The sequence below is a fragment of the Aliiroseovarius sp. F20344 genome (assembly GCF_023016155.1).
In the GTDB taxonomy this organism is placed as follows: domain Bacteria; phylum Pseudomonadota; class Alphaproteobacteria; order Rhodobacterales; family Rhodobacteraceae; genus Aliiroseovarius.
This window is the reverse complement of the sequence record NZ_JALKBG010000002.1, coordinates 1-55,785: the sequence shown is the minus strand read 5'-3', so window position 1 is coordinate 55,785 and position 55,785 is coordinate 1. Positions and strand designations below refer to the sequence as shown.

At 57.0% G+C, this 55,785-nt stretch carries 54 protein-coding genes and 1 other RNA gene; 27 read left to right on the top strand and 28 right to left on the bottom strand.

What is annotated here, in order from left to right; all coding sequences use genetic code 11:
- Nucleotides 1-184 precede the first annotated feature (184 nt).
- Nucleotides 185-460: a hypothetical protein gene (locus tag MWU55_RS00385; RefSeq protein WP_246933674.1), complete on the top strand. Its 276-nt coding sequence runs from the start codon at nt 185-187 to the stop codon at nt 458-460.
- Between the two features lie 15 nt (nt 461-475).
- Here MWU55_RS00385 and MWU55_RS00380 read toward each other — a convergent pair whose 3' ends face one another.
- The 3 genes from MWU55_RS00380 to clpS are packed head-to-tail and all read right to left on the bottom strand — an operon-like array spanning nt 476 to nt 2,705.
- Nucleotides 476-1,303, bottom strand: a complete 828-nt coding sequence (locus MWU55_RS00380) for an SDR family oxidoreductase (RefSeq protein ID WP_246933673.1) — start codon at nt 1,301-1,303, stop codon at nt 476-478.
- A 49-nt stretch (nt 1,304-1,352) separates the two neighbouring features.
- On the bottom strand, nt 1,353-2,342 hold the full coding sequence (locus MWU55_RS00375; RefSeq protein WP_246933671.1) for a class I SAM-dependent methyltransferase: 990 nt from the start codon (nt 2,340-2,342) through the stop codon (nt 1,353-1,355).
- Between the two features lie 21 nt (nt 2,343-2,363).
- Complete coding sequence (clpS, locus tag MWU55_RS00370) at nt 2,364-2,705, bottom strand: ATP-dependent Clp protease adapter ClpS (RefSeq protein ID WP_246927486.1); 342 nt, start codon at nt 2,703-2,705, stop codon at nt 2,364-2,366.
- A gap of 464 nt (nt 2,706-3,169) precedes the next feature.
- Here clpS and MWU55_RS00365 point away from each other — a divergent pair, with 464 nt between their 5' ends.
- Entirely contained in the window at nt 3,170-4,630 is a 1,461-nt protein-coding gene (locus tag MWU55_RS00365) for a D-alanyl-D-alanine carboxypeptidase family protein (RefSeq protein ID WP_246933730.1), read from the top strand.
- Between the two features lie 9 nt (nt 4,631-4,639).
- On the opposite strand, the gene MWU55_RS00360 is transcribed toward MWU55_RS00365, so the two are convergent.
- The 5 genes from MWU55_RS00360 to MWU55_RS00340 form a co-directional block, all read right to left on the bottom strand.
- Nucleotides 4,640-6,247, bottom strand: a complete 1,608-nt coding sequence (locus MWU55_RS00360) for an ABC transporter ATP-binding protein (RefSeq protein WP_246933669.1) — start codon at nt 6,245-6,247, stop codon at nt 4,640-4,642.
- Nucleotides 6,244-7,350 carry an ABC transporter permease gene (locus MWU55_RS00355; RefSeq protein ID WP_246933666.1) on the bottom strand — a complete coding sequence of 369 codons (1,107 nt, stop codon included), beginning with the start codon at nt 7,348-7,350 and terminating at the stop codon, nt 6,244-6,246. The genes MWU55_RS00360 and MWU55_RS00355 overlap by 4 nt, the downstream gene beginning before the upstream one ends.
- A gap of 2 nt (nt 7,351-7,352) precedes the next feature.
- On the bottom strand, nt 7,353-8,438 hold the full coding sequence (yejB, locus tag MWU55_RS00350) for a microcin C ABC transporter permease YejB (protein ID WP_246933664.1): 1,086 nt from the start codon (nt 8,436-8,438) through the stop codon (nt 7,353-7,355).
- A 45-nt stretch (nt 8,439-8,483) separates the two neighbouring features.
- On the bottom strand, nt 8,484-10,382 hold the full coding sequence (locus MWU55_RS00345; RefSeq protein WP_246933662.1) for an extracellular solute-binding protein: 1,899 nt from the start codon (nt 10,380-10,382) through the stop codon (nt 8,484-8,486).
- Nucleotides 10,383-10,573: 191 nt separating this feature from the next.
- Nucleotides 10,574-11,122 (bottom strand): cytochrome c family protein, encoded by a 549-nt coding sequence (locus tag MWU55_RS00340; RefSeq protein ID WP_246933660.1) that lies wholly within the window; start codon nt 11,120-11,122, stop codon nt 10,574-10,576.
- A gap of 119 nt (nt 11,123-11,241) precedes the next feature.
- On the opposite strand from MWU55_RS00340, the gene MWU55_RS00335 reads away from it, so the two are divergent.
- Nucleotides 11,242-12,075 (top strand): prephenate dehydratase, encoded by an 834-nt coding sequence (locus MWU55_RS00335; protein ID WP_246933658.1) that lies wholly within the window; start codon nt 11,242-11,244, stop codon nt 12,073-12,075.
- A gap of 21 nt (nt 12,076-12,096) precedes the next feature.
- Here the strand turns inward: MWU55_RS00335 and MWU55_RS00330 are convergent, their stop codons facing one another.
- Together MWU55_RS00330 and nudC are read right to left on the bottom strand one after the other, a co-directional pair.
- On the bottom strand, nt 12,097-12,558 hold the full coding sequence (locus MWU55_RS00330; protein ID WP_246933656.1) for an SRPBCC family protein: 462 nt from the start codon (nt 12,556-12,558) through the stop codon (nt 12,097-12,099).
- Between the two features lie 38 nt (nt 12,559-12,596).
- Nucleotides 12,597-13,559 (bottom strand): NAD(+) diphosphatase, encoded by a 963-nt coding sequence (gene nudC / locus MWU55_RS00325; RefSeq protein ID WP_246933654.1) that lies wholly within the window; start codon nt 13,557-13,559, stop codon nt 12,597-12,599.
- Between the two features lie 179 nt (nt 13,560-13,738).
- On the opposite strand from nudC, the gene MWU55_RS00320 reads away from it, so the two are divergent.
- From MWU55_RS00320 to rsgA, 3 genes are all read left to right on the top strand, one after another.
- Complete coding sequence (locus MWU55_RS00320; RefSeq protein ID WP_281501769.1) at nt 13,739-15,622, top strand: bifunctional 2',3'-cyclic-nucleotide 2'-phosphodiesterase/3'-nucleotidase; 1,884 nt, start codon at nt 13,739-13,741, stop codon at nt 15,620-15,622.
- A gap of 37 nt (nt 15,623-15,659) precedes the next feature.
- An RNA gene (ffs, locus tag MWU55_RS00315) (signal recognition particle sRNA small type) lies at nt 15,660-15,757 on the top strand.
- A 284-nt stretch (nt 15,758-16,041) separates the two neighbouring features.
- Nucleotides 16,042-17,073, top strand: a complete 1,032-nt coding sequence (rsgA, locus tag MWU55_RS00310; protein ID WP_246933650.1) for a ribosome small subunit-dependent GTPase A — start codon at nt 16,042-16,044, stop codon at nt 17,071-17,073.
- Nucleotides 17,074-17,084: 11 nt separating this feature from the next.
- Here the strand turns inward: rsgA and MWU55_RS00305 are convergent, their stop codons facing one another.
- Nucleotides 17,085-17,594: a protein phosphatase gene (locus MWU55_RS00305; protein WP_246933647.1), complete on the bottom strand. Its 510-nt coding sequence runs from the start codon at nt 17,592-17,594 to the stop codon at nt 17,085-17,087.
- A 108-nt stretch (nt 17,595-17,702) separates the two neighbouring features.
- Between MWU55_RS00305 and MWU55_RS00300 the strand changes: the two genes are divergently transcribed.
- The 3 genes from MWU55_RS00300 (at nt 17,703) to recR (ending at nt 20,487) form a co-directional block, all read left to right on the top strand.
- Nucleotides 17,703-19,472 (top strand): DNA polymerase III subunit gamma/tau, encoded by a 1,770-nt coding sequence (locus tag MWU55_RS00300; RefSeq protein ID WP_246933646.1) that lies wholly within the window; start codon nt 17,703-17,705, stop codon nt 19,470-19,472.
- Between the two features lie 67 nt (nt 19,473-19,539).
- Entirely contained in the window at nt 19,540-19,884 is a 345-nt protein-coding gene (locus MWU55_RS00295; RefSeq protein WP_246933644.1) for a YbaB/EbfC family nucleoid-associated protein, read from the top strand.
- Between the two features lie 6 nt (nt 19,885-19,890).
- Nucleotides 19,891-20,487, top strand: a complete 597-nt coding sequence (gene recR / locus MWU55_RS00290; protein WP_246933643.1) for a recombination mediator RecR — start codon at nt 19,891-19,893, stop codon at nt 20,485-20,487.
- 22 nt (nt 20,488-20,509) lie between these two features.
- On the opposite strand, the gene MWU55_RS00285 is transcribed toward recR, so the two are convergent.
- The 4 genes from MWU55_RS00285 to argH form a co-directional block, all read right to left on the bottom strand.
- Entirely contained in the window at nt 20,510-23,053 is a 2,544-nt protein-coding gene (locus MWU55_RS00285) for a TIGR02302 family protein (protein WP_246933641.1), read from the bottom strand.
- Nucleotides 23,054-23,069: 16 nt separating this feature from the next.
- Nucleotides 23,070-24,335 (bottom strand): diaminopimelate decarboxylase, encoded by a 1,266-nt coding sequence (gene lysA, locus MWU55_RS00280; protein WP_246933639.1) that lies wholly within the window; start codon nt 24,333-24,335, stop codon nt 23,070-23,072.
- A gap of 64 nt (nt 24,336-24,399) precedes the next feature.
- The gene (locus MWU55_RS00275; RefSeq protein ID WP_246933637.1) at nt 24,400-24,726 is read right to left on the bottom strand and encodes a DUF2834 domain-containing protein; all 327 of its coding nucleotides are present in this window, start codon (nt 24,724-24,726) and stop codon (nt 24,400-24,402) included.
- A gap of 109 nt (nt 24,727-24,835) precedes the next feature.
- A complete protein-coding gene (gene argH / locus MWU55_RS00270; RefSeq protein WP_246933635.1) occupies nt 24,836-26,233 on the bottom strand; it encodes an argininosuccinate lyase in 1,398 nt (465 codons plus the stop codon).
- 169 nt (nt 26,234-26,402) lie between these two features.
- Between argH and MWU55_RS00265 the strand changes: the two genes are divergently transcribed.
- A complete protein-coding gene (locus tag MWU55_RS00265) occupies nt 26,403-27,605 on the top strand; it encodes a lytic murein transglycosylase (protein ID WP_246933633.1) in 1,203 nt (400 codons plus the stop codon).
- Here MWU55_RS00265 and MWU55_RS00260 read toward each other — a convergent pair.
- Nucleotides 27,602-28,186 (bottom strand): DNA-3-methyladenine glycosylase I, encoded by a 585-nt coding sequence (locus MWU55_RS00260; RefSeq protein ID WP_246933728.1) that lies wholly within the window; start codon nt 28,184-28,186, stop codon nt 27,602-27,604. The genes MWU55_RS00265 and MWU55_RS00260 overlap by 4 nt on opposite strands.
- Nucleotides 28,187-28,376: 190 nt before the next feature.
- On the opposite strand from MWU55_RS00260, the gene MWU55_RS00255 reads away from it, so the two are divergent.
- From MWU55_RS00255 to MWU55_RS00235, 5 genes are all read left to right on the top strand, one after another.
- Nucleotides 28,377-29,126: an EAL domain-containing protein gene (locus tag MWU55_RS00255; RefSeq protein ID WP_246933726.1), complete on the top strand. Its 750-nt coding sequence runs from the start codon at nt 28,377-28,379 to the stop codon at nt 29,124-29,126.
- Nucleotides 29,127-29,284: 158 nt separating this feature from the next.
- Nucleotides 29,285-30,460, top strand: coding sequence for an acetyl-CoA C-acetyltransferase (locus tag MWU55_RS00250; protein ID WP_246933631.1), 1,176 nt, complete (start codon nt 29,285-29,287; stop codon nt 30,458-30,460).
- A gap of 183 nt (nt 30,461-30,643) precedes the next feature.
- On the top strand, nt 30,644-31,366 hold the full coding sequence (gene phbB, locus MWU55_RS00245; RefSeq protein ID WP_142851893.1) for an acetoacetyl-CoA reductase: 723 nt from the start codon (nt 30,644-30,646) through the stop codon (nt 31,364-31,366).
- Nucleotides 31,367-31,662: 296 nt separating this feature from the next.
- A complete protein-coding gene (locus tag MWU55_RS00240) occupies nt 31,663-32,604 on the top strand; it encodes a transcriptional regulator GcvA (RefSeq protein WP_246933629.1) in 942 nt (313 codons plus the stop codon).
- On the top strand, nt 32,601-33,476 hold the full coding sequence (locus MWU55_RS00235; RefSeq protein WP_246933627.1) for an EamA family transporter: 876 nt from the start codon (nt 32,601-32,603) through the stop codon (nt 33,474-33,476). Before MWU55_RS00240 ends, MWU55_RS00235 begins: the two co-directional genes overlap by 4 nt.
- 14 nt (nt 33,477-33,490) lie before the next feature.
- Here the strand turns inward: MWU55_RS00235 and MWU55_RS00230 are convergent, their stop codons facing one another.
- From MWU55_RS00230 to MWU55_RS00220, 3 genes are all read right to left on the bottom strand, one after another.
- Nucleotides 33,491-33,658, bottom strand: coding sequence for a DUF465 domain-containing protein (locus MWU55_RS00230; protein ID WP_246933625.1), 168 nt, complete (start codon nt 33,656-33,658; stop codon nt 33,491-33,493).
- 136 nt (nt 33,659-33,794) lie between these two features.
- On the bottom strand, nt 33,795-34,550 hold the full coding sequence (locus MWU55_RS00225; protein ID WP_246933624.1) for a methyltransferase: 756 nt from the start codon (nt 34,548-34,550) through the stop codon (nt 33,795-33,797).
- An 8-nt stretch (nt 34,551-34,558) separates the two neighbouring features.
- Nucleotides 34,559-34,774, bottom strand: coding sequence for a DUF2007 domain-containing protein (locus MWU55_RS00220; protein ID WP_246933724.1), 216 nt, complete (start codon nt 34,772-34,774; stop codon nt 34,559-34,561).
- A gap of 59 nt (nt 34,775-34,833) precedes the next feature.
- Here MWU55_RS00220 and MWU55_RS00215 point away from each other — a divergent pair, with 59 nt between their 5' ends.
- Nucleotides 34,834-35,829 carry a polyprenyl synthetase family protein gene (locus tag MWU55_RS00215; protein WP_246933622.1) on the top strand — a complete coding sequence of 332 codons (996 nt, stop codon included), beginning with the start codon at nt 34,834-34,836 and terminating at the stop codon, nt 35,827-35,829.
- A gap of 95 nt (nt 35,830-35,924) precedes the next feature.
- Here MWU55_RS00215 and MWU55_RS00210 read toward each other — a convergent pair whose 3' ends face one another.
- The 3 genes from MWU55_RS00210 to MWU55_RS00200 form a co-directional block, all read right to left on the bottom strand.
- Nucleotides 35,925-36,755, bottom strand: a complete 831-nt coding sequence (locus tag MWU55_RS00210) for a 4-(cytidine 5'-diphospho)-2-C-methyl-D-erythritol kinase (RefSeq protein WP_246933621.1) — start codon at nt 36,753-36,755, stop codon at nt 35,925-35,927.
- Nucleotides 36,752-38,473, bottom strand: a complete 1,722-nt coding sequence (locus MWU55_RS00205) for a tetratricopeptide repeat protein (protein WP_246933620.1) — start codon at nt 38,471-38,473, stop codon at nt 36,752-36,754. Before MWU55_RS00205 ends, MWU55_RS00210 begins: the two co-directional genes overlap by 4 nt.
- A 117-nt stretch (nt 38,474-38,590) precedes the next feature.
- Entirely contained in the window at nt 38,591-40,243 is a 1,653-nt protein-coding gene (locus MWU55_RS00200; protein WP_246933619.1) for an electron transfer flavoprotein-ubiquinone oxidoreductase, read from the bottom strand.
- A 300-nt stretch (nt 40,244-40,543) separates the two neighbouring features.
- Between MWU55_RS00200 and greA the strand changes: the two genes are divergently transcribed.
- Both greA and MWU55_RS00190 read left to right on the top strand, forming a co-directional pair.
- The gene (gene greA / locus MWU55_RS00195) at nt 40,544-41,014 is read left to right on the top strand and encodes a transcription elongation factor GreA (RefSeq protein WP_246933618.1); all 471 of its coding nucleotides are present in this window, start codon (nt 40,544-40,546) and stop codon (nt 41,012-41,014) included.
- A 2-nt stretch (nt 41,015-41,016) separates the two neighbouring features.
- Nucleotides 41,017-42,084 carry a hypothetical protein gene (locus MWU55_RS00190; RefSeq protein WP_348646200.1) on the top strand — a complete coding sequence of 356 codons (1,068 nt, stop codon included), beginning with the start codon at nt 41,017-41,019 and terminating at the stop codon, nt 42,082-42,084.
- On the opposite strand, the gene MWU55_RS00185 is transcribed toward MWU55_RS00190, so the two are convergent.
- The 5 genes from MWU55_RS00185 to MWU55_RS00165 all read right to left on the bottom strand — a co-directional run bounded on the left by MWU55_RS00185 (nt 42,081) and on the right by MWU55_RS00165 (nt 48,963).
- Nucleotides 42,081-45,410, bottom strand: coding sequence for an efflux RND transporter permease subunit (locus tag MWU55_RS00185; RefSeq protein ID WP_246933617.1), 3,330 nt, complete (start codon nt 45,408-45,410; stop codon nt 42,081-42,083). The genes MWU55_RS00190 and MWU55_RS00185 overlap by 4 nt on opposite strands.
- 3 nt (nt 45,411-45,413) lie before the next feature.
- The gene (locus MWU55_RS00180) at nt 45,414-46,871 is read right to left on the bottom strand and encodes an HlyD family efflux transporter periplasmic adaptor subunit (protein ID WP_246933615.1); all 1,458 of its coding nucleotides are present in this window, start codon (nt 46,869-46,871) and stop codon (nt 45,414-45,416) included.
- A gap of 122 nt (nt 46,872-46,993) precedes the next feature.
- Complete coding sequence (gene moaB / locus MWU55_RS00175; RefSeq protein WP_246933613.1) at nt 46,994-47,542, bottom strand: molybdenum cofactor biosynthesis protein B; 549 nt, start codon at nt 47,540-47,542, stop codon at nt 46,994-46,996.
- Nucleotides 47,543-47,590: 48 nt separating this feature from the next.
- Complete coding sequence (locus MWU55_RS00170; RefSeq protein WP_246933611.1) at nt 47,591-48,151, bottom strand: metallophosphoesterase; 561 nt, start codon at nt 48,149-48,151, stop codon at nt 47,591-47,593.
- Nucleotides 48,148-48,963, bottom strand: a complete 816-nt coding sequence (locus tag MWU55_RS00165; protein WP_246933609.1) for a uracil-DNA glycosylase — start codon at nt 48,961-48,963, stop codon at nt 48,148-48,150. The genes MWU55_RS00170 and MWU55_RS00165 overlap by 4 nt, the downstream gene beginning before the upstream one ends.
- A 115-nt stretch (nt 48,964-49,078) precedes the next feature.
- Between MWU55_RS00165 and MWU55_RS00160 the strand changes: the two genes are divergently transcribed.
- The 6 genes from MWU55_RS00160 to MWU55_RS00135 are packed head-to-tail and all read left to right on the top strand — an operon-like array spanning nt 49,079 to nt 53,352.
- The gene (locus MWU55_RS00160; RefSeq protein ID WP_246933607.1) at nt 49,079-50,041 is read left to right on the top strand and encodes an aspartate carbamoyltransferase catalytic subunit; all 963 of its coding nucleotides are present in this window, start codon (nt 49,079-49,081) and stop codon (nt 50,039-50,041) included.
- Nucleotides 50,034-50,498, top strand: a complete 465-nt coding sequence (locus tag MWU55_RS00155) for a hypothetical protein (RefSeq protein WP_246933606.1) — start codon at nt 50,034-50,036, stop codon at nt 50,496-50,498. The genes MWU55_RS00160 and MWU55_RS00155 overlap by 8 nt, the downstream gene beginning before the upstream one ends.
- Nucleotides 50,491-51,030 (top strand): aspartate carbamoyltransferase catalytic subunit, encoded by a 540-nt coding sequence (locus tag MWU55_RS00150; protein ID WP_246933604.1) that lies wholly within the window; start codon nt 50,491-50,493, stop codon nt 51,028-51,030. The genes MWU55_RS00155 and MWU55_RS00150 overlap by 8 nt, the downstream gene beginning before the upstream one ends.
- Nucleotides 51,027-52,298 carry a dihydroorotase gene (gene pyrC, locus MWU55_RS00145; RefSeq protein ID WP_246933602.1) on the top strand — a complete coding sequence of 424 codons (1,272 nt, stop codon included), beginning with the start codon at nt 51,027-51,029 and terminating at the stop codon, nt 52,296-52,298. Before MWU55_RS00150 ends, pyrC begins: the two co-directional genes overlap by 4 nt.
- The gene (gene plsY, locus MWU55_RS00140; protein WP_246933720.1) at nt 52,288-52,908 is read left to right on the top strand and encodes a glycerol-3-phosphate 1-O-acyltransferase PlsY; all 621 of its coding nucleotides are present in this window, start codon (nt 52,288-52,290) and stop codon (nt 52,906-52,908) included. The genes pyrC and plsY overlap by 11 nt, the downstream gene beginning before the upstream one ends.
- 15 nt (nt 52,909-52,923) lie before the next feature.
- Entirely contained in the window at nt 52,924-53,352 is a 429-nt protein-coding gene (locus tag MWU55_RS00135; RefSeq protein ID WP_246933600.1) for a DUF805 domain-containing protein, read from the top strand.
- On the opposite strand, the gene MWU55_RS00130 is transcribed toward MWU55_RS00135, so the two are convergent.
- On the bottom strand, nt 53,353-53,610 hold the full coding sequence (locus MWU55_RS00130; RefSeq protein ID WP_246933598.1) for a DUF167 domain-containing protein: 258 nt from the start codon (nt 53,608-53,610) through the stop codon (nt 53,353-53,355).
- A 72-nt stretch (nt 53,611-53,682) separates the two neighbouring features.
- On the opposite strand from MWU55_RS00130, the gene MWU55_RS00125 reads away from it, so the two are divergent.
- The 3 genes from MWU55_RS00125 to MWU55_RS00115 form a co-directional block, all read left to right on the top strand.
- The gene (locus MWU55_RS00125; protein ID WP_246933596.1) at nt 53,683-54,795 is read left to right on the top strand and encodes a class II histone deacetylase; all 1,113 of its coding nucleotides are present in this window, start codon (nt 53,683-53,685) and stop codon (nt 54,793-54,795) included.
- Between the two features lie 98 nt (nt 54,796-54,893).
- Nucleotides 54,894-55,472 (top strand): nitroreductase, encoded by a 579-nt coding sequence (locus tag MWU55_RS00120; protein ID WP_246933594.1) that lies wholly within the window; start codon nt 54,894-54,896, stop codon nt 55,470-55,472.
- Nucleotides 55,469-55,785, top strand: a 317-nt coding sequence (locus MWU55_RS00115) for an EI24 domain-containing protein (RefSeq protein WP_246933592.1), incomplete at its 3' end; no start/stop codon positions are given. The genes MWU55_RS00120 and MWU55_RS00115, both read left to right, overlap by 4 nt.

Sequence of the window (55,785 nt, the reverse complement as noted above, 5' to 3'; positions counted from 1 at the left end):
TTCCCCCTGCGGCAAAGGGGGGAGTGCGTTATCAAGAGGCAGGTTCAAAGTATTTGCGGAGTAACAGAGGTGATCCATGCGAGTTTTGCTATCGGTGACAACTGCGGCTTTTTTCCTTGCCGGATGTCAATCAACCTCGACACCGCAGGTTTCTGCAAAGCCAGTCTCTTCTCAGTGCCCCCCTATGATTGCTGATAAAACCAAGGAGCTTGAGAAAGAGATTTCCAGCCTGAAAACCGAGATAGAGCGTGGCTATCAGACCCAGAATCCTCCGGTCAAAGTTTCGAGTGCCTTAAAGGTTTGCAAGGGATTTGCGCCGATGGTCAGAGTTTGCCTGCCCACGCCGGAGATCGAATCTACATTGCCGACTTTCGAAGAATACAAGCAGGCAAAGGCTGATTTGAAAGTGCGTGAAGCTGAGCGTGAAGCACTGCTATCTGAAAATCCAAACTGTAAGTAGGACACGGCGGTGCACTTAATGCGCCGGGTTTCCAACCACATCCAAAAGGCTGCGCCCACCGTCCACATTCAAGATGTGGCCGGTCATGAAGCTTGATCCTTCTGATACAAGGAACTGCACCGCTTCGGTGATTTCGGAAGCGGCGGCAATGCGGCCCAAGGGCGTCCCCTCGATGATGTCTTCGCGGGTTTCAGGTTCCTCGCGGATTGTGTTGCGCAGGCTTGCGCTCATCAAAGATCCAAAGGAAACGGCGTTTACGCGAATGCGATTTGGCGCCAATGCAACCGCCAAGGAGCGGGTCATCTGATCCACAGCCGCCGAAGCAATGGAATAGGCCATCAAACCCGGCTGCGTGCGCGATGATGCAATTGAAGACAGGTTAACGATCGCCCCCAACGGGGTTTCGTGATCATCCTCGTGAAGCTCTTCCCCCTGCAAAATCATACGTTTTGCGACCAGCTGGCTTAAGCGTAGGCTGGTCATCAGGTTTTGGTTCAACAAGGTCGTGATGGATTTGTCGTCAGCGTCCAAGGGATCTGCCAGCGCAACTTGGCGCGAGGCATTGATCAGGATATCGACCCGCTCAAACGCGTCGATTGTGGCGGATAGAAGGTTGGCGATGGTCAGTTTTTCACGCAGATCACCCGCAAAGATGCGCGTGTTTCCAGCGTCTTCGCTGTCCTCATCCGGATTGGGGCCCCATTCATCCAAAAGACCGGCTTCGTCCATATCCGCACAGATCACATTGGCCCCGTGATCGGCAAAGTGGCGTGCAATCGACAGGCCGATGCCGTTGGCAGCCCCGGTGACAATGGCGGTCTTGCCTGCAATGGAAAAGGACATCTGTTTCTCCTGTCTATGAGGCGATTCCCTCGGACGAGCCTAGCGGATCTTAGCGCGACGCGCGATGAAGTTTCAGACCCGCCAAAAGCTTGAAGCCCGGCGTGCCGCCAAGGTCCTCGACCACGCGGAAATGCTTGGCCAACGTGTCTTCATAGGGAAGGTGACGGTTTGCGACCATGACTAAACGGCCCGATGGCTTCAAAATGCGGGCTGCGGATTGAATGAAAGCTTGTCCCAGCTCGGGCCGACCTGCGCGGCTTGTGTGGAACGGAGGGTTAGAGATCACAACGTCATAGGGCTGGTCTGGGGTGAATGCGGTGGCGTCGTCCCAAAAAAACCGTGCGCGCGGGTCATCGACGTTTCGGCGCGCGCAATCCAGCGCGACTTTGTCGGCTTCGATCAGGTCCAGCGCCTCGACACCCTCGCGCGATAGGATGTGGCGCGACAGGTACCCCCAGCCTGCACCCAGATCGGCAACGCGACCGTTGATCGCGTCGGGCATGACAGCGGCCAGAACCTCGGAACCCTTGTCGATCTTTTCGGCCGAGAACACGCCGGGTCGCGTCACAAATCCATCTGGCAAACGAATGTCCGCTGTTTCCCATTCGGCTGCGTCCAGCCCTTGAAACCAAACAAGCTTACCATGAGCTTTTGACAGGTGCCCAAGGTTTCTCGCGCGGTTTTTGAGCGCTTTCAGATGACTGTCCATCCCGTCGGTTTTCTGGCCATCCAAAATTACCAACCCACCTTCGGTTGCTCGATTGGCCGCATGAAGCCATGCTTGCGCCAACGCTTTGGATCGTGGGGCGCAGACAACTGCGGCGGCGAAGCCTTTCTCGGGCAATTCACATTCGACGCTATAGCCGCGGGCCTGCCAAAAGGTGACGTCTGGATAGAATTGGCTGTAGATTGTAACGCGATCCTTCGGAAGGGCCGGGAAATCGTGTTCTGTCGTTGGTCCAACAACAAGAATTGGACCGTCCGAGGGCAGCGTGATCAGCCCATCATCAAGGGCAATGGGCAAACGTGTCTGAAGCATCTTAAAGCCCGCGCGCGGCGGTCATTCCTTTTCCATGGTGCATTGCAGCGGGTGTTGATGTTCCCGTGCAAGCTGCATGACCTGCGTGACCTTTGTCTCGGCGATCTCGTAGGAAAAGACACCGGCAACAGCCAGGCCCTTTTTGTGCACCGTCAACATTAGCTCGAACGCTTGTGAATGGTTCATACCGAAGAACCGCTCCAAAACCATGACAACAAACTCCATCGGGGTGAAGTCATCGTTCAGCAAAAGCACCTTGTACATCGGCGGGCGTTTGGTCTTGGGCTTTGTCGCAACTGCAAGGCCAGCCTCGCCGTCATCATCGGGGTGACCCGAGGACAGGATGAATGGGGATGTTGTCATATAGACATCGCTCCTTGGGTTGCAGTCAAAGGCATCCGGGTCACACAATATATGTTCTGCCTGCGCCCTGAAAAGGGGAAGGGGCAAGGTATTCGGCTTGGCTCATACAAAATAGGGGCGCAAGCCTCAACAATTGGTTTCTGTGCATCTGCGGGATGTGGCAAATCAAGCGCGGATTTTTGCCCGAACCATTGTCTGATCAAAGTTGAAATGTGGGCAGATGTTGTGGGCAGGTTGAAAGCGCGCCCCTACATTTGGCGTTTTAAAGCTGGACGTGACCTGCAAGCCACGCTGTAGAGCTTTGAAAATAAGCGGTTTCCCAAACGTTTCCTGCGTGCTAGCCTGAAAAAAACAAATCAGCTGGACAAAAAGATCTGGCGATTGAGGCAGAAAAGGTAACCGTCGTGATGACGCGTTTAAAGCAGTTGGCCCGTTTCGGGCTATTTCTTGCAGTTATTGGCTGTATGGTTTTCTCCATGTCCGCGCGCGCGCAAGCTGCGCCCTATGCGGCGATGGTCATTGATGCGCGTACTGGTAAAGTGCTGCACGCGCGCAATGCCGATACCCGGTTGCATCCGGCCTCTCTGACCAAAATGATGACGCTGTATGTCGCGTTTGAAGCCATTAAGCATGGCGAAATCTCCGCCGATACGGTTGTGACCATCACATCCAAGGCTGCGGCAGAGCCCCCGTCGAAGCTGGGCCTGCGCAAGGGACAGAAAATTAAACTGCGCTATCTGATCCGCGCTGCCGCTGTGAAATCCGCAAATGACGCCGCCACGGCAATCGGAATTGCGATCTCGGGGTCCGAGGCTGCATTTGCGCGCCGCATGAACCGCACCGCCAAAGCGCTGGGCATGACGCGGACGCATTTCAAAAACGCCCATGGCCTTACTGAAAGCGGACACTTGTCGACCGCACGTGATATGACCACGCTTGGTCGCCACCTGTTTTATGATCATCCCGGTTACTACAACCTGTTTTCGCGCCGTTCGACCCATGCGGGGATGAAATCCGTGAACAACACCAACCGCCGTTTCCTGAACAGCTACAAGGGTGCGGATGGCATCAAGACCGGGTTTACCAATGCTGCGGGGTTCAACCTTGTTGCGTCGGCCGAACGCGGGCAAGAGCGGATCATCACAACCGTATTTGGTGGACGATCCACCGCATCTCGTAACGCAAAAGTGGCAGAGCTGATGGACCTTGGGTTCCGCCGCGCACCCAGCCGGGCTGCCGTACGTAAGCCTGCTCCGCCTTTGTATGCTGGGAATGTGGGTGGTGCCAGCCCAGCTGCGCCGACCGAACGGGTTGAGCCAGGGGCAGCAGGAAAGACCATCCGTCTGATCACCGCCGTCAAACGCAGCCCGCGCCCAGCGCCCCGACCTGTCGCAGCTGAAGAGCCAGTCGTTGATACGCAGTTGGCCAGTTTGACCGACAGCATCAAAGATGCCGTCGCTGCGGCTGCAGATGTAACGCCTGCGGTCCCTGAGGCCGAGGCTGTTGCCTTAGTTCCCACAATTGAAACCACGCCCGTGCAACCCTTCGGGAATGAGCCTGCGATTGCACAAGCGGCTATGGCCTCTCCGCCGCCGCGTCCTGCTGCGATTATCCTAACGTCGCTGGAACCAGCCACGAAGCCAGCGGATGCGACGCCTGAGATTGTGACCCGTATGTCCACGTCTGGCGGCCGGCACTATGCGATCAATGTAGGTGTTCTGGGGTCACGCTATCAGGCGGAACGCCGGTTGCTGAAAACCGCCCTGCGCGAGATTGACACGTTGGACGAAGCCCTGCGCAAAGTCGTGAAGCGTTCGGACGGGTGGCATGCGAACTTTGTCAGCATGACGCAAGAACAGGCCGATCTGGCGTGTCGTCGCCTGAACGCGCGCAATACGCGTTGCAAGGTGATGGGACCGTCCTGATCTAATCGCTTACTGAGATACCGCGTCGCTGGCTTTCATGTCGAAGGCAGCGGCCATCAGCGCGCGCGTATACTCGGTTTCTGGTGCGTCAAACACTTGATCCGCGTCTCCGCTTTCCACGATGTCACCGGCACGCATGACCAGCACTTTGTGGCTTAATGCGCGCACGACACGTAGGTCGTGGCTGATAAACAGATAAGCCAGCCCATGTTTCTTTTGCAGACTGCGCAACAGCTCGACGATCTGAACTTGTACAGTCATATCAAGCGCCGAGGTTGGTTCGTCCAACACCACCAGTTTCGGGCGCAGGATCATGGCGCGTGCAATGGCGATGCGCTGGCGCTGCCCGCCTGAGAACTCGTGCGGGTAGCGATGCATGGTGGAGGGGTCCAGTCCGACCTCTTCCATAATCTCGGCCACCATTTCACGTCGGTTTCTGCCGGGCTCAAGGCCATGCACCGACAGGCCTTCTGCAATGATTTCTTCGGCGGTCATGCGCGGGGAAAGCGATCCGTAGGGGTCTTGGAACACGATCTGCATGTCGCGCCGCAGCGGCTGTAACTGGCGGGACTTCAGCCCTTGAATGCCATCGCCCATAAAGACAATCGGTCCATCCGAGCTGATCAGCCGCATCACGGCCAGCGCCAGCGTTGTCTTGCCAGATCCGCTTTCGCCCACAATGCCTATGGTTTCACCAGCCCGCACATTGAACGACGCGGCGTTCACCGCCTTGATGTGGCCCACGGTGCGACGCATCAGACCACGCTGAATGGGGAACCAGATGCGCAGGTCTTTAGCCGATGCGATCTCGGGCGCATCAGCGGGCACGGGATCGGGGCGACCATGTGCCTCAGCACCCAAAAGCATCTTGGTGTATTCGTGCTGCGGGTTCTCGAACACCTCGGCGGTCGGGCCTGTCTCGACAATCTCGCCGTCTTTCATGACGCAGACGCGGTCTGCGATCTTGCGCACGATACCGAGGTCGTGGGTGATGAACAGCAGGCTCATCCCCTCGCTTTCCTTAAGGTCCGCCAGCAGGTCGAGGATTTGCGCCTGAATGGTCACGTCCAGCGCTGTGGTGGGTTCGTCGGCGATTAGCAATTCGGGACCATTGGCCAGTGCCATTGCGATCATCACACGCTGTCGCTGTCCGCCAGAAAGCTGGTGAGGATAGTTCGGCAGCCGGGTTTCCGCATCGCGAATGCCGACCTTGTCCAGAAGCTCCAGAATGCGCGTGCGCACGGCGTCGCCTTTCAGCCCCTGATGCAATTGGATCGATTCCGCCATCTGCTTTTCGATCGTATGCAGCGGGTTCAGGGAGGTCATCGGCTCTTGAAAGATAAAGCTGATGTCATTGCCGCGCACGTCGCGCAGATCGGACTTTGACGCGCCGATCATCTCGCGCCCTTCATAGGTGATGGAGCCTGTGATCTCGGCGCTGTCAGGCAGAAGCGACACGGTGGACAGGGCGGAAACGGATTTACCCGACCCGCTTTCGCCCACCAAGGCGACGGTTTCACCTTTCTCGACATTGAAACTGATCCCGCGCACGGCGGGGTGGCTTTGCCCGTCCTGTCGGAACGAGACGCTCAGGTTGTTGACGGTCAGAAGGCTCATTGGAAGGTCTTTCTTGGGTCAAACGCGTCCCGCACGCCTTCGAATATGAAGACGAGCAGTGACAGAAGGATCGAGAAGGTCATGAAGGCGGTAAAGGCCAGCCAAGGTGCTTGCAGGTTTTGCTTGGCTTGGCGTGTCAGCTCGCCCAGTGATGGAGCCGATGACGGTAGGCCAAAGCCAAGGAAGTCCAGCGTTGCAAGGGTCGAGATCGTGCCTGTGATGATGAAGGGCAGCATGGTGAGCGTGGCAACCATGGCATTGGGCAGCACATGGCGGAACATGATCACGCGGTTCGATACGCCAAGCGCGCGGGCGGCGCGGACATACTCGAAATTGCGGGCGCGCAAGAATTCGGCGCGGACGACACCGACCAGCGCGGGCCAGCCGAACAGGACTGTCACAAAGACCAACAGCCAGAAACTTCGCCCGAGGATCGCGAAAAGAATGATGATCACGTAGAGCGATGGGGTTGAGGCCCAGATCTCGAGGATCCGTTGGAAGATCAGGTCAATCCAGCCGCCGAAATAACCCTGAATAGCGCCAGCAGTGATCCCGATGATCGAGGTCAGAACGGTTACAATAATGGTGAAGAAGACCGAAAGCCGGAAGCCGTAGATTACACGGGCCAATACGTCGCGTGCGGTATCGTCGGTGCCCAGAACGTGTTTGGCGTCCGGGGCGCTTGGGGCGGCCCCGTCAATGTCATTGATCGTGGTGTAGCTGTAAGGGATCGGCGGCCAAAGCAGCCAACCTTTTTTGATTGGCTCTCCCTCGACGGTGCCGGTTTTAGCCTCTGCAATCACGTTCTCGGGTGCGTCCCAACAGCCCTCGGACCCTTGTGCGATAATCAGGCACTGCACCTCGATATCGCCATAGACGGCCTCGGTCTTGAAGTCGCCGCCGAACTCGGTTTCAGGGTAGAACTTGAAGACTGGCATGTAATAGCCGCCATCGTATTTCACCATGATTGGCTTGTCGTTTGACAGCAGTTCGGCACACAGGGACAGGCCGAAGAGGATTGAAAAGAGGATCAGCGACCAGAAAGCACGGCCGTTCCGGCGAAAGTTGCGCCAGCGGCGTTGATTCAGAGGGGATAGCGCCATGATCAGACCTCCCGCCCTTCAAAGTCGATGCGTGGATCGACGAAGACATACATGAGGTCCGACAGGATGCCGACCAGAAGGCCCAACAGGCCGAAGACGAAGAGGGTTCCGAAGATCACCGGATAGTCACGGGCCAGCGCGGCTTCGTACCCAAGTCGCCCAAGCCCATCGAGCGAGAAGAGCGTTTCGATGATCACCGATCCGCCAAAGAAGACCCCAAGGAAAACGGATGGGAAGCCTGCAATCACGATCAACATGGCGTTGCGGAAGACGTGACCGTAAAGCACTTTGTTTTCGGCCAGACCCTTGGCTCGGGCAGTGACCACGTATTGCTTTTTAATTTCGTCTAGAAAGCTGTTCTTGGTCAGCAGGGTGAGGGTTGCGAAGCTGGCGATGGTTGATGCCAGAACGGGCAAAGTGATGTGCCAGAAGTAATCAACGACTTTGCCCCACAACGAAAGCTCGGACCAATTGTCTGACGTTAGGCCGCGCAGCGGGAACCATTGTAAATACGATCCGCCCGCAAACAGCACCAGCAAAAGGATCGCGAACAGAAATCCTGGAATGGCATAAGCCACGATGATAATGCCCGATGTCCAGGTGTCGAACCTTGACCCATCCCGCACGGCCTTCTGAATGCCCAAGGGGATCGAGATCATATAGGCGATGACAGTCGACCACAGGCCCAGCGTGATCGACACAGGCATCTTTTCGGCGACCAATTCGAAGACGCCGATGGAGCGGAAATAGCTTTCCCCGAAATCCAGCCGCATATAGTTCCAGATCATTGTGAAGAAACGCTCAAGCGGTGGCTTGTCGAAGCCGAATTCTTTCTCTAGCTCGGCAATGAACTCCTCGGGCAAACCGCGCGCACCCAAGTAACGCTCGTCCCCACCGCCCGCAGCTTCACCACCGGGATCGCCGCCGCCTGAAATGCTTTCGAACACATCCCCGCCGCCTTCCATCTGGGCGATGATCTGTTCAATCGGGCCTCCGGGCACGAATTGCGTCAGCGTGAAATTGATCACCATGATCCCGAAAAGGGTCGGGATGATCAAAAGCAATCTACGCAGGATATATGCGCCCATTTGGGGTTCCTTGTATTGTTCGGCTGTTGCCGGTCTGTGCCGGGTTTACTTCAGCACACCTGCCTCTTTCAACGCTGCTTCTTTTTCTGCATCGATCCACCAGAAACTCAGTTGGCCCAGCGACAGTGGGGGAAGATTCTCGGGGTGGCCGAAAATGTCATAAAACGCCACGGTATGCTTGTTCTTGTACCATTGCGGGATGGTGAAGCCGATGTGGCGTAAGACACGATCCAGTGCATTGGTCGAGGTTCGAAGTTCATCCAGCGTCTCCGATTGCGCGACAATGGGCAGCAGAGCATCCACCGCAGGATCCCGCAGACGCATCAGATTGCGCGAGCTGTCATCAGCAGTTTTTGAATGGAACCACTGCTCAAGATTGGTGCCAGGTTCGAACCCCATTCCGATCGAGTGGGTCACAAGATCGAAATCGCCCGAACGCGTGCGCTCGATATATTGCGGAATATCCACACGATCGAGCTCTGCATCCACGCCCAGCTGTTTCAAGTTTTCAACCAGTGGATTGATAACACGATCGAAGGAAGGGCTGTAGGCAAGGAAAACTGCGCTCAGGCGTTGGCCGTCTTTTTCAAGGAAGCCGCTGCTTCCAATTTCCCATCCAGCTTCTTCCAGAAGCTTGTTGGCCTGACGATAGAATTTACGCGACGGTTGGTTTTCTTTGGCGTCGTGCACGGGGGGCATGACGGCCGCGTCACTCAATATGCTCTCTGGCAACAGGCCTTGCTCGACCAGTGGCGACAAAATGGTAACTTCACCCTCGCTTGGTGTCCCCGACGCACCAAGATCGATGCCGGGCCAGAAACTATCCACACGGCTATATAGACCGCGGAACAGGGCATCGTTTGACCATTCGAAATTGAACATCAGGCGTAGCGCTTCCCGCACCTTTGGATCCTGCCATTCGGGTTTGTCGAGGTTGAAGATGAAGCTTTGTGCTGTTCCGACCGTTCCGTCAGGGAATTCCGCTTTTATCGCGTGGCCGTCGCGCAGGTTTGGAAAGTCGTAATCCTCGGCCCAGATTTGGGACGAGTTTTCGGTGCGGAAGGTGTAGGTGCCCGCCTTGAAACCCTCCATAGCGGCCGTTCCATCTGCGAAATAGATCGCCGAGATCTTGTCGAAGTTGTTCTGTCCGACCGAGAGAGGATGCTCTGCGCCCCAGTAGTTGGGATCACGTACATAGCTGACATTGCGGCCATATTCGAAATCGCCAAGTTTGTAGGGGCCGGTTGCCATGAACAGGCCATCGGACCTTTCATCAATGCGCGTGCCAGTTTCTTCAAACCATGCTCTGGACAGGGCCAGACTGTTGCCTGCAAAACCAATCCGGTCCCTCATTGGGGCGTCATCAGCAAATGTGTATTTCACTTGAAGGGGGCCGATTACCTCGACGCCTGCAACGACAGTGCCGATTATGTTGCGGTATTCGGCGATGCCCTGTTCCACAAAAAGGTTGTGGCTGAAAGCAATGTCTTCAGCGGTCAGCGAAGAGCCATCCCAGAAACGCACATCGTCACGCAAATTGAAGATCACCCAAGACAGGTCGTCAGGGTACTCCATAGTGGTGCAGAGGAAGCAATAAGAGCCATACGGGTCGTCCGCTGTGCTTACGAGGATACGTTCATATCCCATGGTCGACATAGTGACCGTGGTGCCTTTGCGAGTGAAAAGATTAAAGCTGTCAAAGGTCCCCTGCGCCCAAGTGGAGAACTCTCCGCCCTTGGGGGCATCCGGATTTACATAGTCCAGATGCTTGAAGTCGGGCCCATATTTCAGTTCTCCAAAGTTGGAATAGCCGTGGCTGACTGTGGTTTCGCCTTTCGCCGCCAAGGGAGTCAGCGCCAGCACAAGTCCTGTCGCCAGTCCAAGTCCAAGCGTCAAAGCGCGATGGTCGGGCCGGGCGAGGGCTTTCGTCTGTGCGTTTCTCATGGCGTCACCTCCGTTAACCGTGCGAAATTTGCTGTACTGAGTAAAAAGCGCTGCCCGATAACATTCAAGGCGCGAATTGGTGAACGGGGTGTTAAACGCCCGTTCTCTGCCAGATTTTGCCAATTCCTTGGGCTGAATAGAAAAGGCCGCCCGGTGTGGGGCGGCCTTTCTAAGAACTGCAATCGGGGTGGTTAGCCGCCGATGGTTGCAAGATACGCAACCAAGTTGGCGCGATCCTTGTCTTTCTTCAAACCCGAGAAGGTCATCTTGTTGCCCGGAGCAAAGGCTTTCGGGTTGGCCAGCCACGCATCCAGAGCTTCGACAGTCCAGGCATCGGCGCTCATGCCAGCCAGAACGTCCGAATACCCGAAGCCGTCAACGCCAGCGATCGGGCGATCAACCAGACCGTACAGGTGCGGGCCGGTACCGTTGGCGCCATCTTCCAACTTGTGGCAGGCTTTACACTTGCCCCAGACCTTTTCGCCTTTGGCGGGGTCGGCTGCTGCAACCAGATCTGCAAAGGGAACGGCTTCTTCCGCTTCTTCCGCTCCTTGATCATCGCTTTCAGTTGCGATGACGTAACCGGTAGCGGCTGCGTGTGCATCGTCGCCATGGCCGGCACCATGTCCTCCGCCGCTGGTGTCAAACAGGGCGCTACCCGCCCAGTTGCCCAGCAAAAACACCAAGAGCGTGCCAATCACTGCACCGCTCGCTTTAGTAACTGTCATTGTGTCGAACATGTCGCGTTCCGTCTCATCCAAAGTCAGAAGCCTTCTAGCCGCTTCCCTTGTATGTTTTCAAGCGATATGACGCGCGACTAATCGTCCTTTAACGCTAACCCGCAGGGAGGGTCCGCAAAATGACCAGCCGAATCGCCTTTCAAGGAGAGCCCGGCGCCTATTCGCACGAGGCATGCCAGGCAGCCAGACCGCACATGGAGGCCATGCCCTGCGAATCCTTTGACGAGGTCATCGCGGCGGTGCGTTCGGGCAAGGCCGAACAGGCCATGTTGCCCATTGAAAACACGACCTATGGCCGTGTTGCGGACATTCACCGCCTATTGCCTGAAAGCGGATTGCACATACTGGACGAAGCGTTTGTGCGGGTGCGGATCAGTTTGATGGGCCTGCCCGGAGTTGCCATTGAAGATATCAACTTGGTGCGCGCGCACCCGGTCCTGTTGCCTCAATCGGCAAACTTTCTGAAACTTCACGGAATTCGTGGTGTCGGTGCAGCTGATAGTGCCGGAGCCGCTGCGAATCTGGCGAAATCCAAAGTGTCAGGCGAAGGTGTTTTGGCTTCCGCGCTTGCAGCCGAGATCTATGGGTTGAATTTGTTGGCGGAAGATGTCGAAGATCACGGCCACAATACAACGCGCTTTGTCATCATGGGACGTGAACCCAATCTTGAGCGGCGTGGCGAACACGGGATGATCACCACCTTTGTATTTGAAGTCCGCAACATTCCGGCAGCGCTTTACAAAGCGATGGGTGGATTTGCGACCAATGGCGTGAACATGACCAAGCTGGAAAGCTACATGGTGGATGGGTCGTTTAACGCCACACGTTTCTACGCTGATATTGAGGGTCATCCCGATGACCGAAGCGTTCAGCTTGCATTGGAAGAGCTGGCTTATTTCACGTCGACATTGGAAATTTTGGGTGTCTATCCACGTGATCCAGCCCGCGACTGACCTGTGAAAATGTGAAGCGGCTTATGTGCGGTAGCGCGATTCAATTGTTGCTGCGAACTCGGCAATGCGTTTGCGAAATCTGCGCAACATCGTGCCGCGGGCAAGCTTCAATGACTGGATGAGCAATCGCGCCGGGATCGTTTTCGGGCGCATGTCGACGATCATCGTCATGCGCGTCCGGTTTCGCGACAGTGGCAATAGCTCGGCATCAAGCTCGACATTCAGGCCGGAAACCTTTGACCAGACTCGCAGATGATTGGGGCGATCAAAATCTTCCACGATGATATCGGCCATGCGTTCGCGATTGCGGTGAATGAACTTGGCCTGCCACCCCATTCCTTTCGCGGGTTGGGGCAGAGTGTCCGTACGATGTACTTCGGCACCGCGACGCAAAGCAGCCAGCTCGAAGCTTTCGAAATCGGTCAGGGCTTCAAACACCTGATCAATGGTCGCTTCTATATCTTCATGGGTTTTGATCTTCATAGATCGCTCCTGCCGTTCGCCTCGTTCGCAAAATGAAGCTAGTCCAGTCGATCTGCAAGCCAGTTTTCCAGCAGAAATTGGGCAATTGCGCCTTTTCTGGCTGGTTTGATGTCCGGATTGCGACCCGCAAAAATATCCAGCATGTCCTCACGCGTGATCCAGCGCGCGTCAGCAAGTTCGTTTGGATCGAGCGTGATTTCGGTAGACCTGGCCTGCCCCCAGGTGCCCACCATTAAGGAAGAAGGATAAGGCCACGGTTGAGAGGCCAGATATCCTACGGGCCCGACTTGCACACCGGATTCTTCAAAGACTTCGCGACGGGTGGCGGCTTCGATGGTTTCGCCGGGTTCCAGGAATCCTGCCAGCAAGGAATACATATCTTCCGGCCAGCCAACGCCGCGCCCAACCAGTACCGAGTTTCCGTGTGTGATCAGCATGATGACAACAGGGTCTGTGCGCGGGAAATGCGACCTACCACAAGCCCCGCAATCACGTTGCCATCCGCCCATTGTCGCGGCCGTGAGCTCTCCGCAATTGGCACAAAACCTGTGAATGCGATGCCACTCAAGAATGGACCGAGCCGTTGCGGCGATTTCCGCATCATCCGGACCTAACCCAGCCATGATCGCGCGCAGTTCGCCAAATCCCATTTCTGATGGGAGTTCTGGGTGATTCTGAACGCTGCGATCTACAAACTGCGTTGCATCAGGCAAGTCGTCGATCGGATCCCACTTCGAAACATCCAAGGCGAATATGGGTTCGCCATCTAGCTTGCCCAGATAGGTTAATGGGGCGGATCGAAAATCATCAGGCAGCTCGTCCTGTTTTAAGAAAGCCAGAACCCATCCATGCGCATCCTGCTGCACCAAGGGTTTGCCACGCCAAACTGGCAAAAGCTTTGAATCCTTTGCCAGTTTACGCAGCTGTGCTTGATCCGAACGGATTTCCGCATCCCTGTTTAATCGGCCCGCAGCAAACGTGACCTGTTCGGCTATTTTCATTGGATGGGATCCTGTTTTGACGTTCTGCCGGCACGCTATCAGAGAAAGCGGCACTGTCCAGTTTGGATACGGATTCGCCATTAAATTGACATTTTACAACGTCAGGAAGAATTGAACGGTCAATCACCACCCAAAGGGGCTGTTGGGGGTGTGGATTGGTATAAGGGGAAAGTAATTTAATGAGGCACTTTGTTCAGGAGCCCGTGGGGGGTCAAACGTCTCGGGTGAACTTGCGCATCTTGGCAACGACCGATTTGCATATGAATATCCTGCCATATGACTACCACGCCGACCGTGAAGCGGGCGGTTGGGGTCTGGCGCGAACCGAGAAGTTGATCGAGGCTGCCCGCGCTGAGGCGCAGAATGTGATCCTGTTGGACAACGGGGATTCGCTTTACGGATCGGCTCTGGGCGAGGGCATCGCGCCTTGCGTGGAAAACGATATCAGCGTTCACCCGATGATCCACGCGATGAATCACCTCAGATATGACGCGGTGAATTTGGGGAATCATGACTTTGATCAGGGGCGTGACGCTGTTTTTGATGCGGTCAAGAATGCGCGTTTTCCCGTTCTTACCGCAAATGCCAAGATCCACGAGAACCCATACGAGACCACGATAAAGCCTTACACCTTGTTGCGGCGTCAGGTCGTTGATGAACTTGGCTTCATGCATGATCTCTGCATCGGGGTGATCGGCTTTCTACCACCAAATTCTTTGCAGCAAGCGAAGATACAAACCGATGACATTGTTGAGGCAGCGCTGCGCCACATTCCCGAAATGAAAATGCTTGGGGCAGATGTGATCGTCGTTTTGGCGCATAGCGGATTGGGTGCCGATGCGCATGTTCCGGATATGGAGAACGTACTGCGCCCCTTATCACGGGTACCCGGAATCGACGCCATTATCGGTGGCCACACGCATCAGGTGTTCCCTGTCGAGGACAACGACAAAATACATCCTGAAACGGACGACAACAACACGGGTCTGTTGAATGGGGTGCCAACCGTGATGCCAGGTTTCTGGGGGTCGCATTTGGGCATCGTGGATCTTGGGGTCGAATTCGGCGACGGGCGCTGGAAGGTGTGCTATAAAGCGGCCAGCCTGAAAGCGGTGAAAGAACACTCCACCCATACTGAATCGACTTCGGCAACGCAGTCGGGAAGTTTGGAATCGCTCTTTTCTGAGTTGCACGAAACAACACGTGAAGCGATGCGCGCGAGTGTGGGCGAGATCGCAAAGCCATTGGATAACTATTTCACACTGGTCGGTGCAGATAGCGCAACCCGTTTGGTGCAAATGGCCATGATGGATCACGCACGAAACTGTCAAAGGGCGTTAGGGCTAGAGGGTTTACCCGTTCTTGCGGCAGGGGCAGCGTTCAAATCAGGGGGGTTTGGCGGTCCAGACTACTATACCTCTTTACCAGCAGGACGGCTGACGCAGCGATCCTTGTCCGACTTGTATATGTTTCCAAACAGCTTTGAGCTGGTGAAAGTCTCTGGCGCTTTCCTGCGAAACTGGTTGGAGCGCTCCTGCAGTATTTTTAATCAAGTTTTTCCCAGTCAGCGCGCCGTGCAGCTGAAGGACGATGGTGTGCCGGGCTACATTCATGAAAGCGTTCTGGGTCTGACCTACGAAGTAGATCTGGTCCAACCTGCACGGTTCACGCCAGCAGGTGTGGATACGGGACGTGAGAATAGCCGCGTTCGGTCTCTGTGTTGTAATGGGCGTGAGGTGCAAGATGTTCAGGAATTTTTGCTGGCAACCACCGACTATCGCGTACTTGGGGGCGGAAACTATCCCACTCCATTCGCGGAAGATATACTGCCCGTTGCTGCGGTCGAGATTCGGGACCTTCTGTCGAACTACGTTGCACGTCAGAACCTGATCGAGCTTGATTGCGCTCCGACTTGGCGGTTTTCGCCTGTGAAAGATGCGTCAATATGGTTCCGCTCATCGCCTGACGGGGCGAATGCGGCCCCGGGCTATCCTTGGCTGAGACTGACGGAACTGGAAGCCAAAGATGCACGTGGTTTCACGCGTTACGAGCTTGAGTTGTAAGGCTTGCATCCACGCGCGCAGGCTCATATATGAGGGGCGAGAGGTTGGCGCGGGCAGGCGCCTCGCCAATCTGGTCAGGTCCGGAAGGAAGCAGCCACAACGAGTCCCGTTTGGGTCGTGTTCAGCCTCTCACCTAGTTTTAAATCCACCGGATTTAAAACGCCCGACTGGGGAAACGCGGTTTCCCCGAGAGGGATGAAAACTCCGACACATGAAACCCTGTTTCACATCGTCGGACCCAAGCCCGCGCGGCCCTTTCAACACTTGGCCACGCATTTGAACGGAGGGATTTTATGAGTGTCGTCACCGCCTTTCAGGCAGGTCGTCGTCCGTCGGATTGATCCGGCCCTGCCTGACCCCATGCACCCAACGCCGCGTCTGCGCGATGGGTGAGATTTTATGCTAAATCAGGCAGACCAATGACAAAGACTCTCATAGACCTTGGATGGTCGACATCCTTCGAACAAGCGCGTGCCGAACATCCCGAAACCCTGACCCCTTACCGACTGACCGAAATTCATCGCGCACAGATGACCGCGCTTGGTGAAAAAGGCGCGGTTACCCTTACCACGCCCAAGTATTCGGCAGGGGAATTGGCCGTTGGGGATTGGGTGCTCGCAGATCCGGAAATGCGCATTCAACATATTCTTGACCGTCAGTCGATTTTGCAGCGGCGCGGTGCAGGAACTGATGCGCATGTACAGTTGATTGCAGCGAACGTGGACACTCTTTTCATTGTCACATCGTGCAATGATGACTTCAATATCGCCCGAATAGAGCGGTTCTTGGCCCTAGCGCACGAGGCTGGTTGCTATCCAGTTCTGGTGCTGACTAAGGCCGACCTGTGCGATGATCCGCGCGAATACGAGCGTGAAGCACAGGCGCTGGACCCGATGCTGACTATCTTGACGGTAAACGCACGCGATCCGGAAAGCGCTGCTGTTGTAGCTGCGTGGTGCAAGGCACCGCAAACGGCCGCCTTTATCGGATCATCCGGCGTCGGAAAAACCACGCTGACCAACGCGCTGACCGGTGGTGACGCGGCAACAGGTGCGATCCGTGATGATGATGCAAAGGGACGTCACGTGACCACCGCACGGTCTATGCGACCAATGCTTGCAGGCGGTTGGATCATCGACATGCCTGGCATGCGCGCGCTGCGATTGTTGGATACCCGCGAAGGGATCGACAACGTGTTTGACGATCTGGCCGAGCTGGAAGCGCAATGCCGCTTTTCGGATTGTAAGCACGAGACTGAACCGGGCTGCGCCGTTCAAGCTGCCATTGCGGCGGGGGATCTGGATCTGGAACGGTTGGATCGCTGGATGAAACTGCGGCGCGGCGAGGCGAAGAACTCGGAAACCGTGGCGCAGTCTCGTTCGCGGGAAAAGAAGTTTTCGAAGATGGTCAACACGCATGTCCGCGGGGCGGGAAAACGTAAAGGGCGGTAAGCTGACCTTTTTTACGGTTGCGAGGTCGTCGCGGCGTCGGCCATGCTTGCCCAAAGCTCTTGCGCGTTGGTTTCCACTGCGCAAGGGCGCACTGCACGCAACCGGGCCAGCGCTTGATCGGGGGCCTCCCCCAGTTCGCACATCAGTCTGAGAAGGGCCATGCCCGAACGCCCGCAGCCGCCTTTGCAATGGGCCAGAACTTTGCCGCCGCGATCCAGAACATCACGTGCTTCTTGTGAAATGCCTGGCCAGACCGTAGCGATCTTATCCGATGGCGCACCGAAATCTCGAATTGGTAGGTGATGCCAAATCACGCCACTCGAATGCAGGTCTTCACCCATTTGGCCTGCACCATAGCTGTCCATTTCACCCTGCGTGGTCATGGACAGGACCATGTCGGGACCCCATTGAATCAGCGTTTCAAGGTCTTCGCGATAATCGCCGCTTCGGCCGGGCAGAGGACATATGCCCAGTGTTCCGTTCCCGGCGGTCAGTGTGGCGATGGGAAATAGCGGTTCCATATGCAGGACCTAGCACGAGTAACACCGCGAACCAATTGGCTTTCGGTAGACGTCGCGCCGACATCGCCTTAGTCTGACCCGGACACGAATCCGGCCCGAAGGCTTTCCATGACCGACACCCAGACCGACGCGCCCGCCTATCAGGTATTGGCGCGCAAATACCGCCCCGAGACTTTCGCCGATCTGGTCGGGCAAGAGGCGATGGTACGCACGCTGAAAAACGCGTTCGAGGCGGACCGGATTGCGCAAGCGTTCGTAATGACGGGCATTCGTGGGGTCGGTAAGACGACGACTGCACGCATCATCGCCAAAGGCATGAACTGCATCGGCCCGGACGGGCAGGGCGGTCCAACGGTCGAACCTTGCGGCGAGTGCGAGCATTGCGTGGCGATTGCCGAAGGACGCCACGTGGACGTGATGGAGATGGACGCTGCATCCCGTACGGGCGTTGGCGACATCCGCGAGATTATCGAAAGCGTGCACTACCGGGCGGCCTCGGCCCGCTATAAGATCTATATCATCGATGAGGTTCACATGCTGTCGACCAGTGCGTTCAACGCGCTGCTGAAGACGCTGGAAGAACCCCCTGCGCACGTGAAATTCATCTTCGCCACTACCGAAATTCGCAAGGTTCCGGTGACGGTTCTGTCCCGTTGTCAGCGCTTTGACCTACGCCGGATCGAACCGGAAGACATGTTGGCCATGCTGCGCCGGATTGCCGATGCAGAAGGGGCCGAGATTGCGGATGACGCACTGGCTTTGATCACACGGGCCGCTGAAGGGTCTGCCCGTGATGCGCAGTCTTTGTTGGATCAGGCGATTTCCCACGGCGCTGGTGAAACCACTGCCGATCAAGTGCGCGCCATGCTGGGGCTTGCGGACCGTGGCCGGGTACTCGACCTGTTTGACATGATCCTGAAGGGCGACGCTGCAGGTGCACTGACTGAACTTGGCGCGCAATATGCCGACGGGGCAGACCCAATGGCGGTTCTGCGTGATTTGGCCGAGGTTTCGCACTGGGTCAGCGTCATCAAGATTACGCCCGAAGCGGTTGAGGATCCGACGGTCTCGCCAGACGAACGCACACGTGGACAGCAAATGGCGCAGGCTTTGCCGATGCGCGTTTTGGCGCGGATGTGGCAGATGCTTCTAACCTCAATCGAGGAAGTTGGCCGTGCGCCCAACGCGATGATGGCGGCTGAAATGGCCGTTATTCGCCTGACGCATGTGGCCGATCTGCCCTCGCCCGAGGAACTGGTGCGCAAATTGAAGGACGCTCCTGTGCCGCCCGCAGGACCATCCGGTCCGGGTGGCGGCGGTGGGATGCCTGCCGGAGGCGGAGCCACCGCAGGCGCTCCTGCCATGTCGACGCAATCCATGCCCTCAGGCCCAAGTGGCGGTGCCACTGCCTTGGCAGTTGCAACGGATGCCGAAACCTCGTTGGCGCGCTATGCGCGGTTTGAAGATGTGGTCGAGCTAATCCGTACCAATCGGGATGTGAAGCTGCTGGTTGAGGTCGAAGGAGGCGTGCGTCTGGCCGCTTACCAGCCGGGCCGTATCGAATTCACCCCATCTGATTCCGCCCCGCAGGATTTGGCAGCCCGCTTGGCGCAGCGTCTGCACGGTTGGACGGGCGTGCGCTGGGGCGTGACATTGGTGAATGGTTGCGAGGCCGCGACCATCACCGAAACCCGCGATGGTGAAAAGCTAGCGCTGGAAGAAGAGGCCCGCGCCCACCCTCTGGTGCAAGCCGTTCTTGCGACTTTCCCAAAGGCGCAAATCTCCGAGATCCGGTCGGCCGAAGATATGGTACAAGAAGCCGCTGAAGAAGGCCTGGCGGAAGTCGAAGACGAATGGGACCCGTTCGAAGAAGACTAACCCGCATCTTGTATCGCGCGGCTGCCGCCCGTATCTAATTCCCAAGTTGAAACAGTAGGAGCATCAGATGTTCAAGGGTTTGGGTGGTCTTGGCGATATGGCCGGGATGATGAAAAAAGCGCAGGAAATGCAGACCAAGATGGCCGAGCTGCAAGAAAGCCTCGAGACCATGACCGTGGTCGGTGAAAGCGGCGCAGGCTTGGTCAAAGCCACTGCCACCGCCAAGGGCGTTCTGACAAGCCTTGATATCAATCCGACCATTTTCAATCCGGATGAAAAGGAAGTGGTGGAAGATTTGATCCTCGCCGCCATCAAGGATGCACAATCCAAAGCGCAAGCCCGTTCGGAAAGTGAAATGTCCCGTCTGACCGAAGAATTGGGTTTGCCCAAAGACATGAACCTGCCGTTCTGATCCCGGATGAGTGAAGCCCCGCGTGACATCGAAAACCTGATTGAGCTTATGGCGAAAATGCCGGGGCTGGGGCCTCGGTCCGCGCGTCGGGCTGTGCTTTACTTGATCCGAAAGCGGGCGCTTGTTTTGACGCCTTTGGCCGATGCGATGCAAGCCGTGGCCGAAACAGCGCGTGAATGCGTGATCTGTGGCAATGTCTCGACCACAGATCGTTGTGATATTTGCACCTCGGAAAAACGCTCTACCGGAGAGATCTGTGTGGTCGAGGATGTCGCCGACCTTTGGGCGATGGAACGCGCTGGCCTTTTCAAGGGGCGTTACCATGTTTTGGGCGGGACGTTGTCGGCGCTAGATGCCGTAGGGCCAGAAGACCTTGGCATTCCACGCCTGATCCAGCGCGTGGTGGATGAAGAGGTCACCGAGGTGATCCTTGCATTAAACGCCACGGTCGATGGGCAAACCACGGCGCATTACATCGCAGAAGAACTGGAAGACAGATGTCTGGTTTCTTCGCTGGCGCAAGGTGTGCCAATTGGCGGGGAGCTGGATTATCTGGATGAAGGGACGATTTCTGCGGCATTGGCTGCGCGCAAGCGGATGTAGCCCATAGGGCATTCCGCGTGGATCAGAACTGATCCAACAGCCGCTTTAGATAATCACGCTCCAATTCCGGCCTGTCAGGCTCGCCTGACCGGCGGCGGAGTTCCTGCATCAGCTCTTCGGCGCGGCGATAGGTTTCCTCGGTGTCGCCCAGCGGATTGTCGGTGGCGTTTGCGCCGCGATTGCCAGTTTGGTTGCGCCCCAATGGGTCTTGATTGCCCGCGTTCTGGCTTTCCCCAGGATTGCCACCTTGTTCGCCCTCTTGCCGGGCTTGTTCGTTGGCCATGGCCTCGTCAAAGCGGCGCAGCCCTTCACGCATTGCTTCCATTGCGTCGGCTTGCTGGTTAAGGGCTTCGGGAATGTCGCCTTGTTCAAGCGCATCTGCGGCTTCGCCCATCGCGCGCCCAGCCTCGTCCAATGCGTCGCGCGCGGCTTGACCGGACGGATCGCCTGCACCGGGCAAATTACGTCTTTGGGCATTCAGTTGGTTCTGCAATGCACGCTGTTGGCCCGCCAAATCGCCACCCTGTTGCCCAGAGGGGTCATCTTGTGCCCCGCCGTCGCCAGAGTTGCCCTGTTCACCGCCAGAACCAACATGACTTTGCCCCCGACCCTGACCGCCATCGCGCCCTTCGTTGTCTTGGTTTTCACCGGCTTGCGATCCTTGGCCTTGTTCTTGCAGGTCACGAAAGGCTTGGTCGGAAAGCCCTTGTTGCTGACGCATGGTTTCGCGCAGTTCTTCACGCGCTTGTTCGCCGGGTTGCTGGCTTTCACCGCCTTGCGCCATTTGCATGTTTTCCATCATCTGCCGCATCTGGTCGAGCATCTGCATTGCCTCATCCTGACGGCCTTCGCGCATCAGCTCTTCGATCCGGTCCATCATTTCGTCCAGATCAGACTGGCTAAGCTCGATCATGTTTTCACTTTGCGGAGCGTTTGGATCGTCTTCACGGGGCTGCTGTTGGGCCAGTTGATCCAAGTAGTCACGCGTTGCCTCGCGGAACTCCTCCATCAGTTCAGCCAGCTCTTCAGGCGTGGCCCCGTCTTGCATGGCCTGCTCAAGGCGGCGTTGCGCTTCGCGCATGCGGTCGCGTGCGTCATCCAACTGGCCGTCTTCCAGTTCCACAGCGACATCCCAAAGCACCTGTGCAACTTCGTCACGCAGATCGCTGGGCATTCCCTCTGATGTCTCGCCAAAGGCCACCCCGGCTTCAATCCGCCGGATGGCACCTCGCAGCTGCAAGTAAAGTCCTTCAGGCAGGGACAGGTCTTCGGGATGGAAAAGTGTGGCGCGTAGTATCTGCGCAACCCGGCGGGCGTTGGCACGATTCCATAACAAGTCGCGTCTTTGCTCGATCAAGGCCTTTGCAACGGGATTAAGGAAACGGCGCGCGGGCAGAATCATGGGGAACGGCGCACTTTCACCGAACTGGCCAGCACCATCCTGGGCCTGCAATGTCAGGGTGATGGGCAGGCCTGCAAGCGGATGTTCCACAAGCGTTTCTTGCAAGCTTCCTTCGACCAGTGTGCGTGCGCCCCGATAGGGAAGTGGCAGGTCGACGGTCAGGTCATCGCGCGGCTCTGGATCGATGGTCAGCCCGTGTTCACGTGAAACCTGATCCAGCGCCAGTTCCATGATGACTTCGCCATTTGTCAGGCCGTAATCATCCGTGGCGACAAAGCCGAGTGTGAACTCTCCACTTAGCTGACGGGTTAGCGGTCCAGTCGTGCGAATTTCCGGCGGTGCATCATCGATTGCCGTGATGGACCAGCTGCGCGGATATGGTCCGGCAATCGAAAGGAAGCCGCCTTTTTCAATTTGCTGACTGATGCTTGGAGTATTGCCCACAGGCGCCTTCAGGATTGAACCTTCAAATGCCAGCGCGTGCAGGTCTCCATAGTGTCGCAGGGTTAGACGGCTGCCCTTGGGAACAGCCAACGTTCCATCCGGCTGGTCCCCTAAATAGAGGCTTGGTTGCCCGGTATAAGAAGGCGGCTCGATCCAGCCTTCCCAGCTGGCGGCTGCGATAGCGGCCGATGCTTCGCCAGACCCAAGTGGAGATGTTGTTCGCCAGGTTCCAAACCCAAGTGCCATAACCGCGGCTGTCACGGCGATTAGCCGCAAAGCATATGGGTCTTTCGGAGCCACACGAAGGTTAGGGGCAACAGGTGCTACCTTCTCCAATCGCTTCACCATTCGGTGTTGGTGAGCGTGCCACAACTCGGACGAGGCCGGATCATCCAACCCGGTTGCCTGATCGTCACTGATGGCGGAAATGGGGTGGCCGGGCAGGCTGTCATCAAGCCGACGCAGGGCATAATCCGATTGTGGCCAATCAAACCGCCGTGCGGCGAAGGCAAGGGCAACCAGCGCAGCAATTGCCAGAAGGACACGGGGAACGAACCCTTGAAGTCCGCCAAATCCCGCAAGCGCGACACCAACCAGCAACACCGTTGCCAACGGCCATGCTGCTTGCCAGAGCCGCTCCAATACCATCCCGCCCCTTGTCAGCGCCAAGGGCCATGCAAGGCGCTTTCGCGCCCCGTCGGGTAGGTTGGGCCGGGTCACCGGACCCGTGGAAGTATCACAGCCATTCTGGAATGGTATCGCGTCCCAGCATCTCTTCATAGGTGGGACGTGCGCGGATGACAGCATATTGATCGCCCATCACCAGTACTTCGGGGATCAAAGGGCGCGAGTTGTACTCGGACGCCATCACCGCGCCGTATGCCCCAGCGGACCGGAAGGCGATCAGGTCATCTGGTTTCAAGCTGTCCAAATCACGGCCTTTGGCGAAGGTGTCGCCAGTTTCGCAAATCGGACCGACAATGTCATAACGCGACTTTTCCTCGCCGGGGGCGTTTTCAACCACCGGGATGATATCGTGATGTGCTTCGTACATGGCAGGACGCACAAGGTCGTTCATCGCGGCGTCGACGATCAGGAAATCCTGCCCTTCGCCCTCTTTCACATAGATGACCGAGGTGACCATGATCCCTGCATTGCCGGATACCAGACGGCCCGGCTCGATCTCGATTTCGCAACCCAAATGCCCGACGGTTTCCTTGACCATCTGCCCATATTCGATGGGCAAGGGCGGCGCTTCGTTTGAACGTTCGTAAGGGATGCCCAAACCGCCGCCCAAATCCAGACGCGTGATGTCGTGCCCGTCTGCGCGCAGCGCTTCGGTCAGCTCGGCGACCTTTTGATAGGCTTGGCGGAAGGGTTCGAGCTCGGTCAGCTGCGAGCCGATGTGCACGTCGATGCCGACGGCTTTCAGGCCGGGCAGGGATGCGATTTCTGCATAGACCTCGCGCGCGCGAGTGATGGGAATGCCGAACTTGTTTTCCGATTTCCCGGTCGATATCTTCGCGTGCGTTTTCGCATCCACATCCGGGTTCACGCGCACGGTGACTGGGGCTACGACACCCATTTCGGTGGCGACTTCTGACAGAACTCGCATTTCCGGTTCGCTTTCCAAATTGAACTGGCGGATGCCGTCGGTCAGCGCCAGACGCATTTCTTCGCGCGTTTTGCCGACGCCGGAGAATACGATGCGGTCGCCCGGCACACCAGCAGCAATCGCGCGGCGGTATTCGCCACCCGAGACCACATCCATGCCGGCACCCATCTCGCCCAACAGCTTCAGGACCGCGAGGTTCGAGTTCGATTTCACTGCGAAACACACAAGGTGATCCGCCCAGCCAAGCGCCTCGTTGAACAGGCCAATGTGACGTTTCAGCGTCGCGGCGGAATAGACATAGAAGGGCGTGCCAACTTCTGCGGCGATCTCTTGGATCGACACATCTTCGGCATGCAAAACACCGTCTTGGTAAAGGAAATGGTCCATCTTGGGCCTCATCTGTCAGCGCTTTCAGGATGCCCTAAAGGAAGCGGACCGCGCTGGCAATTGCCTAGACGGGTCGGGAGCGCAGGAAAAGATAAAGTGGAAGCCCGCAACTGACGCCGATCAGGAACGTTGCCGGGATGGCCCAAAGCGCTGGCCAGTTCCGGTTGGCCAACGTTTCGATTACAATCCAGATCGTCAAAGCGATGGCTGAGAAGAGCAGGTCCATACCCAGACCCTTGGTGGCCAGATTTGCACCCCACGCGGTATAAAGCGCCTGAAGTTCCAGCCCGTTTTGGGCGAAGAACGCGATGAAATAGGCATAGGGCGCGATGGCACCAATAACTGCAAGCACAAGATAGAGCTTGCGCACGGAGGGGCTGGTCGCGCTCAACCGCTTGCCTCTTGTGCGGCGACGTCTTCGGGGCTGCCAGGGCGAATGGGTTCTCCGTCCGCGCCACAGGCAGCAAGGCCCAAGATTGCGGTGATCAGAAATGCGCGGATCATGCCAGCACCTCTTTCCAGCGAGCGATCTGTTTGCGCACTTCGCTGGGCGCAGTGCCGCCATAGCTGGTGCGTGACGCGACCGAGTTGTGGACACCCAGCACGCCGAAGACTTCCTCGGTGATTTGTGCGTTTACCGACTGCATGTCCTCTAGAGACAAGTCAGGCAGGTCGCAGCCACGGTTCTCGGCCATTGCAACAAGTGATCCGGTCACGTGGTGGGCATCGCGGAACGGCATGTTCAGCGCACGCACGCACCAGTCGGCCAGATCGGTCGCGGTTGAAAAGCCGGATGAGGCCGCGGCTTCAAGGCTTTCGGTGTTTGCGGTCATGTCCGAAACCATCCCGGTCATCGCGGCCAGAGCCAGCATCAGGTTGTCAGCAGCGTCAAAGACTTGTTCTTTGTCTTCCTGCATGTCCTTAGAATAGGTCAGCGGAAGACCCTTCATCACAGTCATGAGCCCGATATTAGCGCCCATGATCCGGCCGATTTTGGCGCGGATCAGCTCGGCGGCATCGGGGTTGCGCTTTTGCGGCATGATCGATGAACCAGTCGACCATTTGTCCGACATGCGTACGAAACGGAACTGAGCAGAGGACCAGATCACCAGCTCCTCGGCGAAGCGTGACAGGTGCATGGCACAGATGGTGGCTGACGACAGAAACTCCAATGCGAAATCGCGATCCGCCACAGCATCCAGCGAGTTCGCGGCCGGGCGATCAAAGCCAAGTGCTTCTGCGGTCATGTGGCGATCAATTGGGAACGAGGTCCCCGCCAGCGCCGCTGCTCCCAATGGGCTTTCGTTCATCCGGGCACGTGCATCGCGGAAGCGCGACATGTCACGGCCAAACATCTCGACATAGGCCATCATGTGGTGGCCCCATGTGACTGGCTGTGCGGTTTGCAGGTGAGTGAAGCCGGGCATGACCCAATCGGCACCGGCCTCGGCCTGACCCAGAAGAGCGCGGATTAGAGCATCTAACCCGGAAATGGCGGCGTCCATCTGATCGCGAACCCAAAGGCGGAAATCCGTGGCGACCTGATCATTGCGCGACCGGCCGGTGTGCAAGCGTCCAGCGGGTTCGCCGACGATCTCTTTCAGCCGAGCCTCTACATTCATGTGGATGTCTTCCAGCGCGGTCGAGAAGGCGAAGTCTCCCGCTTCAATCTCGGCCAGCACCGTCAGCAGGCCTTCACGAATGACCTTTGCATCCTCGTCGGTAATTACGCCCGTTGCAGCCAGCATGGCAGCGTGCGCGCGTGAGCCTTCGATGTCCTGTCGCGCCATGCGCTGATCATAGCCGATCGAGGCGTTGATCGCTTCCATGATCGCATCGGGACCAGCCGAGAAGCGGCCGCCCCACATTTCATTCGCGGATTTCGTGTCGTCGCTCATGATCTGCCTTTCAGGACTTAGTACTGTTCCCGCATGCTATACGCGGCCCGGGGCAAGGGTGCAATTGCCCCTGCACGGCATGGATTTGCCGATCGCGGCAGTTTGCCTTTGAGCCACGCCGCCCGGCCCCTAGAGTGAACTGCGCGAATAGCCGTGAACAGGAGCCCGCATGCCCCAATCATCAGCCCAATTTGATCGCAGAGCAGCCATGTCTTTAATGGCTGTCGCTGCTGTTGCACCAGGGAAGGTGCTGGCAGACAGTGGCTTTGCTGGTTGGCTGACAGAGTTCTCGGCCAAAGCGCGCGCGACCGGAGTCAGCAACGAGGCTTTGAAGGCTCTAGGAAAAGCGAAGTTCTTGTCTTCGGTGATCAAGTCCGACCGACGCCCCGCTGAAACCGCGCGCAGTTTGCAGGACTATATCAAGTCGGCGGCGTCCCCTCAGCGCATCAAAGGTGGTCAAATCGTACTGTCGCGATACCCGACGCTTTTGCGGAAGATTGAGCGCAAATATGGCGTTCCAAAAGAAGTTATCGTTGCGATCTGGGGTATGGAAAGCAGCTTTGGTGCAGTGCGTGGGTCCACACCCGTTTTGTCCACTTTGGCGACGCTTGCCTATGAAGGTCGGCGACGGGACTTGTTCGAAGCCGAGCTTATTGCGGCACTTCAGATCCTGTCATCGGGCGATGTATCCCCATCGCGCATGAATGGGTCATATGCAGGTGCTATGGGACATACCCAGTTCATGCCCAGCTCTTATTTAATCCATGCCGAGGACTTCAACCGGGATGGTGCGCGCGACATCTGGTCAGACGATCCAACGGACGCGCTGGCCTCGACCGCCGCCTATCTGCAGGCTAAGGGATGGCAGCAGGGTCAGCCTTGGGCAATCGAAGCACTTTTGCCCAAGGGATTTGATCTGGCGCTGACGGGGCGGGTCTACACGCGCCGTTTGCGAGACTGGGGAAAGCTTGGCGTCACGGATGTGAAGGGACGTGCTTATTCTGGGTCGGAAAGTGGTGCGTTGATTTTGCCAGCGGGACCCACTGGGCCTATCTTCATGATCTTCCAGAACTTTCATGTGCTCAAAACTTACAACTACGCAGACAGTTATGTGATTGGCGTGGGGCATTTGTCTGATCGTTTGGCCGGTGGTCGCACGATCCAGGCAAGCTATCCCAAAAAGCCGTGGGGTATGAGCGCCAAGGAACGACAAGCGTTGCAAAAACGATTGAACGATCTTGGCTTCAAAGCCGGACGACCTGACGGTGTCATCGGCGAAAAAGGCCGCGCCGCCATTCGCGCCTATGAACAATCGCAAGGGATGCCCGTGACAGGCGTACCCAGTACCCAACTTCTGGCCGGGCTTCTTTAAACCTGATCGTGGCGGTGGCAGCTGACCAAATGGTTGTTGAAAAGCCCGCTGGCCTCCATCCACGCGTAGACGATGGTTGGCCCACAGAATTTGAACCCCGCTTTCTTCAGATCTTTTGAAATCTGTGTGGACAAAGGAGACATAGTTGGCACGTCCTCTTGTGTCTCGTACTTGCCATTCAAAGGCGCCCCGTCGACATATCCCCACATCATGTCACGAAACGCATCGGCCCCACCCAGATCCAGATAAGCCTTTGCATTGGTGATTGTGGCGGCGATTTTTCCGCGGTGGCGAATAATTCCCCTATCTAGAAGCAAACGTTCAACCTCGGCGTCACCCCAAGTTGCGATACGCTCCGGATCGAAGCCTTCGAATGCAGCGCGAAAGTTATCTCGCTTTTTAAGGATTGTGAGCCAGCTCAGCCCGGCCTGAAATCCGTCAAGGATCAGCTTTTCCCAAAGCGCGCGCCCATCCCATTCGGGAACGCCCCACTCAAGGTCATGATATTCCTGATAAATCGGCTCAGAAGAACACCAAGGGCAGCGGTGCAGGTCAGGCCCAGCAGGCGTGGAAGAGGTCATAATGGTCGATCCCATCGAATTTTAAGCAATTTGTCCAATTTACCTATCGTTAGCATAGATTCGCCACAGATGGGCTTGTGTCAGCAAAGGCGAGGCTATGTTTAACTTCGGAAACAAAACAGCACCAGATGGGCCTGCAGGCGATGGCGGCACCGGACCAGCGGGGGATCCCCTTAGCTCGGCTATCGGAATGCGCGACAAAGATGCCATTGGCCTTGTCCGCGAAGCGCTGCGTAAAAAACGTGTCAGGCTTGCGTTTCAGCCGGTGGTTCAAACCACACAGCCCGATCGCCGCGCGTTCTTCGAGGGGCTTGTTCGCGTTCTTGATCGAAATGGCCGGGTGATTCCCGCAAAAGACTTCATCGATGCAGTCGAGGATCAGGAACTTGGGCGCATGCTGGACGCTTTGGCGCTGGAAAAGGGACTTGAGGCGCTGCAGGCCGAACCGAACCTGAGGCTGTCGATAAACATGTCCGCTCGCTCAATCGGATACCCGGGTTGGAAGAAGGTGCTCGACCGCGGGCTTGAGGATGATCCGCATCTTGGGGAACGTCTTATTCTTGAGATTACTGAGCGTACAGCGATCACCATGCCAGAACTGGTTCAGGTCTTCATGGCCGAAATGCAGGGGCATGGGATCAGCTTCGCCCTTGATGACTTTGGGGCAGGCTATACATCCTTCAAATATCTTAAGGATTTCTATTTCGACATCATCAAGATCGACGGCGAATTTATCCGGGGAATCCACTGCGATCCTGACAACCAGATCCTTACGCAGGCACTTGTGTCGGTCGCGCGGCATTTCGATATGTTCACCGTCGCCGAAAGCGTTGAAAGCGCCGAGGATGCTGCATTTCTAACGCAGATTGGGGTGGATTGCATGCAAGGATACTACTTCGGAGTTCCGACGCTTGATCCCTATTGGCGGAGGGCGGCATAGGCCCCCAAATTGGATCGATTCAACCTCCAAGCTTGATTTTCTCTGCAATGCAGCACAGGATGCGCCCAGCAATGAACTTGCGGTAAACTGGCTGTTTCGGAAACATCCGAAGCATCCTGACTGCCGCAACTCGTCAGTCTGGAGGAAAAGGAAGCATCATGACCAATGTCGTAATCGTATCGGCTGCACGGACCGCAGTCGGCAGTTTCTCGGGGTCGTTCGCAAATACCCCGGCCCATGATCTGGGTGCCGCTGTTTTGGCTGAAATCGTCGCCCGCGCTGGTATCGACCCGTCCGAGGTCAGCGAGACCATCTTGGGTCAGGTGCTTCAGGCTGGTCAGGGTCAAAACCCAGCGCGTCAGGCCCACATCAATGCGGGCTACGCCAAAGAAGCTTCGGCTTGGGGTATTAACCAAGTTTGTGGTTCTGGTCTGCGCACCGTTGCGTTGGGTGCACAGCACGTACAGCTGGGCGACGCAGCGATCGTTGCGGCTGGCGGACAAGAGAATATGACCCTTAGCCCCCATGTGGCGCATCTGCGTGCTGGCCACAAAATGGGCGATATGAAATTCATCGACTGCATGATCAAAGATGGTCTGTGGGATGCCTTCAACGGCTACCACATGGGCCAGACAGCCGAGAACGTTGCCGAGCAGTGGCAGATCACCCGCGAGATGCAGGATGAATTCGCCGTCGCCTCGCAAAATAAGGCGGAAGCCGCCCAGAAAGCTGGCAAATTTGCTGACGAAATCGTGCCCTTCACAGTGAAAACACGCAAGGGTGAGATCGTCGTGGATCAAGACGAATACATCCGTCACGGTGCCACCATGGAAGCTATGCAGAAGCTGCGCCCGGCCTTCACCAAAGAGGGTTCCGTCACCGCCGCGAATGCCTCGGGCATCAACGATGGCGCAGCTGCCGTGCTGCTGATGTCGGCTGATGAGGCCGAGAAACGCGGGCTAGAGCCGCTGGCACGTATCGCGTCCTACGCGACCGCTGGTCTGGACCCCTCGATCATGGGTGTCGGCCCAATTCACGCCTCAGGCAAAGCTTTGGATAAGGCTGGTTGGAAAGCTCAGGATCTGGATTTGGTCGAGGCCAACGAAGCCTTCGCCGCGCAGGCTTGCGCCGTGAACAAGGATATGGATTGGAACCCGGACGTGGTGAACGTCAACGGCGGTGCTATCGCCATTGGTCACCCCATCGGCGCCTCGGGTTGTCGTATCCTGAATACGCTTCTGTTCGAGATGAAACGCCGCGACGCCAAGAAGGGTCTTGCAACCCTCTGCATCGGCGGCGGTATGGGCGTGGCCATGTGCCTTGAGCGTCCATAAGCTTGCAGATATCGATTTAAAAGGCGCCTTCGGGCGCCTTTTTCGTTATGGTTTTTGTCGCGATCTTGTCGCAACTGCAAAATAAACTCTGCATTGCGGCAAAATGTTTGCGCAATAATATTGCGCAAGTTATATTGAAAATGTAACAGAGTTTCAGACCAAAGATTCGAGATGGAGGAATACATGGCCCGAGTAGCACTTGTCACCGGAGGTTCGCGCGGTATTGGCGCATCAATTTCGAAGGCGCTGAAAGCCGAAGGGTACGAGGTCGCAGCGACCTATGCCGGCAACGAAGAGAAAGCCGCAGCCTTCACAGCCGAGACCGGCATCAAAACCTACAAGTGGAATGTCGGCAGCTACGAGGAAAGCCAAGCCGGCATTGCGCAGGTCGAAGCGGACCTTGGCCCGGTTGACGTGGTGGTTGCCAACGCTGGAATCACCCGCGATGCCCCGTTCCATAAAATGACACCTGAACAGTGGCAGGAAGTCATCGACACGAACCTTACAGGCGTGTTCAACACCGTTCACCCGATCTGGCCCGGCATGCGTGAACGCAAGTTTGGCCGCATCATCGTGATCAGCTCGATCAACGGTCAGAAGGGCCAGTTTGCTCAGGTGAACTATGCCGCGACCAAGGCTGGCGATCTGGGCATCGTGAAGTCGCTTGCACAAGAAGGCGCGCGCGCTGGCATCACCGCCAACGCAATCTGCCCGGGCTACATCGCAACAGAAATGGTTATGGCGATCCCGGAAAAAGTACGTGATTCGATTGTTGCAGGTATCCCGGCAGGACGTCTGGGCGAGCCGGAAGAGATTGCGCGCTGCGTGACCTTCCTGGCGTCCGACGATGCGGGCTTCATCAACGGCTCGACCATTTCAGCCAATGGTGCGCAGTTCTTCGTCTAGTCACGCAGGACAATCACAATTCAGGGGCTGGCCGGTTTGGTCAGCCCTTTTTGTTTTTGCGGTGGGAAGCATACTTGCCAGAACGCTGCCCGCCCATTTAACCGCAACTTTAAATGCCTGGGCACGTTCTGCGTGCGCGCGATCAAACGCGGCGCGCTGATCGGGTTGTGTGGTGGCTGTTTCCAGCATGTCGTCGCTCCTATTAAGCTTTGTTTGCTTGTTTTGAATGTGGTCTATTGATTGCTAAGAGACAAACGAGACTTTCAAAGGTTTCAGATAAGTGATATTTAACTGAAATGAGTGATCGTTTGCCCCCCCTGACAGCGTTGCGCGCCTTTGATGCTGCGGCACGCCACATGTCGTTTCAGAAAGCTGCGGCGGAACTGAATGTGACACCTGCGGCGTTGTCGTTTCAGATTAAGTCACTTGAGGATCACTTCGGTGCCCCGCTGTTTCTGAGATTAAATCGCGCGGTCGAGCTGACAGAAGCCGGGCGCATTCTTGCTCCGGGGGCAGCGGACGGATTTGAGACCCTCACAACCGCGTGGCGTGCGGCGCGGCGCAGTCAGGACAGCAACACGCTTACTGTGACCGCCGGTCCCGCGTTCACGTCTAAGTGGCTCGCACCGCGTCTTTATGCCTTTGCGCAGGACCACCCTGAGATCGAGCTGCGCTTCGCAGCGGGTTTGAAATTTGTTGATCTGAATCGGGATGAGGTCGATGTCGCCATTCGCTTTGGCTATGGGCCGGATGACGGGCTGTATTCGCATCCGCTTGCAAGTGAATGGCTGACCCCGGTCATGTTGCCGTCGATGGCCGAAAAGTACCCTGACCCCAAAGATCTGTTGTCCGCCCCGTTGATCCACAACACGTCAGATGACTTTCTGAACCCACCCTGTGACTGGCCAGCATGGTTGCGCGTTGCTGGGGTAAAAGGCACGCCGCGTGTCACGTCTGTGTTCTCACAGCCCGATCACGCGCTGGATGCCGCCATGGCCGGGGTAGGGATTGTGCTGGGGCGCCGGGCCTTCGTCATCAAGTATCTTGCTGAAGGGCGACTTGTTGCACCCTATGGGCTTGCCCTATCAACGAAGGCGCGGTTCCGTTTTTTATGTCGTACCGGCCAAGAGAACCGTCCAGCGATAGCGGCCTTTCGCGAATGGGTGCTTGCCGAGATTGAAAAGAACACGCATGTATCCGAAAGCTTGAGAATTGTTTCGCCTGAGGAGGCTACATGACGCGGAAAACAGCCACACTTATCGGATTCATTGCCGTTCTTTTGTGGTCTCTGTTGGCGTTGTTCACCGTCGGTACGGATCCGGTCCCACCGTTTCAGCTTTCGGCGATGACCTTCCTAATCGGCGGTGTGCTCGGCGTGATTTGGATCGCAGCGACCGAAGGGCTTGGTGTGCTTCGTACCGTCAGTTGGCGGGTCTATGCATTCGGGACAATTGGGCTTTTTGGCTATCATGCGCTTTATTTTTCGGCCTTACGTATGGCGCCTGCGGCCGAAGCCGGACTGATCGCCTATCTGTGGCCATTGTTCATCGTGCTGTTTTCCGGGCTGCTGCCAGGAGAAAGCCTGCGTCCGATGCATGTATTCGGGGCGCTGGTTTCTTTTGCCGGGGCAGCGTTGATTGTGTTGGGGGGTGCGCAAGGTTTTGAAGCCAGCGCGCTACCAGGTTTTGCGCTGGCATTTCTGTGTGCACTGACATGGTCTGGATACTCGGTTCTGTCGCGGCGCTTGGGGAACACACCTACCGCTTCGGTTGTGGTGTTCTGTCTGGCCACTGCCGCCCTGTCCACCGGCGCGCATATTCTGTGGGAAGACACTGTCTGGCCCAATGGCGCACTTGGCTGGGCGTCAGTCGCCGGGCTTGGATTGGGTCCGGTTGGGCTTGCGTTTTATGTGTGGGACGTGGGTGTGAAACGTGGCGACATACAACTGCTGGGCGTCGCCAGCTATGGGGCGCCTCTTTTGTCTACGCTTGTGTTGATCATTGCGGGTGTCGCAGAGCCACACCCGTCTTTGCTCATCGCGGGCGTGCTGATCACGGCAGGTGCATTGATGGCGGCGCGGGCCAGTGCTGGTGCGACTGACCAGCCCTGACCCTGCCGATTCTATCAGGCCTCAGTCAGGCGTTCGATTTCTTCCTTGAGCTTAAGCTTTTGCTTTTTCAGTTCGGTAATCTCGGCATCACTGGTGCCGGGCGCGCGCTGGATTGCTTCGACTTTTTCCGAGAGGACCTCGTGTTTCCTGCGCAGCTCTTCTAGATGCGAACTCATGCTCATGGCGATCCTCCTGTTGGTTTAAAGAATACCAAGAGTGCAGCACATATTTGTCGGGTTGTCACGAAAACGTTGCAAAACTCTGCGGGGAATTGCCGTCGTGGTTGCGTGAACCTTACCCGACTGGATGGTCCAGCCTTCAGGTCAAAGGCAGGGATGCCCCGTCGCGTAAGATAGACTGTACTGTCTTTGTGTAGTGATCCCGGTCGGCGGGGTGTTCGTCCCCTTCATGCAGGATCAAAGGCGCGGCCAGACGAAACGCACCGCGACCGCCCTTGCGGGCCTGCATCAAGATCAACTTGGCTGGACGTCCCGTGCGTGGTGACAAAGGCTGTATAATGACCGAGCCTAAACGATCATCAAGCGCTTGCAGCACATCCGGGAGCCGTTCAGCGGACTGGATGAGGGTCAGGTACCCGCGTGGTTTCAGCCGGCGTGTGGCCTGATCTATCCAGACTGACAGCGGTGTTTCTTCCCCAAGCGCTTGTTCGCGCGTCTCATCCGGGGACATGCTGCCCCGCGATCGATCGAAATAGGGTGGGTTCATAATCACGTGATCGAAGCTATGGGCGCGAAGGGCCTCGGGCATCTGCTCAAGATCCCCGACATGAACCGCCATCGGCACGTCGTTAGCTTCGGCATTCTGTTGCGCAAGTTTGGCATAGCTTTCCTGCCGCTCGATCCCATGCAGATCCAAACCCGAAACGCGTGTTCCCAGACACAAGGATGCTGCCCCGACACCGCAGCCAAGCTCCAACACTGATTGCCCTGAACGTGCAGGTACGGCACTAGCGAGAAAAACCGGATCAACGCCCGCCCGATATCCGTCTTTGGGCTGGGACAACACCAGCTGCCCACCTAGAAAGTCATCTTGCGTCAGTTCACCTTGCGACATCCGCTTTCCTAGCTTTCAAATGCGATGTCATGATCGCGCAAGATAGCCTGAGCCATGAACAAATCCTGATCACGCACCATAAGGCGGCGCGGCAATATGCCAATGCTTCCTTCCAGCGCACTCATATGGACGTCCATGGCAAAGCAAGCTATATCCTCGCCTGCAAGAAGGGCGGTTACGAAGGGGATCGTGGTTGGATCCGTGGTCCTGAGAAGCTCTTTCATGCTTTCGGACATAAGGGCAACCTCGCCCGTTTGTCGAGCCGGTTGACGGGAAGGTGAAGATGCTGATCGAAGCTGCACATAAACCCCACGAACGTTTGGGCCAGCATTTGGCCGACGATCTGGAGGCTGTGAACACTCTGATTCGCGAACGGATGGCGTCAAAACACGCCCCGCGTATTCCCGAGGTGACAGCACATTTGGTTGATGCGGGCGGGAAACGTCTGCGCCCAATGCTAACCTTGGCGGCGGCTCGGCTTTGTGGCTATGACGGCCCCTATCACATCCATTTGGCCGCTACGGTCGAGTTCATTCACACCGCGACGCTGCTGCATGATGATGTGGTGGATGAAAGCGGTCAGCGGCGCGGACGTCCGACGGCGAATCTTCTTTGGGACAACAAATCAAGCGTTCTGGTGGGCGACTATCTGTTTTCGCGTTCGTTCCAGTTGATGACCGATACCGGGTCGCTCGATGTGCTGCGTATCCTGTCCAATGCCTCTGCCACGATTGCAGAGGGCGAAGTGCTTCAGCTAACCGCCGCGCAAGACTTGGCCACGGACGAAGACGTCTATCGCCAGGTTGTCCGCGGTAAAACCGCCGCGCTGTTTTCTGCGGCGACCGAGGTCGGTGGCGTGATTGCAGATGCACCCGCTGAACAGGTGCAGGCGCTGTTTGATTATGGCGATGCGTTGGGAGTTTCGTTCCAGATTGTTGATGACCTTCTGGATTACTGGGGCGGTGATGCCACGGGTAAAAACATCGGTGACGATTTCCGCGAGCGTAAGCTGACGCTTCCGGTGATCAAGGCGGTTGCCAAGGCTGATGACGAAGAACGCGCCTTCTGGATCCGTACGATCGAAAAAGGTCGGCAGGAAGAGGGTGATCTAGAACACGCGCTGGTGCTATTGAACAAACACGGCGCGCTTAAGGATACACGGGCCGAGGCCATTGCTTGGGCGGACAAAGCCAAAGCGGCGCTGACCGCTCTACCAGACGCTCCCATCCGCCATATGATGCATGACATCGCAGATTACGTTGTGGCGCGCCTGAACTAAGCACGCACTTTCTTGTTGAAAATATCCTGGGGTGAATGCGTATAGGCAGTGGGGCAACGCCCCGTACAGGTTCACGAAGTGAGCCGCCGATCGCCTTAGGATAAGCTCGCAGCTTCCACCCACCAGCCGGGCTGTGCTTGTGTCAAAGCTGCCGCACTCGCGTGCGCCTCGGCCTCAGTTTCGAACAGCGCAAAACACGTCGCCCCGGACCCCGACATACGTGTAAGCCGTGCGCCGTCCAGTGCGGACAAGGCGGTCAGAACCTCTTGAATCACGGGTGCGTGCGCGATGGCTGGAGTTTCCAGATCATTTCGTTGTGTGGCCAGCCAGTCGATAAACGCCGCAGTTTTCATACCCTGAGGTATCTTCTTAGGCATGGGTGAGTTCTGTTTGTCTTCGAGGGCTTTGAAAACCTCCGGCGTCGGTACGTCTACGCCCGGATTTGCCAGAACCGCAAACAATCGGGGCAAGCCGGGGCAGGGCATCACATCGTCGCCAATCCCTCTCATACGAGCAGCTTGCCTTAGAAGACACACACGGACATCTGCGCCAAGATCGGCCACGCCTTCAGGAAGCCGTGTGTCACCGACTATGTCTGATAGTGCCAGGATTGTTGCGGCAGCGTCCGAGCTGCCTCCTCCGATACCCGCAGCGGCGGGCAGGTGCTTTGACAGGATGATGTGAACGGGAAGACTGAAAAGATCCGCAGCGCGAGCGACAAGATTGCGTCCGTCCGTGGGAACGCCTTCGGCGCGTGGGCCAATCACTTCCAAACGGTTCTTCTCAGCTGGTATGACTGTAATGCGGTCGCCAACATCGGCGAAAACAACAAGGCTGTCCAGAAGGTGATATCCATCGTTCCTTTGACCTGTCACATGCAGAGTCAGGTTCACCTTGGCAGGGGCGAAAAACTTGGCAATGCTCATTCCGAGGCGTGCAGGGGGTCAGCCCCTTCTTCGTCCAGCACCACGTCCAACCCAACCTCAAGCTTGCGGCGGATGCGGTCCGGATCAATCTCGGTCAGATCGGTATCGTCTGTGATGAAGCTCAGCGCGCGGCTCCACTGGAATTCGGCTTCGCGTTCGCGGCCGACGGCCCAGTAAGTGTCGCCCAGATGGTCGTTTAGAATCGGGTCAATTGGCTCAAGTTCGACCGCGCGTTCCATTTTCTGAACGGCTTCGTCATAGCGACCAAGGCGATACAGAACCCAACCCAGACTATCGACGATGTAACCGCGATCAGGGCGCGCGGCGACCGCACGTTCGATCATATCCAACGCTTCGTCCATTTTTTCACGCCGTTCCACCAACGAATAACCTAAGTAATTCAACACAGTGGGTTGCTCGGGACTTAACTCCAACGCTTTGCGGAAATCAGTCTCGGCTGCGGTCCAGTCGTTCAGCTTGTGGGCCGCAATGGCACGCTGAAAATAGGTAGGCCATTGCGTGGCCAAGTCGACCTCAAACTGCTTGATGACAGTGTCGTAAGCATCGCGTGCTTCACTATAGCGGTCCTGTTGCATCAGTGTGTCACCAAGCGCGACACGGAAACGCAGCGTGCCGGGAAACGTCTCGGCCAAAGTTCGCAGCTCACCTGCGGCTTCCTCTAACCTATCTGCGCGTCGCAGCACATCTGTCCTGCCCAAGGCCGCATGTTGGTAGGCAAAACTGTCCTGCGGCACGCGGCCATAGGTCTCGATTGCCAGATCAAGGTGTCCCATTTGTTCAAGGATTTGTGCCGACAGGATCAAAACACCTGCATGGTTCGGGGCAAGATGTTCAGCCACACGATTGTAAAGCAGAACGCCGGTTTGATCACCCTCAGGGCCAACTGTTTCTGCAACCGCAAAGAGAAGCTCTGCAATTCCGTCGCGGGGGGCCCGGATAATGTCGAACTCAAGCGTTTTTCCGGCCTCAAGATCCGCGATGATCTGGTCGACTTCGGGATCAGTCATGCCGGATTGGGCGCTTTTCATCAGCTCAATCGCATCTTCCTGACGATCGCTTTGGCTAAGGGCTTGGACATGAGCAAACAGGCCTGAACGGTTCAGGTTAAGTTCGCCTTCCTCTCCGCCCAAAATGCTTGCGGCCCCTTCAAAGTCTCCGACATATGCCAGAGCGAGGGCTTTTTGATACAGCGTGAACCCAAGGCTTGCGTCCTCTTTGCCAAGGGCTTCGAAGATTTTCAGCGCGTCGGACATTTTACCTTGTCCGATTCTGATCCAGGCTTGGATCATCTGGTCAATCATCGGCGCGATTGAAACCCTATCGCCGACAAGTCCAGATGCGGTTTCCCAATCATCATTCGTCAGGGCATCCCCCAAAAGAACCAAGGCCGCGATCTGATTGTCTTCGCTCACTGCGCTTAAGCGACGTGCATAAGGTACTGCATCATCCAGCTTGCCCAGCGCGACCTGCGCTACGATCAAGCCTTCCATGACGTCCAGGTTTTCGGGATCTTCCGCAATGGCACGGGTGCCGTAGTCGACCATTTCAGGAAAGTTGCGGTTCAGATCAGCATGCCGCGCAGCAAGATAGGCGCCAGCCGCATTGTCTGCATAGGCTGCGGTTCCCACGGCGCAATGTGCAGCCAGAAGGGCAGGAATAGCAAAGCGGCGAACCGCAGAAGTCTTAAGGCTAAACAAGGGCAGAGATTCCTTTTGTCGCCGCAGGTTTTCAGAAACCTAGTGTGCCTGACCGTCGAAAACAATGAGGGGCAGCACATGGCCACCCCTGATTGTAGAATTGTTGATCACACAAGATCACATGTTCGGATAGTTCGGTCCGTCGCCACCCTGCGGAACCGTCCAGGCGATATTCTGGCTTGGGTCTTTGATGTCGCAGGTTTTGCAATGCACGCAGTTCTGGAAGTTGATGACAAAGCGCGGGTCTTTGCCGTCTTCCTCGACCACTTCATAGACACCTGCCGGGCAGTAGCGCTGTGCAGGTTCTGCGAACTCGGGCAGGTTGACCGAGATCGGAAGATCCGGATTGCCTAGCTTCAGGTGGCAGGGCTGGCTTTCTTCGTGGTTGGTGGCCGCGAAAGAAACGTTGGTTAGCCGGTCAAAGGACAGCGTGCCATCAGGTTTCGGATAATCGATTTCCGGATAGTCCGCGGCCTTGCCTGTGGCTTGCGCGTCGTTTTTACCGTGTTTCACGGTACCAAAAGGCGAGAACTTGAAGATCGATTGGACCCACATATCAAAGCCACCCAGCATCAGGGATGCCGTTAGGCCAAACTTCGACCACAGCGGTTTCACGTTGCGAACCTTCTTCAAGTCTCTCGCAACTTCGCCGGTGCGCAGTTCTTCTTCGTAGTCGTTCAACTCATCCCCCGAACGACCCGCTTTCAGGGCTTTAACAGCCGCGTCAGCCGCAGCGATGCCCGACAACATGGCGTTGTGATTGCCTTTGATGCGCGGCACGTTGACCAGACCGACTGAGCAGCCCAGAAGCGCCCCACCGGGGAACGAGGCTTTCGGCATCGACTGATAGCCACCTTCGGTGATCGCACGTGCGCCGTAAGCCACGCGTTTACCGCCTTCCAGAAGTTTCGCAATTTCGGGGTGATGCTTGAAGCGTTGGAATTCCATGTAAGGATACAGGTGCGGGTTCTTGTAGTTCAGGTGAACCACGAAGCCGACATACACTTGGTTGTTTTCCAAGTGATAGATGAACGAACCGCCACCTGCATTTTTGCCCAATGGCCAGCCCATCGTGTGGGTTACGGTGCCCTCACGGTGCTTGGCTGGGTCGATCTCCCAGATCTCTTTCATACCAAGGCCGAATTTCTGAGCGTCGCGGCCAGCCTGAAGGTCGTATTTACCAATGATCTCTTTTGCGAGCGACCCGCGCACGCCTTCTGAGATGAAGACGTATTTGCCGTGCAGCTCCATGCCCGGTTCGGTGTTTTCACCGATGGATCCGTCAGCTTCCAAGCCGAAGACGCCAGCCACAACGCCCTTTACTTCGCCGTTGTCACCGTAGACTAGTTCGGAGGCAGCCATGCCCGGGAAGATTTCTACGCCAAGTGCCTCGGCCTGTTCGGCCATCCACCGGCAGACATTCGCCATTGAAACGATGTAGTTACCGTGGTTGTTCATCAGCGGCGGCATCGGCCAGTTAGGTACACGCAGGTGACCCGCTGGACCGAGGATAAGGAAGTTGTCTTTCTTGACCTCGGTCTTGATCGGCGCGCCTTTTTCCTTCCAGTCGGGGATCAGCTTATCAAGCCCACAAGTGTCCAGAACGGCTCCGGACAGGATATGTGCACCAACTTCCGATCCTTTCTCCAGAACCACGACCTCTAGATCTGGATCCTGTTGTTTCAGTCGAATTGCTGCCGACAGGCCTGCCGGGCCTGCGCCCACGATAACCACGTCGTATTCCATGCTTTCGCGTTCGATGTCGCTCATAATCTTTTCCCCGGATGGTCCGTTTCGCAAGATCGTTAGCTTGGCGCGGAAGGCGGGTCAATCAAGACACGACGTTTGGACGTAAGGTTTCCGACAAAATTGTCGAACTAAGGCGATGTTTGCGCTGACTCCCTCAGCTTCTATCGAAAATGGGCGCCTTTTGGGGATCCAACCACGAAGGCAAACAAGAGCGTTGCAAATCGTGGCAGATTGCTAGATTTTCGACCCGACCGAGCCGCAATGAAAACACGTCCCCGCAGTCTTGGTGCTGCGCGAGGCGACAAAAGATGAACAGGTTTGATGGAAAAGATACCTTTGACCCGCGCGGGCCACACCGCGCTAAATGACGAGTTGAAGCAGCTCAAGACTGTTGAACGCCCCGCGATTATCGAGGCGATCGCCTCGGCGCGTGAATTGGGTGACCTGAAAGAAAACGCTGAATACCATTCGGCACGGGAAAAACAGGGGTTTATCGAAGGCCGCATCAAAGAGCTTGAGGGTATCTTGTCGCTTGCAGAAGTGATCGATCCGGCCAACATGTCTGGCACGGTTAAGTTCTCGGCCACCGTAACCATCGTTGATGAAGATACGGATGAAGAAAAAACCTATCAGATCGTGGGCGAGCCGGAAGCAGATATCGAAAGCGGCAAGCTTAATATCAAGTCACCCCTTGCACGTGCCCTGATCGGCAAAGAAGAAGGCGACAGCGTAGAAGTGCGCACGCCGGGTGGCGAAAAAGCATATGAAATCCTGAACATCGACTGGATCTGATCGTGTCAGACAAGCCCCAGCACAAGGATGTCAAACCGGGACCCAAAGGCGCTTCGCCGTTGGATTTTCTAAGCGAAGTTCCGTCGCTAAGCACGGCCGAGGTGATCGGTCTGGCATTGTCCTTGGTTTGGGTGGCTGCTTGCGCGATGTTTTTCATCGTGTTGGGCACGGGTCCTACGGATAGTGTATTTGATCCCCTTCGCTTCGTGATGATTGTTGTGGCGATCGCCATGCCGGTTGCGATGATCTGGGTCGCGGTTGCTGCCATGCGCTCGGCACGGATCATGCGGCAGGAAAGCACGCGGCTGAAAGCGGCTATTGATGGGATGCGCACCGCCTATCTGCAACAGCAGCAAGGTGTCAGCGGCAGCGGAGCGCAAGCCTCGAAGGTCGAACAGAAACTGGAAGAGATCGCCAAGGTTTCGCGCCGGACGGAAACCGCGCTGGCAACCTTTGTGTCGATCCGTCCCGGCATGCCCAGCCTGACCAATCCGCACCCGGCCCCAATTGCCCCTGCGCTTGGGGCAGAGGAAGCAGCTAAGGATCAGGACGACCAAACAAAGCTTGAACTAGGCACCCCGGCGGAAGACATGATCCCGCCACTATCGATCGAGGATTTCATCCGCGCGATGCACTTCCCAGAGCACGCCGAAGATGCCGAGGGCTTCCGCGCCCTGCGCCGCGCGCTTGAAGACCGGCAGGTCGCCGGGTTGATCCAGGCTGCGCAAGATATTCTGACCCTGATGTCGCAAGACGGGATCTATATGGATGATTTGCGTCCCGACCGTGCACGTCCCGAGATCTGGCGAAAGTTCGCGGCGGGCGAACGCGGAAAAGGCGTTGCGGCACTTGGTGGCGTGCGTGACCGGTCGTCGCTGGCATTGACCGCTGGGCGTATGCGCAAGGACCCGATCTTCCGTGATACGGCGCACCACTTCTTGCGTCGCTTTGATCAGACCTTCGCGCAATTCGAAAAGAACGCCTCGGATGCGGATCTGGCTGCTATGGCAGATACCCGCACGGCACGTGCTTTCATGCTGCTTGGCCGCGTGACGGGGACGTTCGACTAAGCACGGGTTGCTTTTCTGTTCAATGCCGCGGCTATTGTCATACTGGCGGTGGCGATACCTGCACAAATCAGGACCGCTCGCAAAATGGCGCCGCTGTTGGCCCCCCAAAGCGTGAATGACAATCCAAATGCAATCAGCATCGCGCCCGAAGCCAGTCCGGTCACAAGGACGGCGGGCCGTGCCGTTTTGCGGCTTCGACCGTGCCACAAGCGCCGAAGGGTCGCCACCATCTTTCCGATATCCGTTTGAATTGCGATCAGTGAGGGCACAATCAAAAGCACCAGCACCATCCCGAACCCAAGCCCATAGATCAGCGTTATTACCGTGGGTTTCAGGAACTGCGCCTGGCGGGATTGCTCGTAAAGCAGGGGCATGAGCCCCAATACGGTCGTCATGGTGGTCAACATCACCGCGCGAAGTCGATCTGCCGCGCCTTCGATGATTGCTGGAATGATCCCGCGCTCGCGGGCGTATTCGTCAATCGTCGTGACCAGAACAATTGAATCATTGATGATGATCCCCGTCATTCCGATCAGTCCCACGACCGAGAACATGGAAAGCGGAACGCCCCATTGTACATGGCCGAATATGGCTCCGACCAATCCAAACGGGATGATCGACATCACTACAAGCGGCCGCGTCCAGCTTGAGAAGATCCAGGCGAGCGTCAGGAAGATCCCCAAAAGCACAAGGATCAGACCTGTGCGGGCGTCTTGCAGGAAATCCTTTTGTTGTTCAGCAAGCCCACCAATGCGGTACTCGATCGAGTGGGTTTCTGCGAGTTCAGGCAATATCTCATCTTCGATGGTGCGTTGAATTTCTTCGGCGCGGGCTGGGTCATCCTCGGCCACTTCGCCCGAGACATTGACCATCCGAATTCCATTTTCGCGTTGAACCGTGGCAAACCCAGTGCGCGCCTGGACAGAGACAAGATCGGCAAGGCTGACATATGCCCCGGTCTGCGTTCGTAACTGCATACGCTCCAGAAAATCGGCGGAGCGTTCACCGTCTGGCAGCTCAACCCGGATTTCGGCGGATCGTGTGCCATCGGGATAGGTTGCAGCCTCGACCCCGTTCAGACGATTGCGCAACACGCGGCTCAGATCATCAATTGTGAAGCCCAGCGCTTTGCCCTGCGCAGTCAGATCTAGAACCAGTTCTTCCTTGTCGTAACTCAGGCTGTCTTCAAGCGCGGATACTTCAGGATATTGAATCAGTTGGGTTTTCAGGTCTTCTGCAGCGGCTTTCAAGGACTCGGATGTTGCGCCAAACAGGTCTACATCAAGGCTGTCACCCCCCGGCCCAAACCGGCCACCCCGGAACGAGAGGACCTCGAGCAGAGGGTGGTTTTCGATGTTTTCTTGAAGGGCGGACACCACTTCGAAGGTGGAGTAAGGGCGCAAGTCCGCGTCGATCAACTCGATCACGATTGATCCCAGAAGATCTCCGTCCTTGTTCTCCACACCTGATAATCCGCGCCCGGAATTCCCACCGATTTGCGCCAGCGCATGTTCAACGGGGCTTGCACCGTGTTCTGTTTCGAACTGCGCTGCGGTCTGTTCAACGGCGATTTGCACATTATCCAGCATGGCACGCGTGTCGGCGCGTGCTGCACCCTCGGCCATCGCGAAGTTAGCCGTGATCGTTGAGCGTTCAGGTGCGTTGAAAAAACGGAACGTCAGATCGCCCCGGATGAAGATCGAAGCTTGGCTGGCGAGGATCAGGATTGTCGCCGCTATCACGGGATACCGCGCCTTGATCACCAACGCCATGAAGGGGCGAAACCCTTTGTCGCGCACCCAACGGAACCCCTTGTTCACCTGCCGCGATGGCCAGTCGTACCAGTGTTCCTTTGCAGTGTGCGTCAGCGCGTGCGCCATGTGATGCGGCAGGATGAGGAAGCATTCGATCAGCGATGCAGTTAGCACCACGATCACTGTAAACGGGATGTCAGTGATCAGATCCCCAAATCGTCCCCCGATCGATGTCAGCCCGAAGAAGGCGATAATCGTCGTCAGCGTGGCAGAGAATACGGGCGGAAACATGCGTCTGGCGGCATTTTCAGCAGCTGTGAACGGCTTTTCACCCAACCGTCTTGCCCGGAAGTCGGCATGTTCACCCACCACGATGGCGTCATCAACGACAATCCCCAACGTGATGATCAGCGCGAACAGCGAGATCATGTTGATCGTGATCCCGGCCATATACATCAGGAACACGGCGGTGGTCATCGCCACGGGGATCCCGGCGGCCACCCAAAATGCCGTGCGGGCGTTTAGGAACAGGAACAGCAAAAGCAGTACCAAACCAAGTCCTTGCAACCCGTTTTCGGTCAGCATCTTCAGGCGAGCAGAGATCAGGGCGGATCGTGTGCGCATCAGCTCCATCTCAACCCCTTCGGGGAGGGTTTGAAGCATTTCGGCCCGGACCTCTTCGACGATCTCTTGCAGCTCGATCGCATCCCCTTTGGCCGAGCGTGAGACATTCAAAGCCATCGCAGGATTGTCGCCCACGAAGTACGACCGGTTGCGGTTCACACCTTCGACGCGGACGGATGCCACGTCCCCGATGGTCAGGTTCGATCCGTCTGGATTGGCACGCAAAACAAGTGATGCGATGTCATCCGGGCTACGCTTTGGGTCGCCCGTGCGCACCCGGGCTGCGCCGGATGATACGTTGCCCGCAGGGTTCGCAGTGACTTCGCCCGCGATCACCTCGGCGATCTGTGCCATGGTTACATCGTTTTCGATCAGTGAAAGCGAGGTGACTTCGACCACGGTGCGCGGTGCGGCAAACCCGCGAATTGTTGTGCGCGTTACACCGCGTTCAAAAAGGCGGATCACCATTTCATCGGCGAAGCGCCCAAGCTGTTCAATGGCAACGGGACCCGAGATCACCACATCCGTAACACTGTCGCGCCACGCGCCGCGACGGACTTGCGGCGTGTCAGCATCCTCTGGCAGGTCCGAAATCTCGTCCACCGCGACCTGAATGTCATCGGCGGCCTGATTGACGTCCCATCCGGGTTCAAACTCCATATCAATTCGAGCTCGCCCTTCAAACGCGCGCGAGCTGACGCTGGATACGCCATCTACAGCCAGAAGCGCGGGCTCCATCACCTGTACGATGGCGGTGTCCACGTCTTCAGCGCCGGCACCTTGCCAGTTGGTCGATACCGTGACGCTTTCGACAATGACATCCGGAAAAAACTGCGCCCGCATTTGCGGATAGCTGGCAATGCCAAGTGCCACCAGAATAACAAGTAGCAGGTTCGCCACCGTGGCATGGCGGGTAAAATAGGACAGAATGCCGTTTGCAGATTTCATGGGTCAGTTCCCCATGCGCTTTTCAAGCCGCGCGAGCGTATCTGCAGGCAGCTCACCATCTTCCAGTTGCCGCAGAATGCGATCGCGGGCGCTTTCCGGCATCCGCTCGTTGCTTTCCACAAAGCTTTTCAGAACGGCGATACGGGCAGGGTCCAGTGCAACCATCTCGGGCTTGGCCTCGGGCGCAAGCTTGCCATCGCGCACCGGGCGCACGCGAATGCCTTCGCCCAGAACAGGACTGCGCTTGGTGATCGCTTCACGCCCGTCCAGCCCGGTGGCGCGCACCAGAACATCGTCGCCTTGCCTGCGCAAAATTGTGACCTGCGCGCTTTCCAAGCGATCCTCGTTGCCTAACAGAAGGATTTTGCCCGATGAATCCAGCGCAGTTGCTGGAAGTCGTACAGCTTGATCCAGCGGTGGTTCGGACAACTCGACAGTCACAAAATCACCGGGACGGAAACCGGGTGTCGCATCCAGATTGGCAAACAGCATTCGGCCTGTTTGCCCTTCGCCCACATCAGCATTTTCCCGGTCCACTCGTCCGGTGGCAGTCAGATCGACGCCCGTTGCCTCAAGTCGGATCGCAACAGGCAGGTTGGCTAAGTTTCCGTTGTCTGAAAGCAAGCGCGCATATTGCGCAGTCGAGACGCGAAACCCAACCTCGAGTTTTGTCGGATCAACCAAACGTCCAAGCTTTTCGTTTGGGGTAACAAGGCCCCCGCGCAGGATTGTAACGTCGGTCAATGTGCCAGCGAACTCTGCGCGGATTTCCGTTTCGTTTAGGCGGCGCTGGGCCTCGGCCAATGCGATTTCTGAGCGGGATAGACCGGCATCGGAATTGGCAACGCGGGCTTCAGCCGTGATGACTGCTTGACGTTTGCCCAATACAGCCTGAGCGGCTGAACTCGCCGCGAGAGCCGCGTTTTCCACGGCGGCTTCGGTGCCGACACGACGACTTACCAAGTCGTTTTGCCGTTCCAACGCAGCGTCGCGCAAGGCGGCCTGACGCTTGGCATTTTCCAGATCATCACGCGCCAGTTCTAATGCGGCGCGAGCGTCACGAAGCTCTGCCTTGGCCTGTGCCAGATCAGTTTGCGCCAGATCTTTGGCCGCTTGGTAATCAGTTGGATCGATGCGCAGCAACAGAGCACCTTGTTCGACCTCACCTCCGTTTACAAAGGCGTCTGACATTTCAACGACGGTTCCGCTCGCGCGGGCGCGGATGTCCAATGCACGGCGTGCCTCGAGCTCACCAAAAGATGATAGTATCGGCGTGATGGTTGACGGCGTAAGGGTTACGACATTGGCGGAAAAGACCCGTTCCCGCCCAGATGGCGCCGCACCGTCGCGTTCAGCACGGGCTTGAAAAGCCGATCTTACCGTCAAGGCAGCCATCGCCAGCAGTCCGATTGTCGCCGCCAGCAGGAATAGCCCAATCAGGCTGCGTCCTAGAAATCGCATGTGTCGCTCCGTATCTTCCGCCGTCATCCTGAACTGCACCATCCGCTTGGGCAAGCGGCGTGTGGTCACAGTTTCGATAAACGAGGTCTACATGATCCATACGGATCAAACGGATGGGCGGTTCACTTCCGTCGCTTGTGTTCGTCCAATCGCGGAAAAATCTCGACAAAATTGCAGGGGTGGTGACGATAATCGAGTTGATGGACAAGAATCTCGTCCCAGGCGTCCTTACACGCCCCTGGGCTGCCGGGCAGGGCGAAGAAATAGGTGCCATTGGCAACGCCACCTGTCGCGCGGCTTTGCACTGCCGATGTGCCGATCTTTTTCATTGAAACGATGGTGAAAACGGTCCCGAAAGCCTCGATTTCCTTTTCATAGACGTCGCGATGCGCCTCGACCGAGACATCGCGGCCGGTCAGCCCAGTCCCGCCGGTCGAGATCACAACGTCAATCTCAGGATCCAGTGACCACGCGCGCAACTGATCCGCAATCTCGCCGCGTTCGTCACGGATGATCTTGCGGTCGGCCAGCAGATGCCCAGCGTCTTCAAGCCGCTTGACCAATGTGTCGCCCGAGCGATCCTCGTCCATCGAGCGGCTGTCTGAAACGGTCAGAACTGCGATGCGGGTGGGAATGAAATCGCGTTTGTTGTCTGCGGGAATATGGGACACGTTAAGCCCTTTCTAGTGTGATCCAGTTCGGGACTGGGCCAAGGTTCATCACCTGTGTTTTGCCGATATGGCCGGTTTCCCCCCAAGCGTCATGCACATGACCACATAGAAGATACTGTGGTGCCAATCGGATGGCCGCGTCGCGGATCGCAGTTGATCCCAATGCTCCCAAGTCCTTGTGGTGATCTGCAATACCTTTGGAGGGGAGTGTGAAATCAGGATATCTGCATGTGTGATCGGAGCCAGCAAATCGGCGGCTTCAGCTTCGGTCAGGTCATAGGACTGCCAAGGTAGAGGTGGGAGCGGCGGGACCGCAGCCCCGATCCCCGCGATGATTACGCCGTCAACCTCGACACATTCGCCATGCAATACCTGAATTCCGGTCCCAGAAACGGCGTCTCGCAGCTCGGCATCGCTTTCGTTGTTTCCTGAGGTGAAGATCGCGCGCGCGCCCCAATCGGCGAACTGCGTAACATATTCCGTCAACCCACCGCGCCGCTGCGCGAAATCACCCACGCCTAAAATCAGGTCTGCATCCTTGGCGGCAGTCAAAAGAGTGTTGGCCGCTTTCTGGCTGAGATGTGGGTCAGAGAACGCCAGTATTTTCATGTACCACTACTCAGCTTGGCCTGAATCTCTAACAAATCCGCCCAAGCCTCGCGTTTGGCGGCGGGGTTTCGCAGAAGATAGGCCGGGTGGAACATCGGCATGATGGGCTTGCCCCACGCCTCGTCCCAATGGCCGCGCATTCGGGTGATGCCGCGTTTGCCCAGCACGGCCTGACAAGGCGTATTGCCCATAAGCACAATCACTTCGGGCGCGACCAGTTGCACATGGCGCTCAAGGAACGGGACCATCATTGCCATCTCGGCGGGTTCCGGGTCGCGATTTTGCGGCGGACGCCATGGCATAACGTTGGTGATGTAGATCGCATCTTTTGAAAGTGGCACGTCACGTCCCATGCCGATGGCTGTGAACATCTTGTCCAAAAGCTGCCCTGCGCGACCAACAAAGGGCTTGCCTTCAATATCCTCGTCACGGCCCGGCGCCTCGCCGATGATCATCACACGGGCTGCGGGGTTTCCGTCTGAAATAACCGTGTTTCGCGCGCCTTTCTTCAGCTCACAGCCGTCGAACGCTTTCATGGCGGCCTTCAATCCGTCCAGATCTTGCGCGCCTGCCGCGGCCTGTTTGGCCAGTGCAACATAGTCGATGCTGGGGGCTGCAGGTGGTGGCGTTGGTGCGGTCCGCTTGGGCAGATCGACCGGAGTGGATTTCTGGGCTTCAGGCGCGGGTTTCGGCTCGGACGGTGCCAATGCATAGCGGTCGACAGGCGTATCCCCGATCGCATCAACTGCGCCCAGTTCCACATGCCATTCCAGAAGCGCTTTTGCGCTGTGCCAGTCTTGTGCCGATTCCATGCCCCGCAGCCTATGCGCGGCTGCACAGAAGGTAAACGCCCCTGACGCCACAGAGGGGATAGACGAAACACCCGCCCGACCCTATAAGCGCTGAGAACCAAGGACGGGGGCCCGTATGACATTCCGCCAACGCCATCTTCTGGGGATCGAACCGCTTCACCCCGAAGAGATTAAATCCGTTCTGGACCTTGCTGACAGCTATGTGGATTTGAACCGATCTGCTCAGAAACGCTCTGACGCGCTTGCTGGGCTTACCCAGATCAATATGTTTTTCGAAAACTCCACCCGTACGCAGGCCTCGTTTGAGATTGCCGGTAAGCGTCTGGGCGCGGATGTGATGAACATGGCGATGCAGGCATCGTCCATCAAAAAGGGTGAGACGCTGATTGATACGGCGCTGACGCTGAACGCCATGCATCCGGACCTTCTGGTTGTGCGCCACCCGCACTCGGGTGCTGTGAACTTGCTGGCTGAAAAGGTGAACTGCGCCGTGCTGAACGCGGGCGACGGCAAACATGAACACCCCACACAGGCGCTTTTGGATGCACTAACCATCCGTCGCGAGAAGGGGCGCTTGCATCGCCTAACCGTGGCGATTTGCGGCGACATTGCCCATAGCCGTGTCGCGCGCTCGAACCTGATGCTTCTGGGCAAAATGGAAAACCGCGTGCGTCTTGTTGGCCCACCCACCCTGATGCCCAGCCAGATCGACCAGTTCGGGGTCGAGGTCTATGACGACATGGAAGAGGGCCTGAAGGACGCCGACGTCGTCATGATGCTGCGCCTTCAACGCGAGCGGATGGACGGTGGCTTTATCCCGTCGGAACGCGAATACTATCATCGGTATGGTTTGGACGCCGAGAAACTGGCGCATGCCAAGGGCGATGCCATCGTCATGCACCCCGGCCCGATGAACCGCGGGGTCGAGATCGACGGAACGATTGCCGACGACATCAACCGATCCGTCATTCAGGAACAGGTCGAGATGGGCGTCGCTGTGCGCATGGCTGCGATGGACTTACTGGCACGCAACTTGAAAGCGGAGCGGGCCGAAAAGACTGAGGGCGTCTATGTCTGAGCAAGAGTTCGAGCTGGAACCCCGTTTGGAAAACCAGACTGGCCCCGTGCTCGAGCCGGGCGAAAATCTGATCGAGAGCTTCTCGGGCAACCTGTCGACTTATGTGAAAGAGCATGTGTTGCTGGCGGCGCTCGGCTCGGTGCTTATGTCGGGCGTCCTTATGTACACGGGCAATCCGCACTCTTGGGCGGGTGTTGTTGGCGCAGTGGCAGCTATCGCTGTGCGCGGACTTTATGTTGCCAGGGAACAGCTTGGTTTCACATGGCACCTGACCAACCGCCGCTTGATAGGCCCCGGCAACCGTACCATCCTGCTTACGTCCATCGACAAGGTGAATGTCATTTTCACCGCAGCGCAGGTCGTGACACTGTCGGGCGAAAAATACATGCTGAAATATCAGGCCGACGCCAAAGCGACGCAGGCCGCGATTGTCAAAGTAAAGGGTGGGGATGTCTGAAACGTTACGGGAATTGGGCTGGACAAGTTACCTGGATGACGGGGAAAAGATTATTTGGCAGGGACGTCCAGATCAGGCGTTTCACTTTCAGGTCAATGGGTTTGCACGTCTCGGGTCAGCGGTCTTTGTTACGTTGTTTTCGCTTTTCTGGATGACGATGGCGTCGCGCGGAGGCGGTGTTTTTTGGATGTTTGGGTTGATCATTTTCGCTGGTGGAGTCTGGCAACTGATAAATGTCGTTTACGGGCCAACATTCAAACGCCGACATAGTTGGTACACGCTTACAAATCGGCGCGCATTTATTGCGACTGAGCAACCTATTGTTGGTCGAAAGCTTCAAAGCTATCCGCTAACCCCAGAAACGATGCTGGATTATCATGCTGGTGAACTGGCATCAGTTTATTTTGCCGAGAAGGTAAAGCGCACTCAGAATGGCTCCTATACAATACCCATTGGTTTTGAACGTATTGTTTCAGGCGACGAAGTCTTCCGCTTGATGCGCGAAGTGCAATCCAAAGGACAGGCAACATGACCACCACTTTCATCAACGCCCGCCTGATCGACCCGGAAACCGGGACGGATACGCTTGGAAGTCTGACCATCGAGGGCGGGTTGATCACCGGCGTGAATACTGGCGAGGTTGGCGACGTCATCGACTGCGGTGGGAAATGCCTGGCCCCCGGCATTGTCGATATCGGTGTGAAGATCGGTGAGCCGGGCGAGCGTCACAAGGAAAGCTTCCGCACGGCTGGGATGGCGGCTGCTGCGGGCGGCGTGACAACGATGGTTATTCGCCCAGACACAACGCCAGCCGTGGACACGCCTGAAACGCTGGCCTTTGTCACCCGCCGCGCGGGGCAAGTGGCCCCGGTGAATGTTCATTCTATGGGGGCATTGACCAAGGAACGCGCTGGGCGCGAAATGGTCGAGATGGGCTTTATGATGGATGCGGGTGCAGTTGCTTTCACCGATTGTGACCACGTGGTGACCGACAACAAAGTGTATTCCCGTGCCATGACCTATGCACGCTCACTGGGGGCTTTGATCATAGGCCATCCGCAAGACCCTCAACTGTCGAAAGGGGCGGCTGTGACTTCGGGTAAGTTTGCGTCGCTGCGCGGTTTGCCCGCTGTTAGCCCTCAGGCAGAGCGCATGGGGTTGGAGCGTGACCTTGCCTTGGTCGAAATGACGGGTGTGGCCTATCACGCCGACAACCTGTCGACGGCGAAATCTCTGCCGGCTTTGGAGCGAGCGAAAGAGGCAGGGCTCGACGTCAGCGCCGGGGTGAATATCCACCACCTGACGCTGAACGAATTTGACGTGGGCGACTACCGCACCTTCTTCAAGGTGAAGCCGCCGCTACGATCCGAAGACGACCGGTTGGCCATGGCCGAGGCTGTGGCCTCTGGCCTTATCGACATCATTTCATCCATGCACACTCCGCAGGATGAGGAAAGCAAACGCCTGCCGTTCGAAGAAGCTGCATCCGGTGCGGTGGCGTTAGAAACACTGCTGCCCGCCGCCATGCGTTTGGTGCATGCAGGTCTGATCGATCTTCCGACATTGTGGCGGGCGCTGTCTTTGAACCCGGCCCGTCGTTTTGGTTTGCCGGGCGGAGAGCTTTCGCAAGGCGCCCCGGCCGATTTGGTCCTGTTTGATCCCGACGCTCCTTTCGTACTGGACCGGTTCCTGTTGAACTCCAAATCCAAGAACACGCCGTTCGATGGCACGCGGATGGAAGGCAAGGTTCTGGGCACTTGGGTCGCCGGGGAACGTGTTTTCGGAGGCGATGATGCCTGAGCTTCTGACCTCTCTTCCCGTTCTCGCGTTGGTGGCTGTCGCCGGCTATCTGCTGGGATCTATCCCTTTCGGTATCGTCATGGCGCGGCTCTTTGGTCTGGGTGACCTGCGCCAGATCGGGTCAGGTAATATTGGCGCAACCAATGTCCTGCGCACTGGCAACAAACTGGCAGCATTTCTGACCCTGATCGGAGATGCGGGTAAGGGCGGAGCAGCCGTCCTGCTGGCCCGCGCAATGTTTGCCGAGGACGCAGCCCAACTGGCAGGTTTTGCGGCCTTCCTTGGCCATTGCTTCCCAGTATTTCTTGGCTTCAAAGGCGGCAAAGGCGTCGCCACATGGCTGGGCACAATGCTGGCCTTGGCCTTCCCGTTAGGGCTTGCGGCTTGTGCCACTTGGCTTGTCACAGCGCTTGTGTTCCGCATTTCTTCTTTGGCTGCATTGGTTGCTGCTGCTTTGTCGCCAGTGATTGCTCTGTTTTTGGGATGGAACAGTTTGGTTCTTATCTCGGTTGCACTGGCGGTCTTGATTTTCTACCGGCATCGCGCAAACATCGCGCGCATCAAATCGGGCGAAGAGCCACGCATAGGGCGCAAGCAAAGCCAAGAATAGCAAGGATCAGTTCCAATGGATTTTCAAACCGCAGTCAGAACGTGTTTCCAGAAATACGTTACCTTTTCCGGCCGTGCCGCACGCAGTGAATACTGGTGGTACACTCTTTTCATCATCATTGCGTCGATCGTGCTTGGGTTAATTGACGGCGTGGTCTTTGGTTGGGGTGAGCTTTTCTCGCCGCTCAGCGATCTGTTCTCGCTGGCAACTCTACTGCCCAGTCTGGCCGTTACTTCGCGCCGCCTGCACGACTACGACAAGTCCGCGTGGTGGATGCTTTTGATCCTTATTCCGATCATCGGTTGGATCGTCCTGATCTATTGGATGTGTCAGAAGGGTACCGATGGGCCGAACCAGTATGGCAACGATCCGCTGGGTGGCGTGATCGACCATCATGATGACGGTGACTACGCAACATCGTCCATCCCGCCTTCGGGTAGCTGATCAACCTTTGATCTGAAACACCTTATCTTTTGAAGTCGCGCCTTGGATCAGTTCAAGGCGCGATTTTGCAATTCCAAGGGCGCTGGCCAGAAGTTTCTGCACGGCCTTGTTGGCTTTCCCATCTTCAGGCATGGCTGTCGTCGCCACTCGTATCTGTCCATCACGCAATGCGACCTCGTTCCGCGACGCCTTCGGTGTCACCCGCACCGCGATCCGTGCACCATCTTGCGCAAGATGTGAGAGTTCATCCTTCTTCATTCGATCAGAGTGCCGCGCTGGGCTGGACGACGCAAGGTTCCTGGGTCACTGTGCAGAAAACAGGAGGTTGGCATGCGCAGAACGGGTTTTTTCTGGGACGAGAAGTGCTTTTGGCATTCGGGTGGCAACTATGCTGGCAACCTGCCAGTTGGCGGGTTGGTACAGCCCTTGGCCGCGGGCGGATTGCCGGAAAACCCTGAAACCAAGCGACGGTTGAAAAACCTGATGGATGTAACCGGTCTGACCCGGTCGCTAGAGGCACGAAGCGCCACTGAGGCAACGTTTGAGACGCTGTCTTTGGTGCATCCCGCATCCTTCCTGAAAGAATTTAAAGCCACGTCAGATGCTGGGGGCGGCGAACTGGGGCTGCGCACGCCATTTGGTCAAGGTGGGTACGAGATCGCCGCGCTGTCCACGGGCCTGTCTGTGGCGGCGCTGGAAGCTGTTTTGCGCGGCGAGGTCGACAATGCCTATGCGCTGTCACGCCCGCCGGGGCACCATTGCCTTCCCGATTTTCCCAATGGGTTTTGTTTGTTGGCAAATTTGGCGATTGCGATCCGATCCGCACAAACCAAGGGGTTGGCTAAGCGTTTCGTGGTGCTGGATTGGGATGTGCATCACGGCAATGGGACCGAAGCCGTGTTTATCGAAGATCCAGACGTTCTGACCATCTCGATCCATCAGGAACGCAACTATCCGATGGATTCGGGCGACTCTGATGTACGCGGCGAGGGGGCCGGGCAGGGCGCGAATATGAATATTCCTCTGCCACCGGGTGGTGGGCATGCAACATATCTTGAAGCGATGGAGCGGTTGGTTATTCCTGCGATCAGCGCCTTTGAGCCAGAAGTTATCGTGATCGCCAATGGCTATGACGCGGCAGTGATTGATCCTCTGTCGTGCATGTTGGCCACGGCAGATACGTTCCGTCATATGACCCGCATGGTCATGGCGCTGGCGGATGAGCTGTGTGACGGGCGTCTGATGATGGCGCATGAAGGCGGCTATTCCGAAGTCTATGTCCCCTTCTGTGGCCACGCAGTACTGGAAGAGATGTCGGGCGCTGATATCCATGCGCCAGATCCCTTGGCCGAGACATTTGTCGCCCGTCAACCAAGCGCGAAGGCACAGGCATTCTTCTCGGATCATCTGGGCGAGATGTCAGATTTCTTTAATGTAAAGTGACTTAACATCTTGACGAGGCCGCCCGCAAACCCGACATAAGCCTCAGCCAGCCGCGGGTGTGCGGCCAAGCAAGATTTGCTTTGACCAAAGGACAAGACATGCCTGACCGCAACCAAGCCGCTCTGAATTTTCTGCTGACCCGCCGATCCCGCCCGGCCAAAACACTGACCAGTCCCGGCCCGGATCGCGACACTGTGCACACCATCCTGACCGCAGCGGCCCGCACGCCCGATCACGGCAAGCTTGAGCCATGGCGCTTTGTTGTGCTGTCTGGGACCGCAATGGCGCGCGCGCATGATCTTGTGGCGAAACGCGGTGCAGCGCTGGGCCATGACGCCGCCAAGATCGAGAAAGAGCAATTGGCCTACGCCCGCAGCCCCATGGCTGTTGTGGTGGTTGAAAGCCCGATTGCCTCGGAAAAAGTGCCCGCGATCGAACAGACCTATTCCGCAGGGGCCGTTTGCCTTGCGCTTTTGAACGCGGCGCTGGCATCCGGCTGGGGGGCGAATTGGCTGTCTGGCTGGGCCAGCTTTGACGCGGATTTCACCCGCGACGCCTTCGGGCTGGCAAGCCATGAAAGCGTTGCAGGGATCATTCATATAGGCACCGAAACAACCGCCCCACCCGAGCGTCCGCGCCCGGATTTGGACGCAAAAACCACTTGGATCGAGACATGATGTTTGACGATTTCTTCCGCGCGCTGGGTCAGCTAAGTGACCCGCGCTTTCGCAATGTGCTGCTGAAGGGACTTGGCCTAACGGTCGGCTTGTTGGTGGCGGTGACTTTCGGCATGACATGGCTGGTTGGTTTTCTGGTGCCTGACACGTTGTCGTTGCCCTTTATCGGCGAGGTGAACTGGATCGAGGGGCTGGCGCTTTGGGCATCCATCCTGCTGATGATCGTCTTGTCAGTTGTTCTGATGGTGCCCGTAGCGGGTGCGTTTACAGGCTTGTTTCTGGACGAGGTCGCCGACGCGGTCGAGGCCAAGCA

What these genes read in the sequence shown, in the direction of transcription:
- MWU55_RS00385 (WP_246933674.1), top strand. Translation starts at nt 185, where the DNA reads ATGATTGCTGATAAAACCAAGGAGCTTGAGAAAGAGATTTCCAGCCTG.
- MWU55_RS00380 (WP_246933673.1), bottom strand. Translation starts at nt 1,303, where the DNA reads ATGTCCTTTTCCATTGCAGGCAAGACCGCCATTGTCACCGGGGCTGCC.
- MWU55_RS00375 (WP_246933671.1), bottom strand. Translation starts at nt 2,342, where the DNA reads ATGCTTCAGACACGTTTGCCCATTGCCCTTGATGATGGGCTGATCACG.
- clpS (WP_246927486.1), bottom strand. Translation starts at nt 2,705, where the DNA reads ATGACAACATCCCCATTCATCCTGTCCTCGGGTCACCCCGATGATGAC.
- MWU55_RS00365 (WP_246933730.1), top strand. Translation starts at nt 3,170, where the DNA reads ATGGTTTTCTCCATGTCCGCGCGCGCGCAAGCTGCGCCCTATGCGGCG.
- MWU55_RS00360 (WP_246933669.1), bottom strand. Translation starts at nt 6,247, where the DNA reads ATGAGCCTTCTGACCGTCAACAACCTGAGCGTCTCGTTCCGACAGGAC.
- MWU55_RS00355 (WP_246933666.1), bottom strand. Translation starts at nt 7,350, where the DNA reads ATGGCGCTATCCCCTCTGAATCAACGCCGCTGGCGCAACTTTCGCCGG.
- yejB (WP_246933664.1), bottom strand. Translation starts at nt 8,438, where the DNA reads ATGGGCGCATATATCCTGCGTAGATTGCTTTTGATCATCCCGACCCTT.
- MWU55_RS00345 (WP_246933662.1), bottom strand. Translation starts at nt 10,382, where the DNA reads ATGAGAAACGCACAGACGAAAGCCCTCGCCCGGCCCGACCATCGCGCT.
- MWU55_RS00340 (WP_246933660.1), bottom strand. Translation starts at nt 11,122, where the DNA reads ATGTTCGACACAATGACAGTTACTAAAGCGAGCGGTGCAGTGATTGGC.
- MWU55_RS00335 (WP_246933658.1), top strand. Translation starts at nt 11,242, where the DNA reads ATGACCAGCCGAATCGCCTTTCAAGGAGAGCCCGGCGCCTATTCGCAC.
- MWU55_RS00330 (WP_246933656.1), bottom strand. Translation starts at nt 12,558, where the DNA reads ATGAAGATCAAAACCCATGAAGATATAGAAGCGACCATTGATCAGGTG.
- nudC (WP_246933654.1), bottom strand. Translation starts at nt 13,559, where the DNA reads ATGAAAATAGCCGAACAGGTCACGTTTGCTGCGGGCCGATTAAACAGG.
- MWU55_RS00320 (WP_281501769.1), top strand. Translation starts at nt 13,739, where the DNA reads ATGAGGCACTTTGTTCAGGAGCCCGTGGGGGGTCAAACGTCTCGGGTG.
- rsgA (WP_246933650.1), top strand. Translation starts at nt 16,042, where the DNA reads ATGACAAAGACTCTCATAGACCTTGGATGGTCGACATCCTTCGAACAA.
- MWU55_RS00305 (WP_246933647.1), bottom strand. Translation starts at nt 17,594, where the DNA reads ATGGAACCGCTATTTCCCATCGCCACACTGACCGCCGGGAACGGAACA.
- MWU55_RS00300 (WP_246933646.1), top strand. Translation starts at nt 17,703, where the DNA reads ATGACCGACACCCAGACCGACGCGCCCGCCTATCAGGTATTGGCGCGC.
- MWU55_RS00295 (WP_246933644.1), top strand. Translation starts at nt 19,540, where the DNA reads ATGTTCAAGGGTTTGGGTGGTCTTGGCGATATGGCCGGGATGATGAAA.
- recR (WP_246933643.1), top strand. Translation starts at nt 19,891, where the DNA reads ATGAGTGAAGCCCCGCGTGACATCGAAAACCTGATTGAGCTTATGGCG.
- lysA (WP_246933639.1), bottom strand. Translation starts at nt 24,335, where the DNA reads ATGGACCATTTCCTTTACCAAGACGGTGTTTTGCATGCCGAAGATGTG.
- argH (WP_246933635.1), bottom strand. Translation starts at nt 26,233, where the DNA reads ATGAGCGACGACACGAAATCCGCGAATGAAATGTGGGGCGGCCGCTTC.
- MWU55_RS00265 (WP_246933633.1), top strand. Translation starts at nt 26,403, where the DNA reads ATGCCCCAATCATCAGCCCAATTTGATCGCAGAGCAGCCATGTCTTTA.
- MWU55_RS00260 (WP_246933728.1), bottom strand. Translation starts at nt 28,186, where the DNA reads ATGACCTCTTCCACGCCTGCTGGGCCTGACCTGCACCGCTGCCCTTGG.
- MWU55_RS00255 (WP_246933726.1), top strand. Translation starts at nt 28,377, where the DNA reads ATGCGCGACAAAGATGCCATTGGCCTTGTCCGCGAAGCGCTGCGTAAA.
- MWU55_RS00250 (WP_246933631.1), top strand. Translation starts at nt 29,285, where the DNA reads ATGACCAATGTCGTAATCGTATCGGCTGCACGGACCGCAGTCGGCAGT.
- phbB (WP_142851893.1), top strand. Translation starts at nt 30,644, where the DNA reads ATGGCCCGAGTAGCACTTGTCACCGGAGGTTCGCGCGGTATTGGCGCA.
- MWU55_RS00240 (WP_246933629.1), top strand. Translation starts at nt 31,663, where the DNA reads ATGAGTGATCGTTTGCCCCCCCTGACAGCGTTGCGCGCCTTTGATGCT.
- MWU55_RS00235 (WP_246933627.1), top strand. Translation starts at nt 32,601, where the DNA reads ATGACGCGGAAAACAGCCACACTTATCGGATTCATTGCCGTTCTTTTG.
- MWU55_RS00230 (WP_246933625.1), bottom strand. Translation starts at nt 33,658, where the DNA reads ATGAGCATGAGTTCGCATCTAGAAGAGCTGCGCAGGAAACACGAGGTC.
- MWU55_RS00225 (WP_246933624.1), bottom strand. Translation starts at nt 34,550, where the DNA reads ATGTCGCAAGGTGAACTGACGCAAGATGACTTTCTAGGTGGGCAGCTG.
- MWU55_RS00220 (WP_246933724.1), bottom strand. Translation starts at nt 34,774, where the DNA reads ATGAAAGAGCTTCTCAGGACCACGGATCCAACCACGATCCCCTTCGTA.
- MWU55_RS00215 (WP_246933622.1), top strand. Translation starts at nt 34,834, where the DNA reads ATGCTGATCGAAGCTGCACATAAACCCCACGAACGTTTGGGCCAGCAT.
- MWU55_RS00210 (WP_246933621.1), bottom strand. Translation starts at nt 36,755, where the DNA reads ATGAGCATTGCCAAGTTTTTCGCCCCTGCCAAGGTGAACCTGACTCTG.
- MWU55_RS00200 (WP_246933619.1), bottom strand. Translation starts at nt 40,243, where the DNA reads ATGAGCGACATCGAACGCGAAAGCATGGAATACGACGTGGTTATCGTG.
- greA (WP_246933618.1), top strand. Translation starts at nt 40,544, where the DNA reads ATGGAAAAGATACCTTTGACCCGCGCGGGCCACACCGCGCTAAATGAC.
- MWU55_RS00185 (WP_246933617.1), bottom strand. Translation starts at nt 45,410, where the DNA reads ATGAAATCTGCAAACGGCATTCTGTCCTATTTTACCCGCCATGCCACG.
- MWU55_RS00180 (WP_246933615.1), bottom strand. Translation starts at nt 46,871, where the DNA reads ATGCGATTTCTAGGACGCAGCCTGATTGGGCTATTCCTGCTGGCGGCG.
- MWU55_RS00170 (WP_246933611.1), bottom strand. Translation starts at nt 48,151, where the DNA reads ATGAAAATACTGGCGTTCTCTGACCCACATCTCAGCCAGAAAGCGGCC.
- MWU55_RS00165 (WP_246933609.1), bottom strand. Translation starts at nt 48,963, where the DNA reads ATGGAATCGGCACAAGACTGGCACAGCGCAAAAGCGCTTCTGGAATGG.
- MWU55_RS00160 (WP_246933607.1), top strand. Translation starts at nt 49,079, where the DNA reads ATGACATTCCGCCAACGCCATCTTCTGGGGATCGAACCGCTTCACCCC.
- MWU55_RS00155 (WP_246933606.1), top strand. Translation starts at nt 50,034, where the DNA reads ATGTCTGAGCAAGAGTTCGAGCTGGAACCCCGTTTGGAAAACCAGACT.
- MWU55_RS00150 (WP_246933604.1), top strand. Translation starts at nt 50,491, where the DNA reads ATGTCTGAAACGTTACGGGAATTGGGCTGGACAAGTTACCTGGATGAC.
- pyrC (WP_246933602.1), top strand. Translation starts at nt 51,027, where the DNA reads ATGACCACCACTTTCATCAACGCCCGCCTGATCGACCCGGAAACCGGG.
- plsY (WP_246933720.1), top strand. Translation starts at nt 52,288, where the DNA reads ATGATGCCTGAGCTTCTGACCTCTCTTCCCGTTCTCGCGTTGGTGGCT.
- MWU55_RS00135 (WP_246933600.1), top strand. Translation starts at nt 52,924, where the DNA reads ATGGATTTTCAAACCGCAGTCAGAACGTGTTTCCAGAAATACGTTACC.
- MWU55_RS00130 (WP_246933598.1), bottom strand. Translation starts at nt 53,610, where the DNA reads ATGAAGAAGGATGAACTCTCACATCTTGCGCAAGATGGTGCACGGATC.
- MWU55_RS00125 (WP_246933596.1), top strand. Translation starts at nt 53,683, where the DNA reads ATGCGCAGAACGGGTTTTTTCTGGGACGAGAAGTGCTTTTGGCATTCG.
- MWU55_RS00120 (WP_246933594.1), top strand. Translation starts at nt 54,894, where the DNA reads ATGCCTGACCGCAACCAAGCCGCTCTGAATTTTCTGCTGACCCGCCGA.